This is a genomic window from Myxococcus sp. CA005 (genome assembly GCF_006518205.1).
In the GTDB taxonomy this organism is placed as follows: Bacteria; Myxococcota; Myxococcia; order Myxococcales; family Myxococcaceae; genus Myxococcus; species Myxococcus xanthus.
Window position 1 is genome coordinate 52,863 of record NZ_SRLV01000010.1, and the last position, 57,016, is coordinate 109,878.

Consider the following 57,016-nt stretch of genomic DNA (forward strand, 5'->3'; position numbering starts at 1 on the left):
GGAGAACCTGCTGCGCAGCAACCCGCTCTTCAATCAGCTGTCGCCCGCGCAGAAGGCCGCGGTGTCGCGCGACTTCGAGCTGCGCTCCTTTGCCGCGGGCGAGGCGCTGATGACGCAGGGCCAGCCGGGAGACGCCTTCTACGTGCTGCTGCGTGGGCGCTGCACGCCGTGGCTGGAGCAGCCTCATGGACGGCGCGTGGCGCTGTCCGCGCTGCGAGAGGGCGACGTCTTCGGTGAAATCTCCCTGCTGCTGGACAAGCCGGTGTCCGCGACGGTGCGCGCGGACGTGGCGGGCGTGGTGCTGCGGCTGGAGCGCGACGCCTTCCAGAAGCACCTGCTCAGCCAGCCAGGCCTCAAGGGCCAGTTGATGCGCATGGGCACGGAGCGGCTCCAGCGCACCGCGCAGGCGCTGGCCTCCGGGCGGGTGCTGCACGACGGAGACCTGCGCGTCTGACGCGAAGGGCTGGCGCTGGAAACACAACGCCCGGGCCTCCGTGAGGAGACCCGGGCGCGGTGAGGTCCGGACGGTGCCGGAAGACTACATGGAGTAGCCGAGCGTCAGGCCGAACACCTGGGCCGTGCCGTTGTAGACGCCCGTCATGCCCGGCGCCGTGCTGTCCTTGTCGAACAGGTTGACGAACTGGTAGGCGGCGTCGACGCGCACCGCGCCGAAGCTGTAGCCCACGCCCGCCGACACGCCGAAGCGGTTCGCGTCCGGCAGGTCCGGCGTCAGCGTCTCATCCGGGCTGGGCGCCGGGTCCCACAGCACGCCGGCGCGCACCTGCAGCGCGTCGGTGATGCCGTACTCACCGCCCAGGTGGAAGTTCCACGTCGAGCGCCAGTTCTTCGGCAGCGGGTTGTTGATGGCCGGGTTGTCCGGGAACTCGATGGCGAGCTCCGGGAAGCTGGACCAGCCCACCCAGTTGGCGTCGAACGCAAGCGTCAGGCGGTCCAGCGGCGTGACGGCGATGCCCGCCACCACCGACTGCGGCAGCTTGACGTCACCCTCCACGCGGGTGTCCGGCAGACGGCCCTGGAAGGCCGGCGGCACGTCCCGGAAGTCCGCGTCGCCCTTGAACGTCATGCTGATGGGGCTGCGGTACTGCACGCCCAACGTCACGAGCTTGGGGACCACCACGGCCTGGACACCGGCGTTGAAGCCGAGGCCCCAGCCCGCGCCGCCCAGGTGCACCTGGCCTTCGCTGGTGACGAATCCCAGCGCGCGCTTAATCTCCAGCGTGCCGCGGGTGATGTTCAGGCCCGCGCCCACGCGGAAGCGGTCGTGCACCTGGTACGCCACCGTGGGGTTGATGTTGTAGATGGACAGCCCGGACTCCTGGGCGCGGAAGCGGCCCACGAAGTCGTCTTTCCACCGGCTGCTCGCGCCGAACGGCGTGTAGAAGCCCACGCCGGCCGCCAGCGAGTCCGTGATTTTGTACACGGCGAACACGTGCGGCGGCGGAGACAGCGTCGTCTTCTGCCCCTGCACGGAGCCACCCGTGGGGGTGAACTGCAGGCTGGGGAGGATGCCGGTGACGCCCGCGGTGACGTCCAGCTTCTCCACGCCCAGGATGTTGGCCGCGTTGGAGTAGATGGCGGACGAGTCATCCAGCCACGCCGCCGCCGCGTTGGCCATGCCCGAGGAGCGTGCGCTCTGGGTGTTGACCTGGAAGCCCGCGGCCTGGGTCGTCCCGGCGGCGAGCAACGTGATGAGGGAGAGTGTCTTCTTCATGTTGGTTCGTTCTCTCTCTGGAGGCCGTTACGGGGTGGGCGACGCGACGCCCGTGTTCAGGAACTGGATGACCTGGTTCTGCGCGGTGTTGCGCACGGACCGGAGGAACTGGCTGGCCGCCGAGCTGGGGTCCAGCGACGGGTCCACGATGCCGAAGAACGCGTGACGCACGTTCGTCGGCAGGCCCATCCCGTCCTCCGCCAGGTACGTCTGCACCGTGCGGGGCTCGGAGACGCCGACCAGCGGGCGGTTGGCCGCGCTGATGAGGCCCTCGGTCACCGCGTTGGGGATGACCATGTCACCCTCGATGTACTGGATGAACGCATTGCGGTTGGCGGGCGCGGACGGCGCGTTCTCCAGGTACCTGCCGTAGTTGCGGGGCGAGGCCGGGTCCAGGATGGTGCGCGCCAGGGTGATGAACTCGTAGAACTCCGGCGTGCCCGGGGCGCGGCCGCTGTTTTCCAGGGTTTCGAAGAAGCCCGAGCGGTACCGCACGAACGTCGAGTCCGTGGCCGTCAGGAGGATGTCCACCAGGTCACCGCCCACCGCGTTGAGTGCTGTGCGGCCCACGACGGGGGACACGGAGGCGGACAGGACGCCCTGCATGCCGCCCAGGCTCTGGCCCACGTAGCTGAACTGGCTGGTGTTCAGCGTACCGGCGCCCGCGGCAGCCAGGCGGCCGTTGAGGGTGTCGGTGTCCAGCGCGCGCGCCAGCTGGGCGAAGTCCACCACGTGGTGGCGGAAGTTGTCGCGGGTGGCGAACAGGTTGACCAGGTTCAGGAAGCCCGCGCCGGAGACGTACGGCGGCTGATTGGGACCCGGACGGGCGAAGTCGCCGCCCTCGCAGGTGCCGGTGGTGCTGTCGGGCTCGGTCACGACGCAGCGGCCCCGGCCCTGGCTGGAGCAGAACAGGTCACCGTGCGGCGACGCGGTCGGCCCCACGTCGCAGGCCGGCTGGATGTTCGACACGCAGCGGCCGAAGGTGGGGCTGCCCGCCGTCACGTCGCAGGTGTCGCCGTCGTCGCAGGCCGCGTCCGGCGTGGTGATGGTGAGCTCGGGGACGCCATCGCGGTTCTCGTCGACGACAACCGGGGCGTCCTCGCTGATGCCGGCGCAGCTGGCGCGCTCACCGTGGAACACGGTGTCGATGGCCGCCACGGCGTAGCCCGCCGCGTTGAAGTTGTTGGCCACCGTCAAGATGTTGGTGCGGTTGCCCGTCAGCCCATGGCCGTAGATGACCACCGGGTAGCCGTCCGCGGGCGCCGCCCCCGCGGGCGTGAAGAGCATGAACGGGACGCGGTCGATGCGCGGCGTGGCGCGGTTGAGCGTGCCCTGCGCGTCATCCAGGAAGAAGGGCGAGTGGTACGCGCCGATGAAGACGCGGCCCACCGCGTCGTTGTCCAGCGTCAGGCCGGCCATCGTGCCCTTGATGGTGGCCGTCTGGTCCAGCAGGTAGACGGGGTCGGCCGGCACCGGCACCTGCGTGGGGGCCGCGTTCAGCCGCTCGAGGATGGAACGGGTGCTCTGGGTGGTGAAGGCCCACGCCAGGTTGATGTCCTTGCGCGCGATGCCCGCGGCCTCCAGGCCGTCGAACAGCGGCTTCATGCCCACACGCGCCCGCTCCAGGTCCCGGGCGAGCGTGTCAGGAACGGCCGCCACCTGGCTCTTGCCGTTGGCGTCCACCAGCGGGTTGACCATGCGCATCAGCGCCTGCGCGGCGGTGGGCGCCACGGTGCGGCCCAGCGTGTCCTTCATGCCGCGCAGCATCACCACGCCATACTGGGTGGCCTCGTCCAGCGGCACCTCCGGGACAATCTGGAGCTGCTGCGGCGAGTTCGGCGCCGGCGTCAGGCCCTCCACGACGGGCTCGCAGTTGAAGCACAGCTTCACCTGGGGGTTGGTGCCCGAGGTGGGGTTGGTCAGCTTGACGAAGCGCAGCGTGGTCTTCTGCTCCTCCTCGGTGTCCGGCGTGAAGCCGATCTTCATGCGCACGGTGTTCGCGTCCAGCAGGGAACCCGTGTCGATGGGGCCGCGTTTCGCGCCGTTCTCCGACACGATGGGCGCGGTGGTGGACCAGCCGTCCAGGGTGTTGAGGCCCTTGATGAGCATCTGCGCGGGGCCGGCCTCGGTGGGCTCCGGCAGGGCCAGCAGCCCGGTTTCGGGGTTGCGCAGCAGGTCATTGGGGAAGGGGACGACGCCGTTGCCCGGATCGAAGGTGGCCTCCGGGTGGTCCATGATGGAGAAGGTCCACAGGAGGACGATGTCCTCGCGCTTCACGCTGAACTGCTCGGACACCAGCTTCAGGATGGGCGCGTAGCCGCGGCGCAGCTGCTCCAGCCGCAGGGCGCTGGCCGTCTGGTCCGCCAGGCGGGCGGCGGGCTCCGTCACCGTGGAGGGGATGAGCTCGGTGGTCGTCTGGCAGTTGGGCGCCGCCAGGTCGTCGCAGGTGACCAGCGACTCGGCGGAGCTGGCGAAGGCCCACGTGGCGGACGGGATGACCGGCTTGCCGGCCGTCGTCTTCACGCCGTTCTCACCGCCGATGATGGCCACCGCGTAGCGGCCACCCTTGGGCCAGCCTCCGGGGAGCGGGGGGATGATGGTGACGAGGTTGGTTTCCTCGTTGTACCCGATGTAGCTGGGCGTCGCCGGCTTCGCCAGCGGCGTACCCGCGTACACGTCGATGATCTTCACCGTGTTCGTGTTGACCGTTCCCGCCTCCAGGCCCCGGATGCGGGTGGTCGCGGTGACCGTGGTCGGGAAGCCGTTGAGCGTGTTCACGTAGTCGCGCGTGAACTCCTGCTCCGCCGCCGGCGCCTGCGGGTTGATGGGCGCGTTGACCAGACCGTTGACAATGGCCAGGTCGTTGGGCGACGGGACGACGGGTGGAGACCCGGTTGGATCGAACTCCGCGACGACGGAGTCTTCGGGGCTCCGCGGCGGGTCCTGGGCGATATCGGGAGTACAGGCCGAGGCGCCCAGGGCAAAGGCCCCGAGGAACAACACCTTTCTCATGGGTACAACCCCCTCCAAGTCCTGGGTTGGATGACTGGACTGGAAACGTCCGTGGCGTACCACGTCCCTGGGTTGGCAGGAAGACAAGGGACTTGACGCGTCGTGTCACTTGTGATGGCGCGTGCGGGGTTGTGAGACGGGCGGTCGTTGACACGCTGCGCAGTGTGCCCCTGGCGGTTACGCTGCCGCGCATGAACCGACTATTGGGTGTGCTGGTGGTGGCCGTTGCCGTGGTGGCGCATGCGGAGGATGCGGGGGGCCTGAAGTGGACGGCGCCCGCGGACTGGGCGGTGCAGGGAGCCCGGCCGATGCGCGCGGCGACGTACAAGATTCCCGCGGCGAAGGGCGACACGGAGGGCGCGGAGCTGGCCGTCTTCTACTTCGGTCAGGGCCAGGGCGGCGCGGTGGACGCCAACGTGAAGCGCTGGGTGGGCCAGTTCCAGACGGCGGACGGCAAGCCCATTCCCCAGGAGAAGTCGAAGACGAAGGCGGAGAAGGTCAACGGCATGACGTTGACGACGGTGGACGTGAAGGGCACGTACACGGGCGGCGGGCCGATGATGGGCCCCTCGACGCCCAAGCCCGGCTTCCGGCTGCTGGGCGCCATCATCGAGGGCGCCCAGGGCGCCGTCTTCTTCAAGCTGACGGGCCCGGAGAAGACGGTGGCCGCTTCGGAGAAGTCCTTCCGCAAGCTGCTGGAGTCGGTGGAGAAGCAGTAGCGGAAAGGCGCGGGGCTACTTCGCCCCGCGCGCGGGCTTCGCCTGGGCCTTGGTCGCGGTGCCACCCGCGACCGCGCGCTGGACGGCCGCGGTCGGCGTGCGCTTGGAGGGCAGGTCCGGCATGAGGAGCACCTCGATGCGCCGGTTGCGCGCGCGGCCCAGCGGGGTCGCGTTGGTGGACACTGGCCGCATCTGCCCGTAGCCCGCAGCCACCAGTCGGCGCGCGGGCACGCCGCCGGTGTCCTGGAGGAAGCGCACCACGTTCACCGCGCGCGCCACGGACAGCTCCCAGTTGGATGGGAAGGTGCTCTGAAGCTTCTGCGACGGGGGCGAGTCATCCGTGTGGCCCGACACCTGGATGGACTTGTCCTCCACCTTGGCCAGCACGCTGCCCAGCCGCGTCAGCACCTCCTGGCCGCGCGCGCTGATGCTCGCGTCGCCGGAATCGAACAGCACCTTGTCCACCAGGTCCACCTGGATGCGGCCCTCGGCATGGGACAGGCGGATGGCGCCCTCGGCGATCTCCGCCTTCATCTTGTCCTGCAGGTCGTCGTAGGTGGCCTTCAGCTTCGCCAGCTCCGCCTCCTGTTCCTGCACCGTCTGGCTGAGCTGTTCCTTCTCCGAGCTGAGCTGCTCCTTCTCCGTGGCGAGCTGGGCGCGCTCGGCTTCCAGCGCCGCCAGCTTCTGCTCCAACTGCAGCCGCGCGGCCTCCGCGTCACGCGCCCGCGTGGCGGCGTCCAAGGCGGACTGGCGGGACTGCTCCGCCAACGCCTCGGCCTGGCTCGTCCCACGGTGCGCCAGGTACATCACGCCGCCCGACATCAGCACCACCAACGCCGTCACCAGCCAGGGCACCCAGGGCCGTCCGTGCTGTGCCTGGCCGTGCTGCGTGGACTCCGTCATGTCGCGACCTCCCGAGTGGCTGAACGGGGGGCACCGTAGCCAGACGCCCAGGGTGTGCCTCAAGGCGCCCCGGTGTGCGCAGGTGTCTGGCGGTGCAAGGTTGCAGCGGTGTCAGAAGGGCGCCCTCCGCTTCGCACACCGCGTCCGGAGGACACCAGCCTGGGAGCGGAAACCCGCGCCGGAGGTGGTGCACCTGGCGGCGAGGATGGCCACGTTGAGCGCGGGGAGGCATCCGCCATGGGGCCGTTGATCGAGGGCAGGTGGCACACACCTCTATCTCTCCTACGCGTGCCCGTGGGCCAGCCGGCTGGCCGTCATCCGCAAGCTGAAGAAGCGGGAGTGCGCCATCGGCCTGACGGTGGTGGACCCGCGCATGGGCGATGACGGGTGGACCTTCCAGGGCGAACCCGGCTCCGACCCGGAGCCCTTCTGTGGCTTCGAGTTCCTGCGGGAGCCCCACGACAGGACATTGGGTTTCGGATGACGGATAGGGGACGGAGCGCCTGGCCGGATGCTCAGCCAGCGAACACCCGTCCGGAGTGACTGGCGTCTGGCTGACGGCTGGGACCGAGGGGTGGGCTGCAATCCCACGCGGACGCCACAGCCTTTGAGAGGAGGCCCCCGGGCCTGCGGCGTTCATTCATGGGGGCGGAGGAGGCTGGCATGAAGGCAGTGGCGATCATCCTCGCTGCGGGTGAGGCCCGGCGGATGGGCCACCCCAAGGCGCTTATCGAGCACGAGGGAGGCAAGAGCTTCCTCCAGTCCCTGGCATCCACCTTTGGCAAGGCGGGTTCCATGGTGCTTGGCGTGGTGGGGAAGGACTCCGAGGCGGTGCGCGAGCAGCATCCGGGGATGGAGCTGGTGGAAGCGGAGCGGTGGCAGGAAGGGCCCCTCCTGTCGATAAAGGCGGGGCTGGATGCCGCGCTGGAGGCGGGCGCGGACGTGGTGCTGCTGCATCCGGTGGACATGCCGGCGCTGCGCGCGTCCACGCTCAAGTCGCTCCTGAAGATGGCGGGGGACGTGGATGAGCTGCTGCGCCCGGAGTTCGAGGGCGCGCCTGGCTGGCCACTGGTGCTCTCGCGGAGCGGGGCGGAGCGGCTGCGCGCCGCGGAGGGCCAGCAACTGGAGCCCGCGCTGGCGACGATGAAGGTGCGCCGCGTGCCGGTGAAGGACCCGGGCGTGGTGGTGAACATCAACACGCCGGAGACGTACGAGCGCCTGTTCGGCACGCAGCCGCGGCTGGCGCCTCCGCCCAAGCGGCGCGGCGCCAAGCGTGGCACCGCGCCCGCGACGTCCAACGTGGCGGAACTGGGCGGCGGTTCGGCGCCCATGGCCGCCGCGTCCGAGGAGTAGCGCGCGACGGCCGGCTGGCTGGGGCCCGTGAGAGAAGGGGCTCCGGCCAGCATCACCCGAGGCGTCAGAACGTGAGGCCCAGCCCCAGGTACGGGCCGGTGAGCCGTTCGACTTGCTTCTCCCCGGTCGTGTGCCCGGCGTCGTTGAGGTAGAGGGCCCGCCAGCCGCCGCGCAGGTGGAGCGAACCCACGTGCACGGCCAGGCCGGCCTGGGCATCCACCTGACGGTGCGGGAAGGGCACCGCCTGGATGCGGGCCTCGAGGTCCACCGGCGAGGGGCCGATGCAAGCCTCCACGGACGCGGCGAAGCTGGGGCCCACGAAGAGGATGTCCGGCGCATGCGCGCTGGCGACGCCGCCCTCCAATCGCAGCCGGCCCCGCTCCCCCGCCCACAGCGCCGCGGAGGCGTGCGCGCTCAGCAGGGTGATGCGGTCGGTGGCATCCGAGCCATCCGTCGCGGGCAGCGACATCCCGGTGATGCGCGCGTCCAGGCCCAGGCGGCGGCCATCCATGGCCATGAAGAGCCCCATGGCTCCGGCGTCGCCCAGCAAGTCTCCCTGCACGCCCATGCGCACCAGCAGCGGCACTGTGTCCTCTGGCTCGCGCATCACCCGCTGGGCGGGCCGCACGGAGGCGAAGCCCGGGTGGGTTGCGCCGATGACGGCCCCCGCGACGATGGAGCCCGGTGGCGGCCGGCGCACGCGCGTGGCGCGCCGCCGAGGCGCGTCGTCACCCCGAGGCGTGTACTCGCGGCCCACGGCGGAGGCCGGGTGCGTGCGGCGGTTGCCAACCGGGCCCTCGCGGGGCTGGCCAATGGCAGACGCGGGATGGGCCCGGGCGCCGCGCGACTCCTGGGACGAGGAGGCCTGACGTGACGTGCTCCGTGACGAGGATGAATCCGAGGAGGTGTCTCGCTTGCCGAAGCGCGCCTGCGCGGGGGCGGTGCCCAGCAGGGCACTGACCGCGAGCGCGGCGCACAGCACGGCCTTGGATACGGGCAAGGTCCACTCCTCGTGGGAATTTCGGGGGCGGGTGGATACAACCGCCTTCCCTCCCCAGGGACCATGGGCCTCCAGGCGCGAGGTGTCGTCCACCAGCGCGTGCTGTGTGGCGCCGGACACCGCGCCGGTTCGCCGTCGCTGCGAATGCCACCCGGTGAAAGCTCACGCCGCGCGCTTGTCTGGGATGCCGTGTGGCTCGCGGTGCCGGAGGGGCCGCGGCGGCATTGCCCGTGCTGTAATATCTGCATGCGCGGGCCCGGCAGATGCTCATGCTTTGACAGAGAGCGGAATGCGGAGAAGTCGCTCGTGCCTGGGCGCGAAGGAGGAACTAGGGTGCCGGGTGTGACTCATCCCGTGGTGCAGCCGCAGGTCCTGATTGTGGAGGATGACCCGGACGTTCGGGGGGCCATGGCGGAAGCGCTGCATGACGAGGGCTTCGAGGTGTCCATGGCCATCAACGCCGTGGAGGCGCTTCGCGTGCTCGCGGCGTTGGAGTCCGCCTGCCTGGTGCTGCTCGACTGGGAGATTCCGCGCGTGGACGGGCGAGGTCTGCTCGAGCGGCTGCGGTCCGATGAGCGCTTCGCCGGGACGCGGGTGGTGGTGATGACGGCGGAGGCCGGTCCGTTGCCGCCTGGCGCGGCGGGTGTGCTGCGCAAGCCCGTGAGGCTGGAGATGCTGCTGGATGCGACGCGGCGGCACTGCCCGGTGGCCAGCGGCGCGGTGAAGACGCCCGCGTGAGCGCGGCTGCGCGCTCACGCGGGCGTGAGGATTTCAGCGGACGTCAGTAGGTGAGGCCCAGGCCCAGGAAGGGGCCGTGGAAGGTGTCGACGTTGGAGACGCCATCCACGTAGCCGGCGTCGTCCAGCACCATGCCGCGGTAGCCGCCGCGCAGCACCACCGCGCCCAGCTTCAACGCCAGCGCGGCGTTCGCGTCCACCTGCCGGTAGGGGAAGGGCGTCACCTGCAGGCGCGCCTCCAGGTCCAGGGGGCCGATGATGCAGGCCTCCAGGGAGGCGCCGAAGCTGGGGCCGACGAAGGTGATGTCCGGCGCGTGCGCGGTGCTGACACCGGCCTCCGCGCGCAGGCGGGCACGCTCGTGGGAGATGAGCGCCCAGGTGAGGTGCGACTGCGTCAGGGTGATGGAATCCGAACCGCTCGTTCCGTCATCCGTGGGCAGGCCCAGGCCCGTCAGCCGCAGGTCCACGCCGAAGCGCCGGCCCTCCAGTCCGAGGAACAGGTCGGCGCCGCCGCCCCCTTCGTTGAGCGGTCCTCCCTGGATGCCCACGCGGAAGGACACCGCCGCCGCGTGGCGCTCCCCGCGCAGCTCCGGCGACACGCCCATCCGATGGTTGCCGGTGATGAAGAGGTAGGAGAGCCAGCTCACCGTCACCGTGCTCGAGCCGCCACTCACGTGCCGCCGGTTGCTCGAGGAGCGCCGCCGGGAGGGGCGGCGGGGCGCGTCGTCATCGTCGTCGTCGTCGTCCGAGCCGATGGCGGAGGCCCCGTGCTCCTTGTCATCCCTGTCCCTGTCCCGGTTCGAGTCGCTCTGGGACGGCCGCGAGCGCTTGCCGAAGCGGGCCTCCGCCGCCGTGGGACCCAGGCCCAGCGCGAGCGCGAGAAGGGCACACAGCAGGGTCCGGATTGGGAACACGGGTCAGCTCCTGACGATGGGCCGGGGATGCGGCCGCCGGAGACCTGGACGCCTGGCGGCCTGCTTTATTCAATCCGCGTCACTGTTGCGGTGGCGCCGGGCACTTTGCGGGGTCGTTCAGGCACGCGTCCGTCTGGAGGCACTGGCCCGGGGACTTCTTGAGCTTGCACGTGTCCGAGCACTTGGGAGGGAACTCGGAGTAGTCACACGTCACCCCACAGGTGGTCTGCTCCTTGGGGGAAATCACCTCGCAGGGGGAGCGCAGGAACACGGTGATGGGCTCCGGGTGCAGGATGCCGCGCGCGTCCGCGCAACCCTCGAAGTCGCCGTCCCCCCACACCGCGGTGCCGTCGTTCACCTTGCAGCGGGCGGGGCGGGGGTTGTAGCTGCCCGGCTCGCAGGGGCCCGCCGCGCGGGCCACGCAGCCGGCGATGGGCTCGCCGCCGATGTCGGCGTTGGCGCAGATGCGGGAGCGCAGGTGGCTGTCGCCGTCCACCCAGTCCCGGCCGTGGCAGGCGTGGACGTTGTCGTGGACCACGCCCTTGAAGCGCAGGTTGATGAGCTTGGGCTGGAAGGTGTCCTGGTTGAGGAGGACCTCCACCGTCAGGCCGCGCGAGTCGAACATGTTCCCGTAGAAGGCGCCCTCCCGGAACGTGTACGCGCCGAAGGGCCCGGCCGGGTAGGTGCCGGAGGTGGCCACCGGGGCCACCCACGAACCCGGAATCGCGGCGCGGCTGTAGGGCGCGGACATGACGCTGTAGCGGCCGCTCTCGGGGCACTTGAACTCGACGCTGGGCTCGATTCCGCCGCAGGGGTTGCTGAGCGTGTCCGCCAGACGGTCCTCCCAGGAGCAGCCCCGCGGGTCCTCGCACACGCGCAGCACCCGGTCTCCGAAGATGCGGCCCAACTGGCCCGTGCATGTGGCCGGGTGAGGCGCGCCCGCGGCCACCGTCACCTTGTCGCCCGGGTTGCAGGTGCCCACGTTCTCCCCCAGCCAGCCGCACTCGGCATGGAGGCCCGCCTCACCCGACGCGCAGGGCAGGAACATGGGGCTCCACTCCTCGCGGGCGCCCGAGGGGTTGAAGCGCCGGGGCTCGCTCGGGTCCTCGCCGCGCATGGACACCATCACGCGGCGGCCGAAGGCGTTGTTGCGCGCCAGGAGACAGGCCGTCACGTAGCCCAGGCAGGCCTGGCTCGGCTTGTCCTTCTCCCACCCGGGGCACAGCCCCACCTCGCCTTGGAAGGTGTACGTGTCGCCGGCGCGGCTGGTCCACTCCACGGCGGCGCCGGGCGGCAGCGCGCACTCGGTGAGGTACGCCATCACGTTCCGGGCAGGTGGGTGCTCCAGCGCGTGCTTGAGCCGACCGTCTAAGACGAACGTCTTCGAGTGCAGTGGCATCTCGGTGAGGGCGTCCAGCGCGGCCCGGTTGCTGGTGAGCGCGTTGAAGGCCAGCTCCTCGGCGCGGAGCGAGTTCAGGATGCGGATGCCGGGCTCCGCCCGGGCCGGGGCCTGGGGAAGCAGCAGCGCGGTCAGGAACAGGAGCGCGGCCCGCAGGGAGCGCGAGGAGGGGCGAAGCGCGAAGGGCGACATGGAGCGTGGACCTCGGAGCGAAAAGGGACTCGGTGGCTCCGGCGGTAGCACGTAGCGGGCCGGGCACTCAGGCCCGCGGTTTCGCGGGGTTGGCGGTGGGCCCTGTTGTTTGGGTGTCCACACCCTCTCAGGGGGTGTGGACCTGGAGGCCACGCGCCGTCAGCGCCGGCCCTGCTTTTTGGCCTTGGCCAGGCGCCGGGGTTCGGGCTTGCCCGGCGCGGGCGGCGGCTGGAGCGCCGTGGTGCACGCGGCGGTGGCCGTCACCGCGGCGGCATAGGCGGCGTGGTGCTGCTGCTCCAGCGTGCGCAGCCGGCGCGACATGGCCTCGCGCAGGGCCTGGAGCTCGGCCACGCGGGCCTCGGACTCGGCCGCCTCGCGTGTCAGCGCGTCGTTGCGCTCCACCAGGGCGGAGATGGAGCGCGAACCCGCCCAGGCCCCTGTCGTGGCGAGCAGCACCGCGCTCACCAGCAGGCCCCAGGGCAGCCACGCCCGGCGCGGGGGCGCCGACTCGTTTCGCTGCATCGCTTCCATGTCCGTGAGGTTAGCGGCCTGGGCGGGGTAGGCTTCAAGGGGAGGACGTGGGAGCCTGCGGCACCTGGGGCATGGGCAGGCGCAGCACGAAGCGCGCGCCGGGGCCCACGGGGGGCGCTTCCACCGTCAGCTCGCCGCCGTGGGCGCGGGCAATCTGGCGGACGTGGCGACAGGCTGCGGGTGTGGCCTGGGCCTGTACGTCGGGCCGTTCCGTGGCTGGATGATAACCCGGGGTGCAGGGAGAACGTCCTCGGGGTGATGCTCCCGAGGGCGGTGGCTACCCGACCGCCTGTTGATGCGGGCGGGCTTGATTCGAGGCCCATGGGTGAGGCCTCATCCGGCCCCTTTCTTCATCTTCGGGAGTTGGTGGTCTGATGGCGATTGCGTGCGTGGTGCTGGACTTCGACGGAACCTTCACGGACGTGGCGGCGGAGAGCGCCCCCTTCCTCCGGCATTTCCGGCAGGGCCTGGCGGCGGCGTTGGGCGAGGATTTGGAGGCCGCGTGGGAGGAGGAGGTCGCCACGTTGCGCGCGGGCGCGGACGCGCTGGGTTGGGATTTGGGCGGCCGGGTGGTGGCGCCCGCCACGGCGGACCCGTACCTGACGGCCACCTGCGCGGCCCACCGCCTCATGCAGCGCTTCGGGCAGGGCCAGGACGAGGCCCGCCGCTCCGACGTGGTGCAGAAGCTCTACCGCGAGGCCTACGCGCACTCGGCCACCGCCTTCAAGCCGGAGGCGAAGGAGGTGCTGGAGGCGCTGGTGGCCACGGGCCTGCCGGTGACGGTGGTGACCAACGCGCACACCGACCTGGTGGAGAAGAAGCTGGACCAGTTGGCGCCCAAGGGGCGCGAGAAGCTGACGGTGTCCGGGGATGCGCGCAAGTTCCTCCTGGACCCGCCGGACGCGCCGGATGCCCGCTTCACCGCGGTACCGGAGACGCAGACGCTGGACGGTGTGCTGCGCCGCCCCGTCTACCTGCGCCGGGGCCGGTACTTCGAGGCCCTCAAGCGCGTCTGGGCGTCCACGGGCACCACGCCGGAACAGACGCTGGTGGCCGGTGACATCTACGAGCTGGACCTGGCGCTGCCCGCCGCGCTGGGCGCGCACGTGCAACTGGTGGCCCGCGACAACGTGCTGCCCTACGAGCTGAAGGCCATGGAGCTGCTGGGCGCGCGCGGCGGCGTGGACCGCAGCCTGCACGGCGTGCTGCCCCGCCTTCGCTGAAGGCCGGGCCCGCAAGCACGAAGCCCCGCCTCCCGGTGAAGGGAGCGCGGGGCTCGTGGGTCACAACCGGCGAGGGCGTTAAACCTTGGCGCCCGGCGTCGGCTGGAAGACCTCGTTGAACTCGGTGATGGCCTTGCTCAGCGCCGTCTTGATGTCGGCGGTCAGCTCACGCTTCGACGCCAGGTCCTTGGCGACGTTCGGGTGCTTGCCGTCGGCGAACTCCAGGAACTCACGCATCCAGCGCACCACGTCGGCCGTCGGGATGTCGCGAATCCAGCCGCGCTTCTTGGGGTCGTCGCGGTTGGTGGCGGCGTAGATCTGCATGACCTGCTTCTCGACGGGCATGGGCTCGTACTGGCCCTGCTTGAGCAGCTCCACCATGCGGGCGCCGCGCGCCAGCGTCTCCTGGGTGGCCTTGTCGAGGTCGGAGCCGAACTGGGCGAAGGCGGCCAGCTCGCGGTACTGCGCGAGCTCCAGCTTCATGGTGCCGGCGACCTGCTTCATGGCCTTGATCTGCGCGGCCGAACCGACGCGGGACACGGAGAGGCCCACGTTGATGGCCGGGCGGACGCCGGCGAAGAAGAGGTCCGTCTCGAGGAAGATCTGCCCGTCGGTGATGGAGATGACGTTCGTCGGGATGTACGCCGACACGTCACCGGCCTGCGTCTCGATGATGGGGAGCGCGGTGAGCGAACCGGCGCCCTCCTCGTCGGACAGCTTGGCGGCGCGCTCCAGCAGGCGGCTGTGCACGTAGAACACGTCGCCGGGGTAGGCCTCGCGTCCCGGCGGACGGCGGAGCAGCAGCGACAGCTGGCGGTACGCCACGGCCTGCTTGGACAGGTCGTCGTACACGATGAGCGCGTGCATCTTGTTGTCGCGGAAGTACTCGCCCATGGCCACGCCGGCGTACGGCGCGAAGAACTGCATGGGGGCCGGGTCGGAGGCGTTGGACGCCACCACCGTGGTGTACTCCATGGCGCCGTAGCGGTTCAGCTTCTCCACCACCTGGGCCACCGTCGACTGCTTCTGGCCGATGGCCACGTAGATGCAGTAAACGTTCAGGCCCTTCTGGTTGATGATGGTGTCGATGGCGACGGCCGTCTTGCCCGTCTGACGGTCACCGATGATGAGCTCGCGCTGACCACGACCCACCGGCACCAGCGCGTCCAGCGCCTTGATGCCCGTCTGCAGGGGCTCGTGCACGCTCTTGCGGGACACGATGCCGGGCGCCTTCACTTCCAGGCGGCGCGTCTCGGTGGCGGCGATGGGGCCCTTGCCGTCCAGCGGCTTGCCGAGCGGGTCCACCACGCGGCCGAGCAGCTCCTTGCCCACCGGCACGGAGGCAATCTGCTGGGTGCGCTTGACCGTGTCACCCTCGCGGATGGCCTGGAAGTCACCCATGATGGCGACGCCGACGTTGTCCTCTTCCAGGTTGAGGACGAGGCCCTGCACGCCGTTGGCGAACTCCACGAGCTCACCGGCGAGCGCGCCCTCGAGGCCGTAGATGCGCGCGATACCGTCACCGACGGACAGCACGGTACCCGTCTCAGCGACGGTGACCTTCTTCCCGTAGTCCTTGATCTGCTCCCGGATGATTCTGCTGATCTCGTCGGCGCGGATTTCCATGAGCGTATGCGTCCTTGCGCAGGGGCGGCCGACGTGGAGCAGGCCGCCGAAACCTTGAAGTCGGGGCCCCTTACCACGCACACCCACCCGCTGCAATGCGGTCCGCGCCACCCGCCACGGGGGCGGAGAGGACGCCCGTTCAGGAGTGGGACAGGCGGCTGCGCAAAGGCGCTCAAGGGGGTGGGCCAGAATCGTGCCTGGCTACTCTGGTGCATCAGCCTCCGTTGAGGCGGCGCCAGGCGCGGAGGCCTTCAATGCCCCGGCCCCTCGCGGGGCAGCCAGGCGGTGAAACTCATGCCGCCCCCGGAGCAGGACTCCACCGCCAGCTTCCCGCCGTGGGCCACGGCGATCTGCCTGGCGATGTAGAGCCCCAGGCCCAGGCCCTCTGGCGTGGCGCTGCGCTCCCTGCGGAAGGGCTCGAAGAGGGAGGAGCGCTCCTCCGCCGCCACCGTGAGTCTGGGACTCTGCACACACAGCGTGACGCCGCCCACCGCGCCCACCGCGCGCAGGGTGACCGGCGAATCCTCGGCCCCTTGATGGAGCACGCTGCCCAGGAGGTTGTCGGCCAGTTGCGCCAGCCGGTGGGTATCCCAGTGTCCGCGCAGGTCGCCTTCCGTCTCCAGGTGGAGGGTTCGCCCGGGATGCTCACGGCGGCGCTCCTCCACGACGCGCGTCACCACCGCGTCCAGCACGGCGGGCTCTGGCCGCAGCGCCAGTCCGCCCGCCAGCCGCGTGCGGGTGAAGTCCATCAACTCCTGGAGCATCCGCTCCATGCGCCGGGCGGACCGGGCCACCTGGCTCACCAGGGTCCGCTGCGGCTCCTCCAGCCCGTCCAGCCGCTGCAGGGAGCGCGTGCCCTCCCGCAGTGATTGCAGGGGCGCTCGCAGCTCCGCGTCTACGGCGCCCAGCATCTGGTGCCGGAACTGCTCGGTGTTCGCGGAGAGCTCCTCCGCGGCCTTGCGGCTGCTGATGTCCCAGACGGCGACCAACCGCACCTGCCGGCCTTCCCACGTCACGTAGCGCCCCAGCACCTCCAGGGGCAGCCGCTGGCCATCCCGGCGGAGGACGACCACCTCGTAGGGGGCCTCCAGCCCGCGGCTGAGCACCAGCCCCACCTGCGAGCGGAACTCCGGGGCGACGTAGTCCGCCAGGTGCCGGCCGATCATCTCTGAGGGTGACGCGTAGCCGAGCAGCTGCGACATCGCGCGGTTGGCGTCCATCACGATGCCGTTGTCATGCAGGAAGTGCCCGTCGCAGGCCACGTCCGCCAGGCTGCGCATGTGAGACTCCCGCGCGCGCAGCCGCTGCTCCTCGAGGAAGCGCTCCGTCTCATCGCGCACCCACAATGCCACCCCCGCCAGCGCGCCGCCCTGCAGCGCCGGGGACAGACCCACCCGCAGGTGCCGCTCACCCGCGGCGGGGGCCAGCACGCCCCGCACAGGGGTATCCGTGACGTCCTCTCCGGAGAGTGCCCGGGCCAGCAGCGGTGACAGCGCCTGCGCCACCTGCGGCCACAGCTCCGCGAGAGGACGGCCCACGTGCGCGCGCGGCTCCAGGCCGGACAGCGCCGCCAGCGTGGCATTCACCCACACCGGACGCAGCTCCCGGTCCAGCAGGGCCACCCCACAACCCGCCGCGCTCAGGAGGGCCCCCAGAAAGGGCCGAGCCTCCTCGGGCGCCGCCAGCGTGGACGGACCTTCGGAATACCGGTGGAGTAGGGACTGCGACATGGTCAGGTCGTCCAGGCGGCGCGGGGCTGTCCCGCACCACCTGCGAGTATACCGCTGTCAGGGCCCGCTGGAAATACCGGTTAGCCCTGGACTGCGGGGTGATGAAGACGACCTGGAACGTTGGTTGCCCGGCGAGCGGGCGGACTTCAGCGCTGCTTCAATTCGCGGCGCATCTCTTCGAGCTGGGTCCGGATGCTGCCGTCGTAGAGGATGCTGCCCACCTGGGCGGAGACACCACCCAACAGGCTGGGGTCCACGCGCGTCTCCAGAAGGACGTTGCGCTGGGTCAGCTGCTGCAGGGTCTGCTGGAGCTGGGCAAGGGCGTCGGCCGGAAGCGGCGCGGCGCTGGTGACGTGGCCCCGGACGCGGCCGGCACGGGCGTCAGCCATGTCGCGGAAGAGGCGGGCGATGTCCGCCAGGTAGCCCAGGCGGTTGCGGTCCACCAGCAGGCGGAGGGTGTTGGCCAGCGTGGCCTCCACGCCGCCGGGGATGGCCTGCATCACCGACTCCACCACCCGCAGGCGTTGCTCACGGGTGTAGGCGGGGTTGACGAGCACATCCGTCAGCTCGGCGTTCTTCGCGATGACGTCGGCGAAGGCGGTGAGCTGCTCGGCGACGGCGTCAGTGCGGCCCGCCTCCGAAGCGACATCGAGGAGGGCGCGGGCGTAGCGGCGGGCGATCGACACGTTCACCATGGCGGTCGCGCCCTTAGCACGGGGATTTCCCCCGAGCAACGTCCCTGGCATCGCGAAGCCCTGTCACCGGGGGCACGCTTGCTGGCCCGGGCCGTGGCATGGGGAAGCGCTGCTTATTGGCAGGCAGGTGAGGGAAGAGGGCTTGGCGAGCTGGCGCGAACACCCGTAGGGTGGTGTCCTCTCGGCCCCCCATGCATGACCTCGTCATCGGCATCGACCTGGGTACTACCAACAGCGCCGTGGCGACCGTGGAAGACGGACGCCCGCGCATGATTCCCCCGCGCGCGGGTGGCCGGTTGACGCCGTCCACGCTGGGCGTGAACAAAGCTGGCGAGCGCGTGGTGGGCGTCGCGGCACAATCCCTGGGCGAGGAGCACCCGGACTCCGTGGTGTGGGCCACCAAGCGTTTCCTGGGGCGCCGCTACACGCCGGAGCTGGTTCAGGAGGCGAAGGCGCTGGTGCCGTATCCGCTGGTGGCCGGGCCCTCTGGCGACGTGCGCGTGCGGCTCGCCGGGCGGGTGATGCCCGTCACGCAGGTGTCCGCGATGATTCTGGGCGAGCTGGCCCTGGACGCGCAGGCGCACTTCGGCCGCCCCGTTACCAAGTGTGTCATCACGGTTCCGGCCAACTTCGACGACAACCAGCGGCAGGCCACGCGCGAGGCGGCCAGCATCGCCGGGCTGGACGTGGTGCGGCTGGTGAACGAGCCCACCGCCGCGGCGCTGGCGTATGGCCTGTCACGCGGCTTCGAAGGCAACGCGCTGGTGTTCGACCTGGGCGGTGGCACCTTCGATGTGTCCATCCTCGAGGTGAAGTCCGGTGTCTTCGAGGTGCGCGCCACCGGCGGCGATCCGCGGCTGGGTGGCGAGGACTTCGACCAGCGCATCGTCCAGTGGCTCCTGGCGCAGGTGGACGATGAGCTGCGGCACGTGGTGTCGCAGGACGCGCAGAGCCTGCGCCGGCTGAAGGTGGCCGCCGAGTCCGCCAAGCGCGAGCTCACCGAGAAGGAAGAGGCGTCCATCTACGTCGCCGGGTTGGGCGACCACTCGGCGCCCGGCAAGCGGATGGCGGAGCTGGAGACGGTGCTGACGCGCTCCTTCTTCGAAACGCTGTCCGAGCCGCTGTCGCGCCGCTGCCTCGATGTCTGCGAGTCGGTGATGCGCGAGGCGAAGATGGACCCCCACGCGGTGGACGTGGTGCTGCTGGTGGGCGGCATGACGCGCGTGCCGCTGGTGCGGCGGTTGGTGGCGGACTTTTTCGGCCGCGCGCCCTCCACGGACGTGCACCCGGAGGAGGCCGTCGCGCTGGGCGCTGCGGTGCAGGCCGACGAGCTCGTCCGCCAGTCCGGTCAGGCGCTGCTGCTGGACGTCGCCGCCCAGAGCCTGGGCGTGGGCGTCATGGGTGGGCGCGTGAAGCGGCTCATCCCGAAGAACACCGGCGTGCCGGTGGTGGCGCGGGACATCTTCTATCCGGGCAGCTCCGGCCAGCAGGAAGCGCGCATCCCCGTGTATCAGGGCGAGAGCGAGTTCCAGGACGAGAACTACAAGCTGGGCGAGGTGGTGCTGAAGCGCCTCCACGTCGCCGCGCGCGGAGAGGTGCCGCTGGAGGTCGTCTTCGAGCTGTCCAGCGAGGCCATCCTGTCCGTCAAGGCCACGGACCTGACCTCGGGCAACATGGAGGCCGTGCGGCTGGAGGCCCGTGCGGGGCTGCCGCAGGGCGAGGCGGAGAAGCTGGGCGCGGAGCAGGCCCACTACGCGCGCTCGCAGGGCGTGGTGGACGCGAAGCGCGCGGAGGAGCTGTTCCGCAAGCTGCTGGAGCGCGGGGAGAAGCTGGCGCGGTTGCTCCAGCGCAGCGCGCAGGAGAACCCCAGCCCGGAGGCGCAGGCCACCCTGGGCACGGTGCAGCGTCTGTTGGATGGTGGCCGCTCTGCCCTCGACAGCGGCAACGCGGCGCAGTGCGCCACCATTGCCAAGCAGCTCACGCGGTTGTTGTCCGGTCGCCAGGAGCCTCGCGCCTGAGCGTCCATCCCCGAACGATGGCCCCGGGCGCCGGTGGCCTTGGCACCCCTTTCCACCTATCCGTGAACGTATGAGCCCTCCTCCCAACGCGCGTGACACCGTGTTCGTGGTGGATGACTCCCGTACCGCCCGGGAGGTGGTGCGCCTGCACCTGACACGGCTGGGCTGCGAGGCGGTGGCGCTGGAGGGCGGCGAGGCGTGCATGGCCGAGCTGGCCCGGCGCACCCCGGCGCTCATCCTGTTGGACCTGCGCATGGAGCGCATGCAGGGGGACGAGGTGTGCCGGCTGGTGAAGGCACACGCCGCGGGGCGCAACGTGCCCGTCATCATGTTCACCTCCGGCGGCGAGCCCCACGAGGTGATGCACTGCTGGCGCGCGGGCGCCGACGACTTCCTGCCCAAGCCGGTGGCGCTGGGCGCCCTGGAGGCGAAGCTGGCCGCGGTGCGCCAGGCCCGGGAGCGTGTCCGCGAGGGCCCGCCGCGTGGGCGCCGGGTGCTGCTGGTGGAGGGCGGCCGTTTCCTGCACACCTTCCTGGGCGGCTCGTTGGAGCAGGAGGGCCTCCACGTCCTCTACGCCCGGGACATGGGGGACGCGGCGAACCTGGCGGCGGAGCACGGCGCGCAGTTGGATGGCTTCGTGGTGGACGTGTCGCGCACGCCGCGCGAGGCGCTGGCCCTGGCCACGAAGCTCCACGACGCGCACCCGCGCAAGCCGCTGGTGCTGCTGTCGCGCGCGGAGGAGTCGCAGGAGGTGCTCGCCCGGGCGCAGGCGCTGGGTGGCGCGCCGCTCCTGGAGAAGCGTCACATGGGTGCGGACGAGCTGCTCGGCTGCGTTCTGGGGCGACTGGTTCCGGGCCACGCCCCGCTGCGCGCCGCGGAGCGCGTGCCCTTCTTCACGGTGGTGGAGTTCACCACGCCCAACGGGGCAACGCTGTCGGGCTTCAGCCATGACGCGGGGCCGGGCGCGCTCTTCGTGCGCACCCTGACGCCGGCGCGCGAGGGCACCCGGCTGACGCTGAAGGTGTTGCTCGCGGGCCAGCGCGCGCCCTGCACCGCCGAGGCGACGGTGGCGTGGTCCAACCCGCCCCTGCCGCAGGGCGTCTTCCGGTCCTCGGTGGGCATGGGGCTGCGGCTGGAGCACATGGACCCGGTGCTCACCCAGCAGTTCGTCCGCTTCGTGCCCCGGGGTCTCGGTTTTCCGGCTCCAGGTTCGCCGCGCGCCTCAGGTTTCTGAGAGGCGAGGACGCCCGCAGCGGGTGGCGGGGCCTGGGTTTCCCAGGGGGCCAGTGCCCTGGCACGCCGGTGGCAGATGTCCCGGCCGCCGCTGGCGTGGCACCGGGGAGGCCGGGGGGCCGTCAGTGGGGCCGAAGTGCAACGGGAGGGTCGAATGCGGCAGTGGAAACGCTGGAGTTGGGCCGGAGTGGTGGCTGTCGTCGCGGTGGGATGTGACGAAGGCAACAAGCCGTTGTCCCCGGTCGACAACGAGCCCGTGCAGCAGGAGGCCCGGCTGGAGAGCTTCCCTGGCTGTGAGGCCCTGGAGCAGCACATCGAGGACACGGCGACGAAGCAGATGCGCGCGGCGCTGGAGAGCTACAAGCAGTACGCCTACGGAGGCGGCCATGGGGATGGGGGCGCGGCGCCGCCCATGACGGGCGCGCCGCAGGAGGACTCCTCCGGAGGCGGCGGCAGGCCCAACGACTACACGGGCACGAACAACCAGGTCGCCGGCGTGCACGAGGCCGACTTCGTGCAGAACGACGGCACGCGCATCTTCGTGCTGTCGGGCCCCCGGCTCTACATCCACCGTTCGTGGCCCGCGGAGCAGCTCACGCGGACGGCCGTGCTGGAGGTGGAGGGTTGGCCGCGCGAGATGCTGCTCGACGCCGAGCGCAACCGGCTGGTCATCACCTCGGAAGTAGCCGAGGACCGCCCCGGGACGGTGGCGGGGGGCCGCGGCACGGACGACATGCCAGTCGTCGACTGCGCCGGCTTCGGTTGTGGCCATGCGTACAGCAACACCGTGAAGGTGACGGTGGTGGACGTGGCGGACCTGGAGGCGCCTCGGGTGCTGGAGCAGGTCTACCTGCCCGGCGGCTACATCAGCGCCCGGCGCGTGGACAGCGCGGTGCGGCTGGTGTTCTCGGACGGGTTCCGCTGGCCGGCGGATGTGCGCTTCTATCCCGAGTACTCGCCGGGGTTCTTCGGTGACCGGTCCCGGCTGGTCGCGTCCATCGACGCGCTCATCAAGCAGAACGAGCAGCGCATCCGCGCGCAGTCGCTGGAGGATTGGCTGCCGAAGGGCCGGCGCGTGGCGGCGGACGGCGAGGTGAAGCCGCTCGCGTATGACTGCACGTCGTTCTACCGCGCCAACGGGCCCACCGGGCTGGGCCTGGTGTCGGTGCTGTCGCTGAACCTGGACGCGGAGGATTCGTCGCCCAGCCAGACCAGCGTGGTGGGCACGCCCGGCGAGGTGTACGCGTCCCATGAGGCGCTCTACGTGGCGTCTCGCCACTGGTGGTGGTGGCCGGAGCCCGGCCAGACGACGCACACGTACCTCCACAAGTTCGACATCCGCGACCCGGACCAGGCCACCTACGTGGGCAGCGGCACGGTGGAGGGATACATCGTCAACCAGTTCGCCATGGACGAGCGCGAGGGCGTGCTGCGGGTGGCCACCACCGTGGAGCTCCCACCGGAGAACCCGGGGACCGGGAACGGCGGGGACACCGTGTGGACGCCTCCGGAGACGGTCAACCGCGTGGTGACGCTGCATACGAGGGACGGGCACCTGAAGGAGCTGGGCCGCAGCGAGGACCTGGCCCGGGGTGAGCGCATCTTCAGCGCGCGCTTCATGGGCACGCGAGGCTACGTCGTCACCTTCCGGCAGGTGGACCCGCTCTTCACCTTCGACCTGAGCGACCCGGCGAACCCGCGCAAGGTGGGCGAGCTGAAGATTCCGGGCTTCTCCACGTACATCCACCCGCTGGGTGACACGCACCTGCTCACCTTCGGCGAGCACCGCAACGAGGACGGCACCTGGCAGGACCGCGCCCTCAAGCTGTCGCTCTTCGACGTGAGTGACCTGGCGCAGCCCCGGGAGACCTTCACGCACCAGCTGGGCTCGATGGGCAGCCACAGCGAGGCGCTCTACGAGCACAAGGCCTTCACCTACTTCCCCGCCAAGGGATTGCTGGCCCTGCCCTTCACGGACTGGGACTACAACGCCTACGACTACTGGTCCGGCTTCCGCAGCGAGCTGCGCGTCTTCCGCGTGGACACGGCCACGGGCTTCTCGCCAGTGGGCACCGTCTCCATGCGGGACATGTACCAGTCGTTCAACTTCCGGAACTGGAGCTGGTACTGGCAGCCGACGGTGCGCCGCAGCATCATGGCGGACGACTACGTCTACACCATCTCCGACGCGGGGCTGCGCGTGTCCCACGTGGACAGCCTTCAGACACCGCTGGTCACCGCGCCCTTCCATCCGCCCATGCTGCCGTAGCGCGGGCTTGCCCCCTGGGACGCCGGGTGTCCCAGGGGGACGTATCACGGGTGTGTGACCTGGCCTTCCTGTCAGGCGAGGGGGGCGTGGCACGTCGGACGTGGGCAGCGCATTCCCTGCCGGAAGGCGCTATAGGCGCACTCCCCATGTCCACCGCCGTGTTGCCAACGTCCTCCGTGAATTCTCCCCGCACCGAGCTCCGGGCGCTGGCCCGGCTTGCGGTTCCCATCGCCATCGCCCAGGGCGGGCAGGCGCTCATGGGGTTGGTGGATACGCTGGTGGTGGGCCGCGCGGGGACATCCGCGCTGGCGGCGGTGGGCCTGGGCAACGGCCTCTACTTCGCGGTCAGCTCCTTCGGCATGGGCTTGATGATGGGGTTCGACCCCATGATTTCCCAGGCCATTGGCGCACGGCAGTTCACCCGGGCGCGGGCGCTGTTGTGGCAGGGCGCGTGGATGGCGTTCTGCGCGGGGGTGATGCTGGCCACGCTGATGGCGCTGGCGCCGCGGCTGCTGCCGCTGGCGGGCATCAGTGAGACGGAGGCCGCGGGAGCCAGCCAGTACCTGATGTGGCGCGCACCCGGCATGCCGATGATGCTGATGTTCCTCACCATGCGCTCCTATCTCCAGGCCACCGCCTTCACGCGGCCGCTGGTGATCGCGACGGTGGTGGCCAACATCTTCAACCTGCTGGGCAACCTGGTGCTCGTCTTCGGTGGCGCCAATCTGCCGGCCTGGTTCGGCCCGCTGCGGTCGGTGCCGGCGCTGGGTGTGGCGGGCTCCGCGATGGCGACGTCGGCGAGCATCGGCATCGAGCTCCTCATCGCGGTGCTGTTCATTCGCAGCCGGAAGGTGGAAGGGGCGCGTGCCAGTCGTCTGCCGGTGTGGGCGGACCTCTCGCGCGCCATCCGGCTGGGCCTCCCCATTGGTCTGCACATCTGCGCGGAGGTCGGCGTGTTCGCGCTGGCGGGCGTGCTGGCGGCGGGGCTGGGGCCGGCGAGCGTGGGCGCGCACCAGATTGCCATCTCCTTCGCGAGCGTCTCCTTCACCGTGGCCATGGGCATTGGCAACGCGGGCAGCGTGCGGGTGGGCTGGGCGGTGGGCGCGCACAACACGCCGCAGGCGCGGCTCAGCGGCTTCATGGCCCTGGCGGGCGGCGCGGGCTTCATGGCGCTGAGCGGCCTGGTGTTCGCGCTGTTCCCTCACACGCTGGCGAAGCTGGCGGGGGCGCCCGCGGACGTGCTGCCGCTCCTGATTCCGCTGCTGATGGTGAGCGCCATCTTCCAGGTGTTCGACGGGGCGCAGGGCGTGGGCGCGGGCGTGCTGCGCGGCGCGGGCGACACGCGCTTCACCTTCCTGGCGAACATGGTGGGGCACTACGCCATTGGTCTGCCGGTGACGCTGCTGCTGGCCTTCAAGCTGGGCCTGGGCGTGGTGGGCATCTGGTGGGGCCTGTGCGCGGGCCTCATCAGCGTGGCGGTGGCGCTGGTGTGGCGCTTCAACCGGATGAGCGCGGGCACGCTGCGTCCGGTCGAAGCGTAGCGGCGCGCGGCGGCTACCAGGGCAGGTACTGCTGAATCATCTGCCGCCACACGGGCCAGTCGTGCGTGCCGCCCTGCCACACGGCCAGGTGGTTGCCGATGTCCTTCTTCCAAAGCAGGTTGGAGAGGTGCTCGTTGGAGGGGCGGCAGAAGTCGTGCTCCCCCACCGCCAGCACCATCTCCACACGCTGGAGGGCGGAGAGCTGCGCGGGGTCCGTGAGGTTCGGCAGCCACTCTGTGCACGAATGGAAGTAGACGTCCGCGTCGTGGTGTCCGTCGAGGAACTCGTTCGTCTCGAACTTGCCGCCCATGGACAGCAGGCGCCGGAAGACGTGCGGGTGCCGCAGGCCGACGTTGTACGCGTGGAAGCCGCCGAAGCTGCACCCGGCCAGGGTGAGGCGCCCGCCGGTGCTGCGGCTCTTGAGCAGGGGCACCACCTCGTGGAGGAGGTACTCCTCCCACTGCTGGTGGCGCCGGACGCGGTCCGCCGGGTGGATGGCGGTGTTGAACCAGGACTCCTCGTCCACTGAGTCCGGGCACACCACGATGTACCGGCCGGACTGGACGCGGTCGGCGATGGCGCCGATGAGGCCGAAGTCCTCGGCCTGGAAGAAGCGGCCCTTGCTGGTCGGCAGCAGGAGCACCGGCTCGCCCGAGTGGCCGAAGATGAGCAGCTCCATGTCGCGGTGCAGTCGCTCGCTGTACCAGCGGTGGTATTCGCGGTTCATGGCGCGCAATTTAATCGCAATGCGTCAAAGGCCGCGACTGGAGTGCGATGGCCGCCCGCCGGACTGCCGGGAGTGAACACCTGGGCGGATGTCTGACTTTGCCGAGTCGGCGGTTACCCGCCTGGGTATCCGTTGTGGCTCCCACTGACGGTGTCGAGCTTTGAACGCGAGGCGTCCAGGCCAATGGTGCGCGTGCATTGCCAGGGCAAGGTGACGGCGCAGCGGCGCTGAGCGCTTCATCGTTTGGCACGTCGTGGTGGATTCAGCCGTCTGGCACCCATGGGTTGCTGCCTGTGTGGCCAGAAGCCTGCCCGCATTCCTCGTGCTTGGGCATACCACCCCAGGGGGAGCGCGCGTTCCGGGCTTTCGTAGGACAAGTCATCTTGTGCCGGTCACCAGACGGAAACGAGAATGCATGCGCACGTGCTCGCTTGTGCGGCCAGACACGTGGGCGGTGGGGGGAGTGCCATGAAGAAGGACCTCGGGCTTCCGGAGCAGCCCGCCGTGCCACGCGTGGTCACGGCGGAGCCATTGGCTCACGTTGCAGAAGACGGCCGGGCTCATCTGCTGCGCGAGCACTTGGAGGCCGTGGGGCAGTGGGCCGCGATGCTGGCGCCGCGAGAGGATTTGCGTGCGCCGGCCCTGGTCACCGGGCGCTGGCATGACCTGGGCAAGTACACCCGGGACTTCCAGATACGCATCCGCAAGGAGAACGGCTTCGAGGCTCACTTGGAGAAAGAGGGGGCGCTGGAGCGAGACCACTCGACGGCCGGTGCGCTCTGGTCGCTGAGCCGGGACCGGCATCTGATGCCGCTGGCATTCGCGATAGCCGGGCACCACTCAGGCTTGCCCGACGCGTCGAACCTCCGGAACCGCGTGGGGCGCACGGAGAAGCAGGCGTTGCTCTCCGATGCGCGGGCTCGTTGTGACGCACCCGCTTTGCTGGACGGACCGTTGGGCTTCTCTCCGGAGGCGCTCGACAAGCTCGAACCACGGCAAGTGGAGCTCTGGACGCGGATGCTCTTCTCCGTCCTCTGTGACGCGGACTTCCTGGACACCGAAGCCTTCTTCGATGCGAACAGGAGCGCGGCCCGCGAGGTGCCGGTGTCGTTGTCGCAGCTCGCCGAGCGTCTCCGCGGCTTCCTGCGGGAGAAGCAGCGTAGGGCCCCGGACACGGAGGTGAACCGGGTGCGCCGCGAGGTGCTCACCGCCGCCGTGGAGGCCGCGGTGCAGCGCCCCGGTGTCTTCAGCCTCACGGTACCCACGGGGGGAGGGAAGACGCTGACGTCCATGGCCTTCGCGCTCGAACATGCGCGGACGCAGGGGCTTCAGCGCGTCATCGTCGCCATCCCCTACACCTCCATCATCGAGCAGAGCGCGGAGGCGTACCGCCAGGCCTTCCAGGGGCTGGAGCACGCCGTCATCGAGCACCACTCCGCTGTCGACCCGGACCGGGAGACGCCGCTCAACCGCGTGGCCAGTGAGAACTGGGACGCGCCCATCATCGTTACCACCACGGTGCAGCTTCTGGAGAGCCTCTTCGCCCGCCGCCCGTCGGCGTGCCGCAAGCTGCACCGCGTGGCCCGGAGCGTCATCGTGCTCGACGAGGCACAGACGCTGCCCGCCTCGCTCCTGGAGCCCATCCTGGATGGCTTGGGCGCGTTGGTGAGGGACTACGGCTGCTCCGTGGTCATCTGTACCGCCACGCAGCCGGCGCTGGGACGCCGCCCGGACTTCCAGGAGGGCCTGCCGGAGGTGCGTGAAATCGTCCCGGCCTCGGTGCGCGCCTTCGAGCGGCTACGCCGTGTGCGCGTGCGCTGGCCCTCGTCAGGGCGGAAGCTCCCCTATGCCGAGCTGGCCGACGCCGTGGCGGCCGAGCGGGACGTGCTCGCGGTGGTCCACTTGCGGGCCGACGCGCGGCGGCTCTGCGAACTCGTGGATGAACGGCTGGGGCATGAAGAGACGCTGCACCTGTCCGCGTTGATGTGCCCGGAGCATCGCTCCCAGGTGCTCGCGGACATCAAGGCCCGAAAACGAAGAAGGGAGCCTGTGCGGTTGGTGGCCACCCAACTCGTCGAGGCGGGCGTGGACCTGGACTTCGGCGTCGTCTACCGAGGACTGGGAGGCCTGGACGCGCTGGCTCAGGCCGCTGGCCGGTGCAACCGGGAGGGGCTGATGGAGGGCCTGGGCGAGCTGCGCGTCTATGAGCCTGAGACGCAGCCACCCAGGGGCGTTCCTCGCGCCGCCCAGGACGTCACACGCGGCCTGCTGGAGCAGTCACCGGACCTGGACTTGTTCGCGCCCGAGAGCTTCCAGCGCTACTTCGCCAGGCTCTACGCCACGCGCCACCGGGATGAGAAGGGTATTCAGGCGCTGCGCGCGAAGTTCCAGTTCGAAGAGGTGTCCAAGGCGTTCAAGCTCGTCGAGGACGACTGGAGCGCTTCGGTGGTGGTGCCCTACGTGGGCCATGCGCCGCTGGTGAATGCGCTGCGTGAGCGAGGCCCTTCGCGAGAGCGGCTGCGCGCGCTGCAACGCTTCACGGTGACGGTGCCCCGCAAGCTCCGGGACGACTGGCTGGCGCGCGAGCTGGCGCGGCTCGCTGCCGAGACGGTGGCGTACCTGGGGCCGGAGCACACGTCCGCGTACCACAAGCGCTTCGGCCTGCTTCCGGACCACGTCGGCATCTTCGACCCGTCCTTCCTCATTCCCGCTTGAGACCCGCTTCAAGAGGTGTGGATGACATCAACGCCAGGCAGAAGTTTTCGCGTGAGGGCGCGGGGACCCGTGGCCTGTTTCACGCGGCCCGAGATGAAGGCCGAGCGCGTCAGCTACGAGGTGATGACGCCCTCAGCGGCACGTGGGGTGCTGGAGGCCATCCTGTGGAAGCCGGCCATTCGTTGGCACGTCCACGAAATCGCCGTGCTCGCGCCGGTGCGGTGGACCAGCTTCCGCCGTAACGAGGTCAACAGCCGGGCCACTGTGGGGAAGTTCGACTACGCGGCGGACGAGGACCGGGCCCAGCGCAACACGGTGGCGCTGCGAGACGTGGACTACGTCATCACCGCGTCCTTCGCCCTGGTGCCGGGCAAGGCGGGGCCCGATGACAACGTGCGCAAGTTCGAGGACATGTTCGAGCGGCGTCTGGAGCGAGGCCAGTTCTTCCATGCGCCCTACCTGGGATGCCGTGAGTTCGCGGCGCGCGTCGAGCCCGCGGAGGACGTCCTGTTGCCGCATGAGTCAGGCCAGGGGCGGAGGCCGCTGGGCCTCATGTTCTACGACTTCGTCTTCGACATTCCTGGAGAGCCGGTGCGCCCTGAGTTCTTCCAGGCGTTCCTGGAGGACGGCGTGCTGCGTGTGCCGCCTCGGGCGCAGGTGCTGGGGGGAGGCGTTCCATGATGCTGACGGCGCTGAATGACTTCGCGCGCGAGCGAGGGCTCACGGATGACCCTCTGTACGAGGTCAAGCCCGTGGACTTCTTCATTCGCATCAGCGCGAAGGGGAAGTTCATCAAGCTGGAGTCCCTGGCGAGGGAAGACGGGAGAGGCAATGCGATGCCAATCCCCAGGTTGCCGCAGCGCTCGGTGAACATCGCGGCGGGCTTCTTCGCGGACAACTCGAAGTACGTCCTCGCCTACGAGAAGGACGCGCCCAAGGCGAAGGCAGGCGGCGTGGAGAAGCGCCTGGCCCGGTTGGAAGCCTTCTTGAAACCGGTGCGCGAGGTCGTCGCGGAGACGAAGGACGCGGAGGCCCGGGCCGTGGAGTCCTTCCTGGACAGCGAGGCCGAGCGGAGCAAGGCGCTGGCGGACAGGGGGGCCGAGGAGTGGACGGGCTCCGAGATGCTCGCATTCGTCGTTGGTGAGGCCACGACGCCCGTGCACCAGAACCCCGCCATCCGTGCCTGCTGGGAGCGTCGCGCGGGTGCGCAGCGCGCGTTGGGTCGGAGGGCGTTGTGTCTGGTGACGGGCCGCGAGGGCGTGGTGGCCGTCACGCACCCCAAGTTGAAGAACGTCCCCGAGGCCCAGCCGTCCGGGGCGTCGCTGGTGTCCTTCAACGCGCCCGCGTTTTCGTCGCATGGTTTGGAGCAGGGGGAGAACGCGCCCATCTCTCAGGAGGCGTCGCTGGGCTACGTGCTGGCCCTCAACGACATGCTGCGGAGGACGGAGCAGCGCCGTTTTCGTCAAGGCATTCAGTTGGCGGATGGCTCGGTGATGGTGTTCTGGACGCGCGCCTCTCCTTCGGAAGAGAGCTTCCTGCTGTCTCTCCTGGACCCGACGGAGGATGACCTCAAGCGCTTCGTTGAGTCTCCGCGCAAGGGCGTCGAGCCAGGAGAACTGGATGACCGCGCCTTCTACGCCGTGACGCTGGCGGGGAACGCGGGCCGTGTCGCAGTGCGTGATTGGTTCGAGTCTCGCGTGGGCGAGGTGAAGCAGAACATCCGGCGCTATTTCGACGACCTGCGCATGGGCGACGCGCCCGCGGGGCCGATCCCCGTCTATCGCCTGCTCAAGGCCGTGGAGGCGCCCTCGGGACGGGGCCTGACGCCGGACATCGCCGCACGGATGCTGGGGGCGGCGTTGCGAGGTCAGCCCTTCCCTCGCCAGCTCCTGGTGGCCGCGCTGGACCGGCTGCGGTTGCCGCCCGCTGACGGCGGGGTCGAGCGCGAGCAGCTCCGGCTCCGCGTCGCGCTCATCAAGGCGTACCTGTTGCGAGATCGAAATCGTGGATCCACTCCCCTGGAGGTCACCGTGTCATTGGACAAGGACAATCCTTCGCAGCCCTATGTGCTCGGCCGCCTCTTCGCTGTGCTGGAGCGGCTGCAGGGCGTGGCGCTGAAGGACCTCAACGCCACCATCCGCGACCGCTACTTCGGCGCCGCGTCTCGAAACCCCGTCACCGTCTTCCCCCGGCTGATTCAGCTCTCCGTTCACCACGCCTCCAAGGCGGGGGAGAACGGCAGGTGGCTGGAGCGGACGAAGGGGGAGGTGATGGCCCTGCTGCCTTCCAAGGACCCATTTCCGCCTGTGTTCCAGCCCGAGCAGCAGGGCCTCTTCGCCGTGGGTTACTACCACCAGCGCGAAGCGTTCTTCACGAAGCGCGAGGCCGCCGCGGCTCCGGCTGATTCGACAGCGTCCTCCACGTGAGCCTTCACCGCCTCCAAACCCATTCCAGAGAAAGCGCCATGACCGACCTCAAGCAACGCCATGACTTCGTGCTGTTCTTCGACGTGTTAGATGGAAACCCCAACGGAGATCCCGACGCCGGCAACCTGCCCCGCATTGATGCGGAGACGGGCCATGGGCTGGTGACGGACGTGAGCCTCAAGCGCAAGGTGCGAAACTTCGTCCTGCTCACGCAGGAGGGAAAGCCCGGGCTGGACATCTTCGTCAAGGAGAAGGCCATCCTGAACAACCGCATCGCGGATGGATACAAGAGCCTGGGCATCGACCTGAACGAGAAACCCGCTCGCGCGGAGGATGGCAAGAAGCGCAACGACAAGGGCAGGGCCCAGGGCTCCGAGGTGGAGAAGGGCCGCGCGTGGATGTGCAAGACGTTCTTCGATGTCCGCACATTTGGCGCGGTGATGTCCACGGGGCCCAATGCGGGGCAGGTGCGTGGGCCGGTGCAGCTCACCTTCGCCCGCTCGGTGGACCCTATCGTTTCGCAAGAGCATTCCATCACCCGCATGGCGGTGGCGACTGAGGACGAAGCGGAAAAGCAGGGCGGTGACAACCGCACCATGGGCCGGAAGAACACCGTGCCCTATGGGCTCTACCGGGCCCACGGCTTCGTCTCGCCGCACCTGGCGAAGCAGACGGGGTTTGGCACGGCGGACCTGGAGCTGCTCTTCCAGTCCTTCACGCACATGTTCGAGCTGGACCGCAGCGCCGCGCGGGGGCTGATGTCCATGCGGAAGGTGGTTGTGTTCAAACATGGCTCGGAGCTCGGCAACGCGCCGGCCCACGCGCTGTTCGACCGCGTCCTTGCGGTGCGCGCCCAGCCGGAGAAGCCAGCTCGAAGCTTCTCCGACTACGAGGTCCGTGTGGACAAGGCAGGGCTGCCCCAGGGCATCGAGGTGCTGGAGCTGGTGGGATGAGCACGGACCGCGAGACGTGGGTGGCGCTGTCGGCGCTCCAGCACCTGCTGTACTGCGAGCGGCAGGCGGCGCTCATCCACGTCGAGCGGCAATGGCGCGAGGACGTCAACACCGCCTCCGGCAGACTGCTGCACGAGCGCGTGGACCTGCCGGGACATGACGCGCGGCTGGGACGGCGGGTGGAGCGGGCCGTGTTGCTGGGCTCGCAGCGGCTGCGCGTGTCCGGGCGCGCGGACATGGTCGAGTACCAGCGGGACGCGAAGGGGGCGGGCTGGCGGCCCTTCCCGGTGGAGGTGAAGCGCGGCCGGCGCAAGGCGGGTGAGGCGGACCGCGTGCAACTCTGCGCGCAGGCGCTGTGCCTGGAGGAGATGCACGGCGTGGATGTCCCGGAAGGGGCGCTCTTCTACGGTGTGGAGCACAAGCGTGCCGCGGTGCGCTTCGACGCGGAGCTGCGCCAGCGGACCGAGGACGCCATCGCGCGCATGCACGAGGTGCTGCGCCGGCAGGAGGTCCCTGTCGTGGCGCGCGCGCCCCGATGTGACAAGTGCTCGCTGGAGCCGCTGTGCCTCCCTGGAGTGACGGCGGGGCAGCGGAGCGCTCAGGACTTCCTGATGCAGTGGATGGCCCTGGACGGCTGAGCGGAGGAACGCATGACGACTGCGCTGAACACGCTGTTCATCACCGCGGAAGGGACTCGCCTGAACAAGGAAGGCGAGTGCGTGGTGGTGACGGTTCAAGACCAGAAGAAGGCGGAGGTTCCCTTGCGGCACCTGCGCTCGGTGGTGTGCCTGACGCGCGCGTGGCTGACGCCGGAGTTGATGGAGAGCTGCCTGGAGGCGGGCATCCATGTCTCCTTCTTCGGGATGACGGGGCGCTTCCTGGCGAGGGTGGAGGGCGTGCCGGGCGGCAACGTCTTGTTGCGGCGGCAGCAGTATCGGGCGGCGGATGATATCGCTCGCTCGGTGGCCATCTCCCGGGCGCTGGTGGTGGGGAAGCTCGGGAATGCGCGGCAGTTTGTGTTGCATGCGCGGCGTGACGCGGCGCCCGAGCGACAGGAGGCCCTGTCGGAGACGGCGCGGCGGCTGTCGGAGCACCTGCGCGCGCTGACCCGCGTGGAGGACTTGGTGCAGGTGCGAGGGCTGGAAGGCATCGCGGCGCGCGACTACTTCGAGTCCTTTCCCGCGCTGCTGAAGAAGAGTGCCCAGGGCTTCGAGTTCGATGGCCGCAACCGCCGGCCTCCGAGGAATCCGCTGAACGCGATGCTCTCGTTTGGCTATGCGTTGCTGGCGCAGGATTGCGCGGGAGCGCTCACGGGTGTTGGGCTCGACCCCGCCGTGGGGTTCCTGCATGAGGACCGCCCTGGGCGCCTGTCGCTGGCGCTGGATTTGATGGAGGAGTTCCGTGCGCCGGTGGTGGACCGGCTCGTCTTCTCGCTGGTGAACCGGGGGCAACTGAAGCCCGGGGACTTCCGCACGGAGTCGGCGGGGGCCGTGTTGCTGAAGGACGATGCGCGCAAGACGTTCCTCGTGGCGTACCAGGAGGCGAAGCAGGTGGGGGTGCGGCACGCGTTCCTGGGGCAGGAGACGACCTGGGGCATGGCGCCTCACCTGCAAGCGTTGCTGTTGGCACGCCATCTCCGAGGGGAGCTGGACGGCTACCCTCCCTTCGCGATGCGCTGATGCGTAGATTGACCGTGCTGATTTGTTACGACGTGCGGGTGTCGGACCCACAGGGGCCTCGGCGCCTGCGCAAGATTGCGCGGGCTTGCAGAGACCATGGCGTGCGAGTGCAATACTCCGTCTTCGAGTGTGTCCTGGAGCCCAAGGACTGGGTCGTCCTGCGCGCCCGCCTGCTCGGCGCATTCGATTCGGAATGCGACAGCCTGCGCTTCTACTTCCTGTCGGAGGACGATGCCCGGAAGACGGAGCATCATGGCGCCAGAGCACCCTTGGACGTCGAGGGGCCGCTGGTCCTGTAGGCCTCCGCGAACCCGTCCCGGTGTACGCTCCGCCGAGGGTTCGCGCTCATTGAAATCCCGAATAGAATCATGGAGTTGGGTGAGTGGGCGTCAGGAACGGCGAGGCGCTTTCGTGGCCCCGCGGGCCGGTTCGCGAAGTTCGGCCGGATTCCGTAGTCAGAACGGTATGTTGGAAGGGCAGAGTCGCTCCTCGTGAACGAGGGGAGCGTGGGTTGAAACGGGCCCGAACACGCGGCGAGAGCCAGCGCCATCGTCGCTCCTCGTGAACGAGGGGAGCGTGGGTTGAAACGCTGGCACACGGGCGAGCCGGAACAGCTCCAGCGTCGCTCCTCGTGAACGAGGGGAGCGTGGGTTGAAACCGGATGGTCCACAGGACCACCTGGCGATCATCGTGTCGCTCCTCGTGAACGAGGGGAGCGTGGGTTGAAACCGAAGGGTTGAAGGCCACGAGTGCGAGTGGCAGGGTCGCTCCTCGTGAACGAGGGGAGCGTGGGTTGAAACCACGCAGGCCCAAGCGCAGCTCCATGCGCAGATCGCGGTCGCTCCTCGTGAACGAGGGGAGCGTGGGTTGAAACCGGGCAGGTGCTGTGGACCGCGTTGGTGGCTGTCGAGTCGCTCCTCGTGAACGAGGGGAGCGTGGGTTGAAACCAAGCTGTGACAGCGGTGTGACAGCGGATTCTGTCGCTCCTCGTGAACGAGGGGAGCGTGGGTTGAAACAACAACTACCTCGGGAACATGGATGGCACGGTCAAGTCGCTCCTCGTGAACGAGGGGAGCGTGGGTTGAAACGAGGAGGGGCTGCGCAGGGCCCTGAAGTCTGACGTCGCTCCTCGTGAACGAGGGGAGCGTGGGTTGAAACGCGTCCGGGCCCGCCTGGAGAACCACGGGGCATTGTCGCTCCTCGTGAACGCGGGGAGCGTGGGTTGAAACATCCCCTCCTGTCCCATCCTCCCCACCACCAGGTCGCTCCTCGTGAACGCGGGGAGCGTGGGTTGAAACAGCGAGCTGGGACTCCAACTCCCGAACGCGGGAGTCGCTCCTCGTGAACGCGGGGAGCGTGGGTTGAAACCAGCGCGGCCGTCTGCGCTGGTGCTCCGGAGGGCGTCGCTCCTCGTGAACGCGGGGAGCGTGGGTTGAAACCGTGCATATTCACCGGCACCCCATCTGTCCCCTTGTCGCTCCTCGTGAACGCGGGGAGCGTGGGTTGAAACCGTGCATATTCACCGGCACCCCATCTGTCCCCTTGTCGCTCCTCGTGAACGCGGGGAGCGTGGGTTGAAACTGCACCGCCTCCTGCGAGGCTGCCGCGCAGCAGGTCGCTCCTCGTGAACGCGGGGAGCGTGGGTTGAAACTCCTCGCGAGTCGTAGCACCTGGGCGGCTCGCGCGGTCGCTCCTCGTGAACGCGGGGAGCGTGGGTTGAAACAGCACCCAGCGGATGCCCTGGGCGAGCTCCTCTTCGGTCGCTCCTCGTGAACGCGGGGAGCGTGGGTTGAAACATAGACGTCGTAGGACTGGGCGAGCGCGGGGGCGTCGCTCCTCGTGAACGCGGGGAGCGTGGGTTGAAACTTCGAGCCGTCGGTTGTGGGGGACCTGTTCGGGCGTCGCTCCTCGTGAACGCGGGGAGCGTGGGTTGAAACTTGATCGAGCAGCTCAACGGGAAGAGCACGATCGTCGCTCCTCGTGAACGCGGGGAGCGTGGGTTGAAACCGCCCCAGCTTGCAGGCCGAGGAGCCGCAGTGCGTCGCTCCTCGTGAACGCGGGGAGCGTGGGTTGAAACGGAGAGCAGATGCGCGGCTGGTCCCTCATGGTGGTCGCTCCTCGTGAACGCGGGGAGCGTGGGTTGAAACGCAATCTGACGGTGAAGCCTGGCGCCGAGCTCGTCGCTCCTCGTGAACGCGGGGAGCGTGGGTTGAAACCCATCCGAACCGACACCTACCACCTGACGTGCAAAGTCGCTCCTCGTGAACGCGGGGAGCGTGGGTTGAAACCTGATCGAGCAGCTCAACGGGAAGAGCACGATCGTCGCTCCTCGTGAACGCGGGGAGCGTGGGTTGAAACCGTCCCACGGCAAGCCCGTCCCAGTGGCGCGTAGTCGCTCCTCGTGAACGCGGGGAGCGTGGGTTGAAACTCCCCAGCAGAGGCTCTTGAGGCCGCCTACGTGGTCGCTCCTCGTGAACGCGGGGAGCGTGGGTTGAAACTCCACGTCGCTGGGCTTGGGCCAGCCCGGGAGCTGGTCGCTCCTCGTGAACGCGGGGAGCGTGAGTTGAAACGACGCAATCCGCGTCGATTCGTCCAAGAGGAGGGTCGCTCCTCGTGAACGCGGGGAGCGTGGGTTGAAACTGCACCACGGGGATGCCGAGCGCCGCCACCCGAGCGTCGCTCCTCGTGAACGCGGGGAGCGTGGGTTGAAACGGGACGGTCCACTTCTTCGAGCCCCAAGTCTACGGGTCGCTCCTCGTGAACGCGGGGAGCGTGGGTTGAAACATCGCCGTAGATGGTCGCCAGGGGCCCGGCGCAGTCGCTCCTCGTGAACGCGGGGAGCGTGGGTTGAAACTTGATGCCGACCCAGCAGACCGCGCAGCGCTCAGTCGCTCCTCGTGAACGCGGGGAGCGTGGGTTGAAACGAGTGGCCCGGGAGGGACGGCGTGGCTGACTGGGTCGCTCCTCGTGAACGCGGGGAGCGTGGGTTGAAACTCCAGCCCGCGCAGACGGCGGGCAACGTCCGCAGTCGCTCCTCGTGAACGCGGGGAGCGTGGGTTGAAACATGAGTCGCTGGCGCACCACATCCATGTCGCGCGGTCGCTCCTCGTGAACGCGGGGAGCGTGGGTTGAAACCCAGGGGTCGGAGCACACCCACGACAATCCAGCCGTCGCTCCTCGTGAACGCGGGGAGCGTGGGTTGAAACATGGAGCGCGGACAGGTTCAGCTTGAAGCCCTTGGTCGCTCCTCGTGAACGCGGGGAGCGTGGGTTGAAACTGAACCCGCCCACGGGCGTCTGCTGCTCGCCACACGCGCGTCGCTCCTCGTGAACGCGGGGAGCGTGGGTTGAAACCCGATTCCTGTCGCACTCCGATGGCCGATTCCGTGTCGCTCCTCGTGAACGCGGGGAGCGTGGGTTGAAACGTAAAGCGAGGACAACAGCGCCACCTGGATGCGGTCGCTCCTCGTGAACGCGGGGAGCGTGGGGTGAAACCGCGAAGATCGCCTGCTAGACGAAGGTTGCCGGGTCGCTCCTCGTGAACGCGGGGAGCGTGGGTTGAAACTGTCCGTCGACGTCGAGCGCTTCGAACGTCACGTTGTCGCTCCTCGTGAACGCGGGGAGCGTGGGTTGAAACAGCATTCACCCGGCTGCTGTCACGGTCGTGTGGAGTCGCTCCTCGTGAACGCGGGAAGCGTGGGTTGAAACTGGTCGCTGATGCTTGCGCCGAGCGCGGAGAACGTCGCTCCTCGTGAACGCGGGGAGCGTGGGCTGAAACACGTCCAGGTTGCTACGGTCGGTGATGGCGGCCTTTCGCTCCTCGTGAACGCGGGGAGCGTGGGTTGAAACTTGTAGACGAGGTATGCGGCGGCGGCGAGCGCAGTCGCTCCTCGTGAACGCGGGGAACGTGGGTTGAAACGTCGCAGATCACCAAGTCTGCTTCGGGCGGCTTCGTCGCTCCTCGTGAACGCGGGGAGCGTAGGTTGAAACTCATTCGCCTCGCCGGCCTTCTGGGCCTTGTCGTCGCTCCCCGTGAACGCGGGGAGCGTGGGTTGAAACATGATGCTCGTGGACAAGGACCCGGCCGCCAGCGGGTCGCTCCTCGTGAACGCGGGGAGCGTGGGTTGAAACGTCAGTGCGCACCGCAACGGCCTGGCGCCACAGCGTCGCTTCTCGTGAACGCGGGGAGCGTGGGTTGAAACCGTGCAGTCTCAAACCAGTCTTTGCCCGACCGGATAGTCACTCCTCGTGAACGCGAGGAGCGTGGGTTGAAACCTGAACGCCGCCGCCGGCGTGCTGTTTTCGAGGTGTCGCTCCTCGTGAACGCGGGGAATGTGGGTTGAAACTCACCCAGCAACGTGGGGGAGTACCGGAGGGGTCGCTCCTCATGAACGCGGGGAGCGTGGGTTGAAACACCGCTGACTCCGTGGACCTCGCGTACCTGGGCCAGTCGCTCCTCGTGAACGCGGGGAGCGTGGGTTGAAACCGCGAGGCGCACCGGGTGGTGGACGGGTGGGCGGTCGCTTCTCGTGAACGCGAGGAGCGTGGGTTGAAACCACCCAGAGCACTGGAGTCCCGGTGCCGCGTCCTGCTCGTTCCTCATGAACGCGAGTACTCTCTCTCTTCAACGGGTCCGAAAATTGGGGAGCAGATCACGAGGACTCGCTCATGCTCAGGCTCCAGAAGTCGCCGGGCATACCCAATCCACGGCACTTCTGGCTCGAGGTTTTCGGGGATGGCCGTTCCAAGCGCAACGGCTCGTCTCTATCCAAAGCGAACGCGGCCGACGCCCATCGGCTCACGATGCTGCTCATCGCCGCGCGCCGGTTGGACGAATACAAGGAAGATCACAGCGCCCTCCTCCCGTCGCACATGACCGGCAGGTGACGATGTTCGAATCCACCGTGGACGGTCGGCGCACGCGTCTGACGTTGGACAGCGACACGCCGCCCGACATCCTCCGCTTCATGCCGCAGGTGGCTGCCGCTTACGGCATCGAGCTTTGAGCACGAGGACCCCGGGCGCCCCAGGGTTGGAGGAACACCTCCGTCTCCTCCAGGATCAGCGGCAGTGACGCGGTGAGCTCGTGGCCATCGTCCACCTCCACCAGCCGGACGTGGCGCTTGCCCTCCGACCACTGGCGCGAGTTTTGGACGTCACAGGTGTCATCCTGACGGCCGTGGATGATGAGCGTCGGGACGCGCACGTCGGGCCAGCCACCGGTGCGGGCGTCCACTGCCTCCGCGTCGGCGATGAAGCCCGAATGGATGCGGACCTTGCGCTGCGTCGCGAAGTCGTCCGTCTCAATCCAGCCCGACGTCTGCCAATGCTGCCACGCCGCGTTCCCCATTCTCCGGCGCAGCTGCGGGACGACGCGGAAGGCGGGCGCCAGCAGCACCAGCGCACACACGCGGGCGTCCTGCTCCGCCACTCGGGCCGCAGTGAGGCCTCCCAGGCTGGAGCCGATGAGCACCACCCGCTCCTCGGGCCCGCCCATCGCGGCCAGCACCGTGTCCAGCATGGCGCTCAGGCGCAGTTGCTCCATGGAGGGGACGCGGAGGTTCAACCGCTCCACCGGAATGCCCTGGTCCGCGTAGTGCCGGGCCACGGCCACGCCCTTCTTCGAATCCGGACCCGAGGCGAAGCCGTGCAGGTACAGCCAGCGAGGACCCACGGCGGAAGGCGATGTCGTCGAAGTGCTCATGACAGGCCCACTCTAACGGGCGCGCGGGGCCGTGGCTTCAGATGCGCAACACCGGCCCGGCAATCACCGACTGCATGAGCTTGGCGCACTGGTTGAGCGCGTTGGACGTCAGCTTCACGTCACAGAACTGGAAGCCCGTGGAGACAGACACGCCCCAACGGTCGCTGAACCAGCCGTCCACGCCCACCCGGAAGGCCATGCTCGTGGTGTCGATGTTCTGCCGCAGCCAGGTGCCCACGTCGTCCGGCGTGAAGGTGCTCCCCCAGCTCTTCGACAGCCGCGCGCCCACCCACGGCGTGATGGGCTTGTCCTGGAAGAAGCGCAGCCGCGCCTCGATGCCCACCGCCCGGTAGTCGAGCTGTGAGCGCTCCAACCGCCCCTGCCGCATCGCGTCCGGGAACTGCTGGCCCCACGTCTCGGAGATTTCCGCCAGCACGCCCACCGACAATCCGGGTGGGGTCTCCAGGCCCAGGTATCCGTGCAGCGCCGGGCCCTTCGTGCGGAAGCTGCTCAAATGGTCCAGGGTGATGCCGGCGCCCAGCGATGCATAGCCATTCCAGCCTGTCGCCACCGCGTCCGTTCCCACACACAGCACGCCCACCACCGCCACCCACATCGACTGCTTTCTCATGCGTTGCAGTCTATGCCTGGAGGCCGCCGTGGGGGACTCCGAGTGCCGCTGCGTGTCATGAAATCATGCAGACACGCGTGCCTCGGTGTGGCCAGGCGCATCCCTGCGGACAGTCCAACTACTGCCGCCCTGTCGGAGGGAGGGGTGGGGTGGGGACCTGCATGCGCTTCCGGAGGGCAAGTCTGGAAGCTAGGGTGGTGTTCCATGTCCAGCACCTTCGAATCCGCCGCCTTCGCCGTTCGTGACGCACTCTCCAGTGCGGGCCGGGGCCTGGTCGAACGCGAGGCGATGGTGGAGCTCGTCGCGCTCTCCGCCGTGGCGGGGGAGCACCTGCTCGTCATCGGCCCGCCGGGCACCGCGAAGAGCGAGGCGGTGCGGCGCACCGCACGTGTCCTGGGCGGCTCATACTTCGAATACCTCCTGGGTCGCTTCACCGAGCCCTCCGAGCTCTTCGGCCCCGTGGACCTTCGCAAGCTGCGCGAGGGCATCGTCGAAACAGAGACCCAGGGCATGCTGCCCGAGGCCGAGGTCGCCTTCCTCGATGAGGTGTTCCTCGGCTCCACCGCCATCCTGAATACGCTGCTGGGCCTCCTCAATGAGCGCACCTTCCGGCGCGGCCACACCCGGATGCGCTGCCCCCTGCGCGTCTGTGTGGGCGCCTCCAATGCCTTGCCGGAAGACGAGTCGCTGGCCGCCTTCGCGGACCGCTTCCTCGCACGCATCTTCGTCGAGCCCGTGCCAGACCCGCGGCTGGAGGAATTGCTCGCGGGCGGCGCTTCACTGTGGGGGGACGCGGACGCGCAAGTCACCTCGCTGGAGTCCCTGGACGTGGTCGCCCAGGTCGCGCGTGAGGCGGACCTCTCCGGGGTGCGCCCTCATCTGGCGCATGCGCTGCGCACGTTGCGCGCCGCGGGCGTGGCCTTGTCCGACCGCCGCGCGGTGAAGGTCCAGAAGCTCATCGCCGCCGCCGCGGCGCTCGCGGGCCGGCGCACGCCAGGGACCGCGGACCTGTGGCCGCTCGTGTATGCCGTGCCGACGAAGGAGGCCCAGGCGCTCGCTCGGGACGTGCTGCGGGACGTGCTCGCCGGGACGGAGAACCCGGCCCTGCCGGCGGCGGCGCTGGAGGCCAGCGCGGGCCCCCTGGCGCGTGCGCGGCGCATCGCTTCCGCGGGGCAGGCGCTGCTGGCGGAGCGGCCCGTGGATGGCAATGGCGAGGCGCTCGCCGCGTGGCGGCTCAAGTTGGAGGGCGTGGCGCGAGAGATGGACGCGGGCTTCGCTCCCGAGTCGCTTCCCGATGACTTGAAGGTGCTTCGCGCGGAGGTGGCGGGTGTGCTCGCCTCCGGCGCTTCAGGGCTCGAGTCGTCCGAAACGGAGGTGGCGGTGTGAGCGCGCAGGGTTCCCGCGCTGTCTCCGCCACTGCCTGGACGCAGGCCCGCGAGTCTGAAGGCTCCGCGCATCGGTTTCCGGAGGCGCCGCCGCGGGGCCGGGGTGCGGTGGCTGACGCGCTGTGAGCGCAACGGGAAGAGACTCGCGGACGGGGGACGCGCTGGAGACGCGCGGCGAAGACGCCGCTCTCCTGCCCGTGCGGTGGCGTTCGCGCGCCGAGCCGCTGGAGCCGCTCGCCGTGGCAGGAGAAGGCCCCGTGGCGGTGGCGCTCGCGCGCCGGGTGCTCGCCGAGGACGACGCACGCCTTGCCAACTGGGAAGGCGTCGCGGGGCGGGGACTCCTGGTCCTCCTCGGGGCCTCGGCGTCGTTGCCATGGGTCGACGGCGCCGTGTACCTGGGGCGGGATGCCGCGGCGCCCTCGCTGTTGCTTCCCTGTGCGTTGGCGCCAGATGTGGCGGCTTCGCTGCTGGAGCGTGCGTTCGTGGTGCATGCGCACGGGGGTGGAGCGAAGTTGGCGGTGCTGCCCGCGTCCATGTGTCTCGTCCGCATGGACGCCGCGCGGCCCGTGTCGCGTGTCACGCTTCAGGCCTGGCTGGACACGGGGACGTCGGGGGACACGCCGTGAGCACGTTGCCTCATGCGTTACGCCCCTGGGCGTCGATCCTCGCGAAGTTCCCGCTGGAGGTGGCGCTGAACCTGGGCCCGCTGGTTGCCCGGTTGTCCGTGGCGCTGGGGCCGCTGCGGGCGCCCTCGGAGAGGGAGGGCGGTGAGCCTCAAGGGTATGACGGCCTGTCGCGAAGAGGCTCCTTCGACCGGCTGCTGGTGAGTGAATGGCTGTGGGCCATGGAGGCACCCGACGAACTGGTGCGCCGTGCCGCCTTCGGAGAGCTGTCCTATCTCAAGCCCTCGTTCCGCCAGCCCCAGCGCGCGCATCGCACGGTGATGTTGCTCGATGCGGGGCCAGACCAGCTTGGCGCTCCGCGCATCGCGCACCTCGCGTTGCTCATCGTCATGGCGCGCAGGGCGGAGGCCGCGGGCGCCACGTTCGCATGGGGCGTGCTTCAGGCAGACCCGCGGCGTGGCTGGTTCACGGAAGTGACGCCCGCCACGCTGGGCGCTTGGTTGAACGCGCGTGACACCGCGCCGCCCTCGGCTGAGCGGCTCTCGGCCTGGTGTGAGGCACTCGAGCTCGGCGCGCGGACGGCGGACGCCTGGCTCGTGGGGTCTTCCCGCCTGTCCCGGCTCGTGGGGGCGGAGACGCTCTCGCGCATCGAGGTCTCCGAAGTCCTGGCGCCCGAGGTGCGCCAGCTCGCGGTGGAGGTGCATCCCGCCGCGCGCGCTCCGCGCTCCGTGTTGCTCGACCTGCCGTCTCCGGACGACAGCGTGCGTCTGTTGAGAGACCCGTTCCGCGCGCGCGTCGCCGTGCCCGTGAAGACAGTCCAGCACTCGCGGGTGTCGGGGTTTGCCTTCTCCGCGGATGGCCGCCGGTTGATGCTCTTCTACGAGGGGGGAGGCGTTGGCGCCATGGCGCTGCCCAATTCTCCTCGCGCCACCCTCGCTCGGCCCCAGCGGATGATGCCTCGGAGTGATGAGACCTTCCTGGGCGCGGGTTGGCGGCGGCAGGGGGGGCTGCTCGTGCTGATGCGGCGGCAGGGCGCCTATGCCTATGCCTTCCGGGGGCAACTGCAACATCAGTCGAGGACTCGTGGGCCCAAGGCGTTCCCCTGGACGCTGCGCGATACGCAGGCGCATCCACCCAATCCTGCTCGTGGACAGCCCCCCGGCCGGCTGACGACGTATCTCGATGCATTCAATCGGGAGTGCGTGCTCCTGTCCGGCCTGGACGACAGGCTCTATTTCTTCGAGGAGGACGCCTCCTCCCGCCGCGTGGTCTCCGCCCAGGTGGCTCAGCGGGTCATCGCCGCCGCTCACGTGAAGGGCTCCAGCATCGTCGTGACGCGCGACGAAAATGGGGGGGCTGCGAGTTGCATGCGGCTGGGCATCGTGAGTGCGAAGGAGGTGCGCCAGGTTCGCCTGCAGGACTCGAGGGGCGACACCCTCTGGTTCGGTGCATCGCACCATTCGGGGCATCCGGATGCTGGGTTGCTCGCGGTGAACAAAATCCCAGGCATGTGGTGTTTGCACCATCGGGACTCGGTGCAACTCGTGGCGCTGCGCTCGGGATTGCGAGCCGTGGGCGTCGGGGTCTGTCCGCAGGCGAAAGGGGATGCCGGACTGTTGGCGCTCGACGCGGACCAGCGGACCTTCTGGAACGTGGGGCTCCAGCACCAGTTCAGGCTGGCGGTGGCCGCCGCTGACGTGGTCCACGCGGAGGCCAGCCATGCGGTGCCTGTGCTCGGGTGGCTGACGACGGAAGGCGAGCTGGTGTTGTACCACCTGGAGCATGAAGCGGTGCTGTGCCGTATTCATACGGGGGGCGGGGGATGAGCACGGCACGTGCGGGGCTACGGCCCCGGCAGCAGGTGCATCGGGGCACGGTCCGGGCCTCGGCTTTCTGGCTCGATCCGGCCCTGCTCGGTGAGGCGGAGGCTCGGCGCCGGATTCTGGCGGTGTGGACGCCCGACATGTCCGTTCACACCGTGGCGGGTGGATATCTTGTGGAGATGTCCGCGCCACGCACGGTGGTGTGCGAAGCCGCGCTGGGGCTGCCGCTCACTCGGGAGTACGGGGTCCTCTCCTCGGCGCCCTTGTCTCCAGCGGAGCGTCGGCACCCGAGTCTCCATGAAGGCGCGGTGTTGCTGGTGCTCAGGGGACGGTCCCTGGTGTTCTCTGCCGGTGCGATGCCGCGGGTGGATGTGTCGACATGGCTCGACGTGTCCGCGTGGACGCTCCGAGCCCCGGAGACGCTGGGCGCGCCGCCGCCCCCCGTGCCCGTGCTGGAGCCTGTGCCTCCGCCGTCGCGCGAACGCTTCGGTCCCGGCGTGCCCGAGCCGTCACCTGAAGCACAGAAAATGCTCGCGGGCATGGAGGGGCGCCGCGCTCCCGTCGCCGCTGGGGCGCGCCGCCCGGGATGGTGGGCACGGCTGCGCGAGAAGTTCTCCCGTCAGGGAACGGCGGTGCGCGGAGGCGGCGAGTCCGGGCGTGGCTGGCCAGGGTGGATGGCGCGGCTTGGGGCCGCGCTCTTGGGATCGGTGGCCCCCGGAGCACTCCAGGGCCCGAGTCCCTGGAGCTGGCTGTCCGACTGGATGATGCGCAACACCCTGCTCGGCGCGTGGGTGCGGCAGCGGAAGTCGGAGTACGTGCGCCGCCTCTTCGACATGTTCGAGGAGGGCAACCTCGACGAGGCTTTGCGGCACGCCATTCCACTGAGCAAGGAGCTGAGCGAGGACGCACGCGAGGCCTTGGGGCTGCCAGGGCCTCGTGCGCAACTCACCCTCCAGACGGAGGCGCGGGGAGCGGCGGGGTCCGTGTTCGGGGGAGGAGCTAACCTCTACTCCGCGCTCCAGCAGCGCTACCGCGAGGCCTTCCGTCGCTTCGAGCGCGAGGGACGCATCGACGAAGCCGCGTTCGTCCTCGCGGAGCTGCTGGGCGCCGTCGAGGAAGCCGTGTCCTTCCTGGAGCGGCATGGCCGCTTCAAGCTGGCGGCGGAGCTGGCCGAGGGGCGCAAGCTGGCTCCAGGGCTCGTGGTGCGTCAGTGGTTCCTGGCTCAGGACGTAGCGCGCGCCGTCGCCATCGCCCGACGCAGTGGTGCCTTCGGGGACGCGGTGGCGCGGCTGGAGCGTTCGAATCCACCGGAGGCCCTTGCGCTCCGCCTGCTGTGGGCGGAGACGCTCGCCGAGGCCGGCGACTACGCGCGCGCCGTTCAGGTGGTGTGGCCGGTGGCGAAGAATCGTGCCCCGGCGCGCGAATGGCTGGAGCGGGGCGTGGCGAGTGGTGGCGCGACGGGCGCTCGGCTGCTGGCGATGTGGGCCACGGCGTTCGCGGATGGGCTGACGGTGGCGGGTGCGCGGGTGCGTGAGTTGCTCGACGATGACGCGCCGGAACGCGCGTCCGAGCGCTTCGTCTTTGGACTGGCGCTCGTGGAAGAGCCTCCTTCCGCCAACCGCACCGCGCTGGTGGTGCCCACGCTGCGCGCGTTGCTTCGGGACCGGGCGGCGGGCAATGCCCGTTTCACCTCGGACCTGAGCCTCATCAAGCGCTTGTTGGGCGCCGCGCCCGACGGCACCTTGCGCACGGACCTGCCGTCGCTGGCCGACAATATCCACCGCGCGTGGCGCGATACCCACGAACGGCCGCGCATCGACGTCACGGTGCGGGCCTCTGAAGCGGGGACCTTCACGCTTCATGACGTGGTGGTGCTGCCAGACGGCCGGCTGCTGTACGCACTGGGGGAAGCGGGGGCGCGGCTGGTTCGCGAGGACGGCCGGACGGTGGCGCACTTCGACGTGCCGGCCTTCCACCTGGTGCCTTCCATCCATGGGGACCGGGTCCTGGCACTCGCGCGGCGGGACGAGGTGTGGCGCCTGTCCCGGCTGGACCTGGTCGCACGCAGGTGCAGCCCCTGGGTCGATATGTCATTGACGGACTGGTCCCGCAGCTACGACGGCAATGTCTGGTTTGTGTCCTCTGAAAACATGGTGATGATGGTGGATGCGCTCGCCGCTGACTGCCGCGCGCTCTGGCGAGTCCCGGAACTTGCAAGCCGTGCGTTTCCCATTGCGGCGGATGCCACACACATGAGTTTCATCGTCGGAACACAGGAGCGGTGGACGTATACGCTCGCGGACGGGCCCACATTGCGCGACCGTTCGGAGCTGCCTCCAGAGGTGTCGGACCCGAAAATGGTGAGCTGGCATCAGTCCGTGGTCCCGGATGGTGAGGCTGCTGTCCTGTGCATGGAATATCCCTCCAACCCCGAGGATGTGGCACGCGGATGGAATAATCTGAGGAGTTCGCTGGCTTGGGTGCAGCCCGTGACACTTCGCAATCGGGTTCGGACGGAGCGCGACCACGAGACGCTCAAGGGCATCTTTCTCTCGAGGGAATGGTTTTTGGAGTTGATGGATTTGGGGACGGATTGGCAGCTTCATTTGACAGACAGGCGCGGATTTTCCCGCGCCGTGTTGACGTTCGAAGGGAATGTCCGCCCGAGGGTGCGGCTTACGGACAGCATCTTGCTGGCATTCGACGAGGGTGGCCGGGGCGTGTGGCTGGATTTGGAGAGCGGTGAGGTCCGGCACTTGCCGGTGCCTTGAGCCGTCAGGCGCCGTGGCGCAGGTTCGGTGACAGGGTGACGTCTCTGACGGTGAGCCGTCGCTGCGCGTCATCCACTTCCAGCTCCACCTGCACGCCGTCCACCGTCACCAGGAGCGAGGGGGGCGTCCCGGGGAGCGCCATCAACCAGGTGGAGGCCAGGGGTAGCTACATCCCCGTCAGCTCCGCGGCGCGCAGCAGGTGCAGGCGCACCGCGTGGCTCAGGGCGCCTGGCAGGGGGCGCAGCGGCAGGGACACGTCCTCGGGCAGGCGCAGTGCGTAGGGCTTGGCGGAGTCCCTCGCGGGAAACTCAGGGAGCAACCACGGTCAGCCGCTCGCGCCAGGCGAGGTCATCCTCGACGAGAAGCAGGTGCTGGAGCGGCCGGGACATGGTGGAAGAAGAGGCGAGGGGGCTCGGATACCCCGGACCCGAGGGAGTCGCCAGGGGCCAGCGCACTCCGCGTCCGATGCCCGACACCCTTGGCCTCCGGTGCTTCCCAGGGGCCTGTGGGATGTGCTGATACCCACCTGATGGGTTTTCCTGCTGGATGCTGGCTGGATAGGTTGGATGAAGTCGGGATGAGGCCCGTTTTATGAAAGGCAGGAAATTGCGGTATTGTCAGCATTTAGTGTGGGTGCTAATCGCGCTAGCCAAGAGTTGACTGCTCAGCTGGAGCTGGCGTTTCCACGCGCGAGTTCTGGCGCATGGGGGCATGCATGCGGCGGCGGTTGCGGTTCCAGGGAGCGTTCATGGGGCTATTGCTGGCTGCGTGTTCCAGCACGCCCGCTGGCCCCGTGGAGGGGGCGGATTACGGCTACCGCAACGGTGATGTCTGGGTTCGTGGTCCTTGGGACGCCATCATACCTTCGGCGGACGTGGACGCGGTGATTGATCAGTTGTGCCCCGCCATCATGCAACTGCCTCGCGCGCAGGGCCGCGAGTACGGGCAGGAGTACTGCGGCGCCATCTACTCCCTGGGCGACGGCACCTACTACGCGAGCCTGCCGTCTACGCTGGGCCCGTTGCTCAAGGCGACGCCGGAGCCGCAGAAGGCCTGTTTCGCGCCGCGCTTCGTGAATGATTCGCGTGGGCGCACGGTGGTGTTGGCCGACTATCACAGCCATTCGTGGGCCAACTCCCGTATGTCGAGTGCGGACCGACGGCAGTCCCGCCAGCGTTTCAGCATCCGGATTCAATTCGACACGGGGTGCCGGGTGATGAAACTGGTACCCTACATTGGCGAGGCCCGACCCGGTGAGTTGTTCGAGCGGCGCGAGCGGAAATGGGTGCGAATCGGTGTCATCAAGCCCGAGCATAAGGCCGCGGGCATCGTGACCTGGATGGATGGGTAGCCATGGACCAGCCTCGTCGACCTGGAGACATCTTGAAGCGCGGACGCCTCCTTGCCCTGTGCCTGCTGTTGCCCGCATGTGCGCTCTTCCAGCGTCCGTATCGCCCACCGCACGCGTCTGCTGAGGAAGCGGCGCGGGTGGAGTTCCCGCTCGACCTTCCGGCGGAGACGCGGACGACGCTCACAGGAGCGCTGGTGACGGCCATGCAGCTTGCGCTCGACGACTTCCTGCCCCTGGACGTGAAGCCCCACGACGGCGCGACCGACGTGGAGCGCTGTCTCTACCGGCGTGAATCGTACGAAGTGATTGCATCCCCGGGCCCCGAAGGCGTGACATTCGTCCGTGTGACATTGCGTCCGGATGTCTGTGAAAAGCAGAACATCATCATGGACATGGAAGCGACCTACGCCATCGATGTCGAAGGGCGGCGTATCCTCGCGCGGCAGCGGTAATCTCGGCCCGGGCGGCGTCTTCACCGTCTTGGGTGTCTGGCACTCCACAGCGAAGTGAGGGGTGGTCCCCTCATGGGGCTGGAAGCCGACGTCAAATATGCACTTCCGGTACAGCTTGTCGTCATCGCCACGGCTCGTCAGTCTGAAACGACCATGGCCCTTCGACTTCAGCTCGCTCCCCGGGCCCTCCGGACCCTGGCAGGATGTTCGACTCCGGTGCGAGAGAAGCTCCAATGTGAGCTGGGCGCTCTCGCCGCGGGCCTTCCGCTCGACGGGCCTTTGATGTCGGACCAGGGTGGGTTGGTGGTGCTCGACTCGGGTTTTCGCGTCCGCTACCAGCTCGACCTGGGGCGCGGCTTGTTACGGCTGACACACGTGGCCGCGCCCTCCTTGCCGCGGCCCTGGCCCGACGTGCCACCCGTCGACCCATGAGCGGTGTGCACGTCACGCCTCGCGCGGGTCGTTCCGGGGCAGGCGGACGATGGCGCAGGTGCCGCCGCCCTCGCGGGCGGCCAGGTGGATGCTGCCGCCATGGCGGGTGATGATTTCACGGCTCAAATACAATCCCACGCCCAGGCCCTCCACGCGGCTGATGGTGGACAGCGTGCTGCCGCGAAGCGCCCGGCTGAAGAGCTCCTCGCCCCCGCGCGGCCCCAGTCCCACGCCCCGGTCCTTCACCTCCAGCAGCGCGTCATTGCCCTCCCGCCGGAGCACCACCTCCACCGGTCCGCCCTCCGGGCTGTAGCGGATGGCATTGTCCACCAGGTTGTAGACGACCTGCTCCAGCCGGGGCTCGTCCCACCAACCGTCCACGCGCTCCAGGCTCAGCTTCAGTGGGTGCTGGGGCGCGGACGCCGCGCGCCGCTCCGACACCCGCCGCACCAGCGCGGACAGCTCCAGGGGCACCTGCGCCAGTGACAGCCGGCCGCTGGCCAGCTCGGACACATCCAGCAGTTGGTTGACCAGCCGCGCCAGCCGGTCCACCTGCCGGTCCATGAGGACCAGGTCCTGCTGGCGCACGGTGTCCGGACGCAGCCGCTGCAAGCGCAGCTTGAGGGTGGCCAGGGGCGTCTTCAACTCATGGCTGGCGATGGAGAAGAAGGCCGCCTTGGCCTGGCTGACGCGCTCCACTTCCTCCAGGTGCCGCTGGAGCCGGGCCGCCATCTCGTCGAAGGCCAGGCCCAGCTTCTCCACCTCGATGGCGCCTGCGCGGTGGCGCGTTCCAAAGGCGCGCACGTCGCGTTCGCCCGCGGCCATGCGGCCGGCGGCCTGGGACACGGCTTCCACCGGCCTGGAGAGCATGCGCGTCAGCAGGCGGGTGATGGGAATGGCCAGCACCAGCGTCAGTGCCAGCGTGGCCATCAGCGCGCTGTAGGTGCCGATGACGCTGAAGTCCATGTCGCGCATCGGATGTTCCACCAGGACGCGCCAACCCGGTTGGAGCAGCGGCGCGGTGGCCAGGTGCCGCGCCTCCAGGGTCCGCCGCAACGGGGGGGCCTGGGGCTCCGTGTCGTAGGTGCGGGTGCCCGTGGCGGGCAGCGTCGACAGCAGCTCCCCCAGCGCGGTGCCCTTCAGGGACTGTGGCTCCGGCCCGGGCGTGGCGCCGGTGTCAAAGGCCACGTTGCCGTCCGGGTCCACCAGCAGCGCGCGCTGACCGGGAGCCAGGCGCTCCTGCGCCACCGCTCGCATCCGAGGCAGGTTGATGGCCACCAACGTGAAGCCTTCGAAGCGCTGCTGCCGCAGCAACGGCGAGACGGCGACCATGACGGGACCCGTCACCGAGCCCCGGCCCGCGAACACGCCACTCACCACGGGCTTGCGCTTGCTGCGGACGTCCCGGAAGTAGGAGCGGTCGGCGAAGTTGGCGCCCGCCATCGGTTGGGCCGCCACGCCCAGCGGCGGCCAGATGGCCACCAGGCTGCCGTCGCTGTCCCCGATGCCGAAGTTGAGCGCGAACGCGGAGTGATACACCCAGTCCCGCAGCAACTCCTCCATCTGCGGCTGGGGTGGACGCTCCCCTTCGCGCTCCCACCAATTCGTGACGATGCTCGCCAGCAAGGCGGTCTGGGATTGGGCGGTGGACAACTCCGCGTCCACCGTCTCCGCCAGCAGATGGGCGGTGGAGAGGCCCTGGTCGTCCATCCGCCGCCGCTCGGCGGCATAGCGGGCCCGGCCCTCCAGCGTTCCCACCATCAGCAACGGCAGCACCAGCGCCAGCAGCAGCGCCGAGCCCACCGCCGACGACAGGGTGAAGGTGCGCAGCGCGGGCGTCAGCAGGGGCCACAGCCGCGCGCGCGCCATGGGCGTCATCAGCACCACCTGCGTCAGCAGCGCCGGCACCAGGCTGTTGATCGCCTGCTTGACCGCAATGGCGAGCGTGCTCGCCGCCGTGACGTCCACGCCCAGGCGATGGCTGACGATGATGAGGTAGGGGATGCCTCCCAGCCAGAAGAGCCCGTCCGCCTGAAGGGGCCAGTAGCGCCGGGTCAGCGCGCCCAGGACGACCCCTTCCATCATCGAACCCAGCATGCTCCAGGGGTGGCCCCACAGTTGGACGGTGGCGGACGTGGCGATGCCGGCCGCGAGCCCCGCGCACCAGGGCCCCAGCAGCGGGGCCGCGGGGATGATGAGGAAGAAGCCCAGCAGGATGTCGATGCCTGGGATGACCTCCACGGGAAATCGGTTGAGCGCATGGCCCAACAGCCCCACCACCAGCGCCCAGGCAAACCGTGCGCGCCCGCTCATGTCGAAGCGACCCTAACAGCGCCGCCCCTGGCTGCCTCCAGCGCTCTTTTCAAGGAGTGTCCGTGACACGCACTCCGGACGTGCGAGGTGGCTGCACGCTTTCGGACATTTCCGCTGTCGGGCACTCGGAGCGCATTGCTGTTGTCGTCGGCCGCGCTGACGCCTACATCCACGAGATTGTGCCCATCCTCCTGGCCGAGTTTCTTCTACAGCAGCGGGAATCCATCATGTCCGCGTGGGAGGTGGAGGTGCGCCGCATCCCCGCGGCCCAGGCGCTGCCAAGGCTCGCGCTGCGCGACGGGTTGCCCCGGCTGCTGGAGGTCGTCGCCTCGCTGATGCGCCGCGGCTCGCCCGGCGGCGTGGGGGATGGCCTGGGGGATATTCCGGACCGGCATGCCATCGAGCGGCTGGGGGAAGGCTTCGACCTGCGGCAGGTGGTGACGGAGTACCGGCTGCTGCGCGCGTGCGTGCTGCGCTTGTGGACGTCCCGGGAGAACGCCACCCACCGCCCGGAGGCGGAGCTCGTCTTCCACGAGGCCATGGATGAGGCGGTGGCGGCCTCCGTCAGCCGCTACTCGCTGGCGCGCGAGCGCACGTTGCAGGCGCTGGACCGCATCAGCACCGCGGCCCTGGGCAGCGCCGACGCCGCGGAGCTGTTGCCGGCCCTCCTCCAGGTCCTGCGGGAGACCGTGGCCGTGGTGGACGTGGCGGCCGTCCTGCTGCTGGAAGAGGACGTCCTGCGGGTGCAGAGCGTGGTGGGCTCGGGGATGGCCGTGGGGGACGTGGTGCGCATGGGGGAGGGCTTCACGGGCACCATCGCGGCCACGCGGCAGCCGCTGCTGGTGCGCGCGGCGCGCACGGACAGCCGGGTGAGCGAGCCGTCCTTGCGCGATGCGGACCTGTCGGCGTTGTTCGGTGTGCCGTTGCTCTTGGGAGCGCAGTTGATGGGCGTGGTGCTGATGGGCAGCCGCGCCACCCATGAACTGTCGGAAGAGGACCAGTTCCTCTTCCGGGCCATGGCGGCGCGTACCACCGCGCTGCTGTTGCAGGCCCAGGCGCATGCCCGCGAGCGCGAGGCGCGCGCCGTGGCGGAGGCGTCCCTGGAGCGCCTCCGGGAGAGTGAAGCGGGCCTGCGGCGGTGGGCGCAGGTCTTCAAGCGGCTGGGCGTGGGCGTGGCGGTGGTGGACGCGACCGAGGAGCGGCTGCGCGAGGTGAACCCCGCCTTCGCTCGCATGCATGGCTACTCGCCGGAGGAGTTGACGGGACGGCGGCTGGAGGACACCTATGCGCCGGAAGCGCGCGGCGTGTTGCCTCGACACGTCGCGGCGGCGAACTCCAAGCCGTCGCACGAATATGAATCACTGCACATGCGAAAGGATGGCACCCGCTTCCCCGCCTTCACGCACGTCACGGCCTTCAAGGATGAGTCCGGCCGTGTGGAGCAGCGGGTGGCCACCGTGGTGGACATCACCCAGCGCCGCGCCATGGAGATGGACCGGCAGCGGCTGCTGGGCGCCATCGAGGCCGAGCGCGCGCGGCTGGCGTCGGTGCTGGACCAGATGCCCGCGGGCGTGTTCATCGCGGACGCACCGTCCGGCCGGTTGGTGATGGCCAGCCGGCAGGTGGAGGTCATCACCGGCAGGCCCTTCCATCCCTCCACGTCGATGCAGGACTACATGTCGGACAATGGCGTCTCGCTGCACCCGGATGGGCGGCCCTACGCCATGGAGGAACTGCCGCTGACGCGCAGCCTGCACCACGGCGAGGTGGTACAGGGCGAGGAGATGCTCATCCCCCGCGAGGATGGTCAGAACATCGCCGTGCTGCTCTCCAGCGCGCCCATCCTGGACCGGGAGGGCACCATCGTCGCGGCGGTGGCCACCATGGTGGATGTCTCCGAACGGCGGCGCGCCCAGGAGGCCTCGTTGCAGGCGGCCCGCTTCGGCGAGCGGCTCATCGCCATTGTCAGTCATGACCTGCGCAACCCGCTCAATGCCATCCAGTTGTCCGCGACGCAGTTGTTGCACAGCGAGGCGCTTCCGGAGCGCGAGCGCCGGTTGGTGACGCGCATCGCCCGCTCCGGCGACCGGATGAAGCGCATGATTTCAGAGCTGCTCGACTTTACGCGCGGGCGGCTGGGCGGCGGCATTCCCATCCAACGCACGGCCGGTGATTTTCGGGCCGTGGTCCGGCTGGGCGTGGATGAATTGGAGGCGGCCTGGCCCGAGCGCAAGCTGGCGTTTCGAGTGGAGCCGGGCCGCTACGAAGGGGAGTGGGACGGGGACCGGCTGCTCCAGGTGGTCAGCAACCTGGGGGGCAACGCGCTCCAATACAGCCCCGCGGACGCGCCTGTGTCCTTCAAGTTGTATGACGATGGCGACTTCGTGGTGCTGGAAGTCCAAAACCCCGGCGAGCCCATCTCCCCGGAGATGCTCCCCCGGCTCTTCGACCCTTTCCGGCGCGGCGCCATGGCGGGGGTCGGCGGAGCGAGCAGCAGTGGGCTGGGGCTGGGGCTCTACATCGTCGAGCAGGTGGTGAAGGGCCACGGCGGACGTATCGAGGTGACCTCCACCGCCCAGGCGGGCACCACCGTCCGGGTGACGCTGCCCCGCCTGCCGATGGCCTGACGCGCTCAGGCGGGGCTCACCACCCGCTCCAGGGTGGCGCGCAACTCGAATAAATCCACGGGCTTGGGCACCGTGGCCCGGATGCCCTCCGGCAGGGGTTGGGAGCTTCCCGCCCCGGAGACCACCACCACTGGCAGGGTGCTCAGCCGCGCGTCCTCGCGCACGTGGCGCATCAGCTCCCAGCCGCTCATCACCGGCATCATCAGGTCCAGGAGGACGGCGGCCGGCAGGGGCGGACGGCTCAGGCGCTCCCAGGCGGACAGTCCGTTGCCCGCCGTCTCCACGGTGAAGCCCTCCAGGGTGAGGAACTCCTCCAGCAGCTCCCGGCTGTCAGCGTGGTCTTCCACGAGGAGGACGAGGTTGGGCGTGGACATGAGGCCGTAGCCTTGTACTGAAGTCCAATGTCCGCCAGGGCCCCAGGGCAATGCGTCCGCCCGTGGACGCCTCGGATGTCCACCGCGACACGATGCGGGGGTTGGCTGTGATGTCTGCTTTTTCTTGGATGTGTCTGGGTTGACTCATGGGGCCGTGGATACACGGCGCCTGTCTTGGGGGGTGTGTATTCATCGTCGATAATGACACCCAGGGGTGTCAGGCATGCATCGCCCCATGTCTGGATTATCAAGAGTCAAGGTGAGGTGTCGTCCATTACCCCGGTGGGAGCGCGGACTTCATACAGGCTGGTGAAAATAATTGTCTCCACGTACACTGGGAGTCCGTGGTATCCGGGGAAACGAATCGACATAGAAGAGTTGCCTCGTTGAGAGGCATTTCCCCCCCCCGCAGAGCAGGCGTGCTCCCGGCATGCCAGGAATCAGACATGACACGGAATCATGGCGTCTCGACGTTGACGGCGTTGTTTCTTCTGACGGGCTGTGAGGGCACGCTTCCCGAGCAGAGCCCGGCAAACATCGACATGGAGGTCCAGCGTCAGGAGGCGAAGGAGACGGGGCTGGACCTGAGCGTGGTGGACCTGTCCGCCTCGTGCGCGGCGACGGCGCTGACGCTCTCCGCGGCCATCAAGAACGAGCGGCCCACGGGCATCGGGAACTCCACCGCGGCGGTGTACGCGGGGACGCCGGGCGCCGGCGGCGTGCGGCTGGGCACCATCAGCGTCCCCTGGCTGGTGGGGGGGGAGACCTTCCCCTTCTCGCTGTCGTACACGGTGCCGGAGGGCACCACGAAGGTGGTGGTCGTCGCGGACGAGGACGGCACCTATCCGGAGGACGACGAGGACAACAACTTCGCCTCCATTGATTTCGAGATTCCTTGTGCCACCAACCAGCAGCCGGTGGCCAACTGCCAGAACGTCACCGTCCCCGCGGACGCGGCCTGTCAGGGCAGCGCCAGCATCGACAACGGCTCGTTCGACCCAGACGGCTTCCCGGGGCCGTTCTCCGTGGAGCAGTCGCCCGCGGGCCCCTATGGGCTGGGCACCACGAGCGCGCAGCTCCTGGTCTCCGACGGCGCGGCCACCCGCACGTGCTCGGCGAACGTGACCGTCGTGGACGTCAGCGCCCCCACGCCGGGCGCCAACCGCGGCCTGGTCATCCAGCCGGTCCTGGGCTCCGACTACGTGCTGGTTTCCCTGGATGACTGCGCGATGCCGGCCGTCGACAACTGCGGCGGCGAGCTCGACCTGGGCGCGTCGGCCAGCATCATCCGCGTCACCTCCGACGAGTCCAACGACGCCCTGTCCCTGCTCCGGCTGCTGGCGTGTGACGACATCAAGCTGAGCCCGGACCGCAAGTCCGCGATGGTTCGCGCCGAGGCGGCCCTGCTGGGCAACGGCCGGGTCTACAACTTCACGTACTCCGTGAAGGACGCGTCCGGCAACAGCGCCATCGGCACCTGCAACGTGAAGGTTCCCGCGCTGCTGGCCAACCCCGCCATCGATTCGGGCGTCGTGTACTGCCAGGGCGACAACTGCCCCTCCGGTTCGCGCTCCCCCGGGCTGCTCTGCTCGCTGCTGTAGTCGAAGCACCGCCCCGCCCCCTTGAAGTGGGGCGGGGCTTTTCTTCCGCCGGGGGCCCGGAGCACTGGGCCTCCGGCGTTGTTGCGTTTCAGCGCCAGGACAGCGCGTACTCCGTGTCGAGCAGGCCCAGCTCGCGCCCTTGCACCCCGATGTCCCGCGCGCCCACGGCTTCCAGGGCGGCGTGCAGGACACCCTCGTGGTACGCGGTGGGCATGAAGTCCCGCTTCATGACGAAGCGGCCGCTGCGAGGCCCCGTCCACACCATGCGCCGCTCGCCGTAGCTCACCGCCGCGAGGAACCCGGTGGGGAGCTGCCCGAGCAGCAGCCGGGGCTCGTCATAGGCGAGCATCAGCAGGGTGCGGCCCGCGACGGACTCCAGGAAGTCATGCGCGGCCTTCTGGCCCATGAAGCGATGTGCGGCGGCCAGGCCCCCGCAATGTTCGGAGAGCAGGCCGGCGGCCTGGAAGGCCAGCGGCAGGAACTGGGTGATGGGGTAGCTGAAGAAGTCGATGTAGCGCTTCTCCGGCAGGGGCTGGCGGCAGAGCTGCTCCATGGCGGAGCCGCCCACGCGACGCACCGTCTCCAGGACCCCCCGGAAGAACATGCCGCGCGCGGTGTCCTCGGGGGTGGCGAGCGCGCAGCGCTGACGCAGTTCGCGCAAGGCATCAGGCCCCAGGGGCTGAGGCGGCGCGGGTTCTCGCACCAGGCGCGAGGTCAATCTCAATTCCATTGCGGGGGGACTCCAGAAGAAGTGGGCGCCGTCAGGCCGAAGCCAGACGTGCTGTGCTCCAGGGTGGATGCTGGCCCCCACATGGGCGGCGAATGCCTTGGCTGCCCATGCCCAAACTCACGCGTCCGGCTGCGGGCCTCCGGTCCAGGAGGCTGCACAGACAGGTCGCGGAAGTGTTGCCGTAATGATGCACATTGCATGGAGTGGTTTCCCGAGGCAACCCTGGTCAGCGAATTTTAGTGGAGGGATTGGCCGCTCCCTCAATGACAGACATGGCGAGTAGGGCCGGATGGACCCGGTGCCGGTGTGGCCACGTGGGCTGACGCCTGGGCGTCTGCCTGGTGCGGGGCGGCGCATCCGGCGCGAGAACATGTGGTGCCGGGTGCGACACTTTTCGCTGAGGGTGCGGGGCGGGAGACTACCCTCCATATCGGTATTTCGCCTGAGGACGTACCGGGTTATAAGTCGCGGGAAAACTCGTGACCGAGCGCGACCTGTTCCCGGGCAGGGCGTGAGCTTGGCCCGTACTCACAAGGTTGACGCAGTGAAGACCCACCTTGAAGGTCCTGCTCCTCCCCGCCAGCGGCCCCGGTCCCAGCCTCGAAGCCCGGCGGATCGCGCCCGGAAGTCGCGCGAGCAACTGGAGAGCCGTCTGGCGGAGAGCGTTGGCGAGGCGGCGCGAGGCGCGCGGCTGCTCGCGGGGCTCACCCAGGCGGAGGTCGCGGGGCGTGTGGGTATCGCCGCGGAAGTCTATGGGCGCATGGAGCGGGGGAAGATGATGCCCAGCGTGCCGACCCTGTTCCGGCTGTGTCTGGCACTGCGGTTGTCGGCGGACGTCGGGCTGGGGCTCGCCACGGCGGCCAGCGTCGGCGC

At 69.3% G+C, this 57,016-nt stretch carries 45 protein-coding genes and 1 CRISPR repeat array (2 of these 46 only partly in view); of the genes, 27 read left to right on the forward strand and 18 right to left on the reverse strand.

Annotated features, from left to right (window positions below):
• Positions 1 to 454: the 3' end of a cyclic nucleotide-binding domain-containing protein gene (locus tag FMQ63_RS06495; protein ID WP_011556960.1), read on the forward strand. It extends 764 nt beyond the left edge of the window; the window shows 454 of its 1,218 coding nt (coding positions 765-1,218); its start codon lies beyond the left edge, outside the window; the stop codon is at positions 452 to 454.
• An 84-nt stretch (positions 455 to 538) separates the two neighbouring features.
• Here FMQ63_RS06495 and FMQ63_RS06500 read toward each other — a convergent pair whose 3' ends face one another.
• Positions 539 to 1,732 (reverse strand): OmpP1/FadL family transporter, encoded by a 1,194-nt coding sequence (locus FMQ63_RS06500; protein WP_011556959.1) that lies wholly within the window; start codon positions 1,730 to 1,732, stop codon positions 539 to 541.
• Positions 1,733 to 1,759: 27 nt separating this feature from the next.
• Positions 1,760 to 4,744, reverse strand: a complete 2,985-nt coding sequence (locus tag FMQ63_RS06505) for a hypothetical protein (RefSeq protein ID WP_216608631.1) — start codon at positions 4,742 to 4,744, stop codon at positions 1,760 to 1,762.
• A 191-nt stretch (positions 4,745 to 4,935) separates the two neighbouring features.
• On the opposite strand from FMQ63_RS06505, the gene FMQ63_RS06510 reads away from it, so the two are divergent.
• Entirely contained in the window at positions 4,936 to 5,463 is a 528-nt protein-coding gene (locus FMQ63_RS06510; protein ID WP_225909613.1) for a hypothetical protein, read from the forward strand.
• A 15-nt stretch (positions 5,464 to 5,478) separates the two neighbouring features.
• Here the strand turns inward: FMQ63_RS06510 and FMQ63_RS06515 are convergent, their stop codons facing one another.
• Entirely contained in the window at positions 5,479 to 6,366 is an 888-nt protein-coding gene (locus tag FMQ63_RS06515) for an OmpA family protein (protein WP_011556956.1), read from the reverse strand.
• Positions 6,367 to 7,029: 663 nt separating this feature from the next.
• On the opposite strand from FMQ63_RS06515, the gene FMQ63_RS06520 reads away from it, so the two are divergent.
• Complete coding sequence (locus FMQ63_RS06520) at positions 7,030 to 7,719, forward strand: NTP transferase domain-containing protein (RefSeq protein ID WP_043612643.1); 690 nt, start codon at positions 7,030 to 7,032, stop codon at positions 7,717 to 7,719.
• Between the two features lie 64 nt (positions 7,720 to 7,783).
• Here the strand turns inward: FMQ63_RS06520 and FMQ63_RS06525 are convergent, their stop codons facing one another.
• Entirely contained in the window at positions 7,784 to 8,719 is a 936-nt protein-coding gene (locus FMQ63_RS06525; RefSeq protein ID WP_011556953.1) for a hypothetical protein, read from the reverse strand.
• Between the two features lie 333 nt (positions 8,720 to 9,052).
• On the opposite strand from FMQ63_RS06525, the gene FMQ63_RS06530 reads away from it, so the two are divergent.
• Entirely contained in the window at positions 9,053 to 9,457 is a 405-nt protein-coding gene (locus tag FMQ63_RS06530; RefSeq protein ID WP_011556952.1) for a response regulator, read from the forward strand.
• 43 nt (positions 9,458 to 9,500) lie between these two features.
• On the opposite strand, the gene FMQ63_RS06535 is transcribed toward FMQ63_RS06530, so the two are convergent.
• From FMQ63_RS06535 to FMQ63_RS06545, 3 genes are all read right to left on the reverse strand, one after another.
• Positions 9,501 to 10,370 (reverse strand): hypothetical protein, encoded by an 870-nt coding sequence (locus FMQ63_RS06535; RefSeq protein WP_011556951.1) that lies wholly within the window; start codon positions 10,368 to 10,370, stop codon positions 9,501 to 9,503.
• 79 nt (positions 10,371 to 10,449) lie between these two features.
• A complete protein-coding gene (locus FMQ63_RS06540; protein WP_216608632.1) occupies positions 10,450 to 11,961 on the reverse strand; it encodes a hypothetical protein in 1,512 nt (503 codons plus the stop codon).
• A gap of 159 nt (positions 11,962 to 12,120) precedes the next feature.
• A complete protein-coding gene (locus FMQ63_RS06545) occupies positions 12,121 to 12,492 on the reverse strand; it encodes a hypothetical protein (RefSeq protein WP_011556949.1) in 372 nt (123 codons plus the stop codon).
• A gap of 374 nt (positions 12,493 to 12,866) precedes the next feature.
• On the opposite strand from FMQ63_RS06545, the gene FMQ63_RS06550 reads away from it, so the two are divergent.
• Positions 12,867 to 13,715: an HAD family hydrolase gene (locus tag FMQ63_RS06550; protein WP_011556948.1), complete on the forward strand. Its 849-nt coding sequence runs from the start codon at positions 12,867 to 12,869 to the stop codon at positions 13,713 to 13,715.
• A gap of 78 nt (positions 13,716 to 13,793) precedes the next feature.
• On the opposite strand, the gene atpA is transcribed toward FMQ63_RS06550, so the two are convergent.
• The 3 genes from atpA to atpH all read right to left on the reverse strand — a co-directional run bounded on the left by atpA (position 13,794) and on the right by atpH (position 17,766).
• Entirely contained in the window at positions 13,794 to 15,341 is a 1,548-nt protein-coding gene (gene atpA, locus FMQ63_RS06555) for a F0F1 ATP synthase subunit alpha (RefSeq protein WP_026114085.1), read from the reverse strand.
• Between the two features lie 251 nt (positions 15,342 to 15,592).
• The gene (locus tag FMQ63_RS06560) at positions 15,593 to 17,071 is read right to left on the reverse strand and encodes a PAS domain-containing protein (protein ID WP_011556946.1); all 1,479 of its coding nucleotides are present in this window, start codon (positions 17,069 to 17,071) and stop codon (positions 15,593 to 15,595) included.
• Positions 17,072 to 17,217: 146 nt separating this feature from the next.
• Positions 17,218 to 17,766: an ATP synthase F1 subunit delta gene (atpH, locus tag FMQ63_RS06565; protein ID WP_011556945.1), complete on the reverse strand. Its 549-nt coding sequence runs from the start codon at positions 17,764 to 17,766 to the stop codon at positions 17,218 to 17,220.
• A gap of 191 nt (positions 17,767 to 17,957) precedes the next feature.
• Between atpH and FMQ63_RS06570 the strand changes: the two genes are divergently transcribed.
• From FMQ63_RS06570 to FMQ63_RS06585, 4 genes are all read left to right on the forward strand, one after another.
• On the forward strand, positions 17,958 to 19,784 hold the full coding sequence (locus FMQ63_RS06570; protein WP_011556944.1) for an Hsp70 family protein: 1,827 nt from the start codon (positions 17,958 to 17,960) through the stop codon (positions 19,782 to 19,784).
• Between the two features lie 70 nt (positions 19,785 to 19,854).
• Positions 19,855 to 21,018, forward strand: coding sequence for a TIGR02266 family protein (locus tag FMQ63_RS06575; RefSeq protein ID WP_011556943.1), 1,164 nt, complete (start codon positions 19,855 to 19,857; stop codon positions 21,016 to 21,018).
• 75 nt (positions 21,019 to 21,093) lie between these two features.
• Positions 21,094 to 23,286 carry a beta-propeller domain-containing protein gene (locus FMQ63_RS06580; RefSeq protein WP_011556942.1) on the forward strand — a complete coding sequence of 731 codons (2,193 nt, stop codon included), beginning with the start codon at positions 21,094 to 21,096 and terminating at the stop codon, positions 23,284 to 23,286.
• Positions 23,287 to 23,432: 146 nt separating this feature from the next.
• On the forward strand, positions 23,433 to 24,827 hold the full coding sequence (locus tag FMQ63_RS06585) for an MATE family efflux transporter (protein WP_011556941.1): 1,395 nt from the start codon (positions 23,433 to 23,435) through the stop codon (positions 24,825 to 24,827).
• Positions 24,828 to 24,840: 13 nt separating this feature from the next.
• Here the strand turns inward: FMQ63_RS06585 and FMQ63_RS06590 are convergent, their stop codons facing one another.
• Positions 24,841 to 25,554 (reverse strand): esterase family protein, encoded by a 714-nt coding sequence (locus FMQ63_RS06590; protein ID WP_011556940.1) that lies wholly within the window; start codon positions 25,552 to 25,554, stop codon positions 24,841 to 24,843.
• A 468-nt stretch (positions 25,555 to 26,022) separates the two neighbouring features.
• Between FMQ63_RS06590 and FMQ63_RS06595 the strand changes: the two genes are divergently transcribed.
• From FMQ63_RS06595 to FMQ63_RS06630, 8 genes are all read left to right on the forward strand, one after another.
• Positions 26,023 to 28,269: a CRISPR-associated endonuclease Cas3'' gene (locus FMQ63_RS06595; RefSeq protein WP_225909611.1), complete on the forward strand. Its 2,247-nt coding sequence runs from the start codon at positions 26,023 to 26,025 to the stop codon at positions 28,267 to 28,269.
• Between the two features lie 21 nt (positions 28,270 to 28,290).
• Positions 28,291 to 28,950 carry a type I-C CRISPR-associated protein Cas5c gene (gene cas5c, locus FMQ63_RS06600; RefSeq protein WP_171452217.1) on the forward strand — a complete coding sequence of 220 codons (660 nt, stop codon included), beginning with the start codon at positions 28,291 to 28,293 and terminating at the stop codon, positions 28,948 to 28,950.
• Positions 28,947 to 30,695, forward strand: coding sequence for a type I-C CRISPR-associated protein Cas8c/Csd1 (cas8c, locus tag FMQ63_RS06605; RefSeq protein ID WP_011556937.1), 1,749 nt, complete (start codon positions 28,947 to 28,949; stop codon positions 30,693 to 30,695). Before cas5c ends, cas8c begins: the two co-directional genes overlap by 4 nt.
• Before the next feature lie 38 nt (positions 30,696 to 30,733).
• A complete protein-coding gene (cas7c, locus tag FMQ63_RS06610) occupies positions 30,734 to 31,648 on the forward strand; it encodes a type I-C CRISPR-associated protein Cas7/Csd2 (protein ID WP_011556936.1) in 915 nt (304 codons plus the stop codon).
• Entirely contained in the window at positions 31,645 to 32,286 is a 642-nt protein-coding gene (gene cas4 / locus FMQ63_RS06615; protein ID WP_011556935.1) for a CRISPR-associated protein Cas4, read from the forward strand. The genes cas7c and cas4 overlap by 4 nt, the downstream gene beginning before the upstream one ends.
• Positions 32,287 to 32,298: 12 nt before the next feature.
• A complete protein-coding gene (gene cas1c / locus FMQ63_RS06620; protein ID WP_011556934.1) occupies positions 32,299 to 33,327 on the forward strand; it encodes a type I-C CRISPR-associated endonuclease Cas1c in 1,029 nt (342 codons plus the stop codon).
• Complete coding sequence (gene cas2, locus FMQ63_RS06625) at positions 33,327 to 33,626, forward strand: CRISPR-associated endonuclease Cas2 (RefSeq protein ID WP_225888307.1); 300 nt, start codon at positions 33,327 to 33,329, stop codon at positions 33,624 to 33,626. The genes cas1c and cas2 overlap by 1 nt, the downstream gene beginning before the upstream one ends.
• A 182-nt stretch (positions 33,627 to 33,808) precedes the next feature.
• Positions 33,809 to 37,882: a CRISPR direct-repeat array (repeat unit 37 nt; unit sequence GTCGCTCCTCGTGAACGCGGGGAGCGTGGGTTGAAAC).
• A 112-nt stretch (positions 37,883 to 37,994) separates the two neighbouring features.
• A complete protein-coding gene (locus FMQ63_RS06630) occupies positions 37,995 to 38,213 on the forward strand; it encodes a hypothetical protein (protein ID WP_020477994.1) in 219 nt (72 codons plus the stop codon).
• A gap of 100 nt (positions 38,214 to 38,313) precedes the next feature.
• Here the strand turns inward: FMQ63_RS06630 and FMQ63_RS06635 are convergent, their stop codons facing one another.
• On the reverse strand, positions 38,314 to 39,030 hold the full coding sequence (locus FMQ63_RS06635; RefSeq protein WP_011556932.1) for a YqiA/YcfP family alpha/beta fold hydrolase: 717 nt from the start codon (positions 39,028 to 39,030) through the stop codon (positions 38,314 to 38,316).
• A 37-nt stretch (positions 39,031 to 39,067) separates the two neighbouring features.
• On the reverse strand, positions 39,068 to 39,661 hold the full coding sequence (locus tag FMQ63_RS06640; protein WP_011556931.1) for a hypothetical protein: 594 nt from the start codon (positions 39,659 to 39,661) through the stop codon (positions 39,068 to 39,070).
• Positions 39,662 to 39,664: 3 nt separating this feature from the next.
• Between FMQ63_RS06640 and FMQ63_RS06645 the strand changes: the two genes are divergently transcribed.
• The 4 genes from FMQ63_RS06645 (at position 39,665) to FMQ63_RS06660 (ending at position 46,263) form a co-directional block, all read left to right on the forward strand.
• Positions 39,665 to 41,047: an AAA family ATPase gene (locus FMQ63_RS06645; protein ID WP_011556930.1), complete on the forward strand. Its 1,383-nt coding sequence runs from the start codon at positions 39,665 to 39,667 to the stop codon at positions 41,045 to 41,047.
• 121 nt (positions 41,048 to 41,168) lie between these two features.
• A complete protein-coding gene (locus tag FMQ63_RS06650) occupies positions 41,169 to 41,672 on the forward strand; it encodes a hypothetical protein (RefSeq protein WP_011556929.1) in 504 nt (167 codons plus the stop codon).
• Positions 41,669 to 43,495 carry a hypothetical protein gene (locus FMQ63_RS06655; protein WP_011556928.1) on the forward strand — a complete coding sequence of 609 codons (1,827 nt, stop codon included), beginning with the start codon at positions 41,669 to 41,671 and terminating at the stop codon, positions 43,493 to 43,495. Before FMQ63_RS06650 ends, FMQ63_RS06655 begins: the two co-directional genes overlap by 4 nt.
• The gene (locus tag FMQ63_RS06660; protein ID WP_216609177.1) at positions 43,492 to 46,263 is read left to right on the forward strand and encodes a bpX6 domain-containing protein; all 2,772 of its coding nucleotides are present in this window, start codon (positions 43,492 to 43,494) and stop codon (positions 46,261 to 46,263) included. The genes FMQ63_RS06655 and FMQ63_RS06660 overlap by 4 nt, the downstream gene beginning before the upstream one ends.
• Before the next feature lie 4 nt (positions 46,264 to 46,267).
• Here the strand turns inward: FMQ63_RS06660 and FMQ63_RS37305 are convergent, their stop codons facing one another.
• Both FMQ63_RS37305 and FMQ63_RS37310 read right to left on the reverse strand, forming a co-directional pair.
• Positions 46,268 to 46,408, reverse strand: a complete 141-nt coding sequence (locus FMQ63_RS37305; protein ID WP_011556926.1) for a hypothetical protein — start codon at positions 46,406 to 46,408, stop codon at positions 46,268 to 46,270.
• Positions 46,409 to 46,429: 21 nt separating this feature from the next.
• On the reverse strand, positions 46,430 to 46,582 hold the full coding sequence (locus tag FMQ63_RS37310) for a hypothetical protein (protein ID WP_011556925.1): 153 nt from the start codon (positions 46,580 to 46,582) through the stop codon (positions 46,430 to 46,432).
• A 429-nt stretch (positions 46,583 to 47,011) separates the two neighbouring features.
• Here FMQ63_RS37310 and FMQ63_RS06665 point away from each other — a divergent pair, with 429 nt between their 5' ends.
• The 3 genes from FMQ63_RS06665 (at position 47,012) to FMQ63_RS06675 (ending at position 48,498) form a co-directional block, all read left to right on the forward strand.
• Positions 47,012 to 47,614, forward strand: a complete 603-nt coding sequence (locus FMQ63_RS06665) for a hypothetical protein (RefSeq protein ID WP_043612536.1) — start codon at positions 47,012 to 47,014, stop codon at positions 47,612 to 47,614.
• A gap of 2 nt (positions 47,615 to 47,616) precedes the next feature.
• Positions 47,617 to 48,066, forward strand: a complete 450-nt coding sequence (locus FMQ63_RS06670; RefSeq protein ID WP_011556923.1) for a hypothetical protein — start codon at positions 47,617 to 47,619, stop codon at positions 48,064 to 48,066.
• Positions 48,067 to 48,219: 153 nt separating this feature from the next.
• Positions 48,220 to 48,498 carry a hypothetical protein gene (locus tag FMQ63_RS06675; protein ID WP_228556370.1) on the forward strand — a complete coding sequence of 93 codons (279 nt, stop codon included), beginning with the start codon at positions 48,220 to 48,222 and terminating at the stop codon, positions 48,496 to 48,498.
• Between the two features lie 12 nt (positions 48,499 to 48,510).
• On the opposite strand, the gene FMQ63_RS06680 is transcribed toward FMQ63_RS06675, so the two are convergent.
• Entirely contained in the window at positions 48,511 to 50,811 is a 2,301-nt protein-coding gene (locus FMQ63_RS06680; protein ID WP_011556922.1) for a sensor histidine kinase, read from the reverse strand.
• A 62-nt stretch (positions 50,812 to 50,873) separates the two neighbouring features.
• On the opposite strand from FMQ63_RS06680, the gene FMQ63_RS06685 reads away from it, so the two are divergent.
• Positions 50,874 to 53,438, forward strand: coding sequence for a PAS domain S-box protein (locus FMQ63_RS06685; RefSeq protein ID WP_020477990.1), 2,565 nt, complete (start codon positions 50,874 to 50,876; stop codon positions 53,436 to 53,438).
• A 5-nt stretch (positions 53,439 to 53,443) separates the two neighbouring features.
• On the opposite strand, the gene FMQ63_RS06690 is transcribed toward FMQ63_RS06685, so the two are convergent.
• Positions 53,444 to 53,812 (reverse strand): response regulator, encoded by a 369-nt coding sequence (locus tag FMQ63_RS06690; RefSeq protein WP_011556920.1) that lies wholly within the window; start codon positions 53,810 to 53,812, stop codon positions 53,444 to 53,446.
• 446 nt (positions 53,813 to 54,258) lie between these two features.
• Here FMQ63_RS06690 and FMQ63_RS06695 point away from each other — a divergent pair, with 446 nt between their 5' ends.
• Entirely contained in the window at positions 54,259 to 55,413 is a 1,155-nt protein-coding gene (locus tag FMQ63_RS06695; protein WP_011556919.1) for a CARDB domain-containing protein, read from the forward strand.
• A gap of 88 nt (positions 55,414 to 55,501) precedes the next feature.
• On the opposite strand, the gene FMQ63_RS06700 is transcribed toward FMQ63_RS06695, so the two are convergent.
• Positions 55,502 to 56,224 (reverse strand): DUF2378 family protein, encoded by a 723-nt coding sequence (locus FMQ63_RS06700; RefSeq protein WP_011556918.1) that lies wholly within the window; start codon positions 56,222 to 56,224, stop codon positions 55,502 to 55,504.
• 463 nt (positions 56,225 to 56,687) lie between these two features.
• On the opposite strand from FMQ63_RS06700, the gene FMQ63_RS06710 reads away from it, so the two are divergent.
• Positions 56,688 to 57,016, forward strand: partial view of a helix-turn-helix domain-containing protein gene (locus FMQ63_RS06710; protein ID WP_309247154.1) — the 5' portion only. It continues 139 nt past the right edge of the window; only the first 329 of its 468 coding nucleotides appear in the window; the start codon lies at positions 56,688 to 56,690; the stop codon falls past the right edge of the window.

What these genes read in the sequence shown, in the direction of transcription:
- FMQ63_RS06500 (WP_011556959.1), bottom strand. Translation starts at nt 1,732, where the DNA reads ATGAAGAAGACACTCTCCCTCATCACGTTGCTCGCCGCCGGGACGACC.
- FMQ63_RS06505 (WP_216608631.1), bottom strand. Translation starts at nt 4,744, where the DNA reads ATGAGAAAGGTGTTGTTCCTCGGGGCCTTTGCCCTGGGCGCCTCGGCC.
- FMQ63_RS06510 (WP_225909613.1), top strand. Translation starts at nt 4,936, where the DNA reads ATGAACCGACTATTGGGTGTGCTGGTGGTGGCCGTTGCCGTGGTGGCG.
- FMQ63_RS06515 (WP_011556956.1), bottom strand. Translation starts at nt 6,366, where the DNA reads ATGACGGAGTCCACGCAGCACGGCCAGGCACAGCACGGACGGCCCTGG.
- FMQ63_RS06520 (WP_043612643.1), top strand. Translation starts at nt 7,030, where the DNA reads ATGAAGGCAGTGGCGATCATCCTCGCTGCGGGTGAGGCCCGGCGGATG.
- FMQ63_RS06540 (WP_216608632.1), bottom strand. Translation starts at nt 11,961, where the DNA reads ATGTCGCCCTTCGCGCTTCGCCCCTCCTCGCGCTCCCTGCGGGCCGCG.
- FMQ63_RS06545 (WP_011556949.1), bottom strand. Translation starts at nt 12,492, where the DNA reads ATGGAAGCGATGCAGCGAAACGAGTCGGCGCCCCCGCGCCGGGCGTGG.
- FMQ63_RS06550 (WP_011556948.1), top strand. Translation starts at nt 12,867, where the DNA reads ATGGCGATTGCGTGCGTGGTGCTGGACTTCGACGGAACCTTCACGGAC.
- atpA (WP_026114085.1), bottom strand. Translation starts at nt 15,341, where the DNA reads ATGGAAATCCGCGCCGACGAGATCAGCAGAATCATCCGGGAGCAGATC.
- FMQ63_RS06560 (WP_011556946.1), bottom strand. Translation starts at nt 17,071, where the DNA reads ATGTCGCAGTCCCTACTCCACCGGTATTCCGAAGGTCCGTCCACGCTG.
- atpH (WP_011556945.1), bottom strand. Translation starts at nt 17,766, where the DNA reads ATGGTGAACGTGTCGATCGCCCGCCGCTACGCCCGCGCCCTCCTCGAT.
- FMQ63_RS06570 (WP_011556944.1), top strand. Translation starts at nt 17,958, where the DNA reads ATGCATGACCTCGTCATCGGCATCGACCTGGGTACTACCAACAGCGCC.
- FMQ63_RS06575 (WP_011556943.1), top strand. Translation starts at nt 19,855, where the DNA reads ATGAGCCCTCCTCCCAACGCGCGTGACACCGTGTTCGTGGTGGATGAC.
- FMQ63_RS06580 (WP_011556942.1), top strand. Translation starts at nt 21,094, where the DNA reads ATGTCCCGGCCGCCGCTGGCGTGGCACCGGGGAGGCCGGGGGGCCGTC.
- FMQ63_RS06585 (WP_011556941.1), top strand. Translation starts at nt 23,433, where the DNA reads ATGTCCACCGCCGTGTTGCCAACGTCCTCCGTGAATTCTCCCCGCACC.
- FMQ63_RS06590 (WP_011556940.1), bottom strand. Translation starts at nt 25,554, where the DNA reads ATGAACCGCGAATACCACCGCTGGTACAGCGAGCGACTGCACCGCGAC.
- FMQ63_RS06595 (WP_225909611.1), top strand. Translation starts at nt 26,023, where the DNA reads ATGAAGAAGGACCTCGGGCTTCCGGAGCAGCCCGCCGTGCCACGCGTG.
- cas5c (WP_171452217.1), top strand. Translation starts at nt 28,291, where the DNA reads ATGACATCAACGCCAGGCAGAAGTTTTCGCGTGAGGGCGCGGGGACCC.
- cas8c (WP_011556937.1), top strand. Translation starts at nt 28,947, where the DNA reads ATGATGCTGACGGCGCTGAATGACTTCGCGCGCGAGCGAGGGCTCACG.
- cas7c (WP_011556936.1), top strand. Translation starts at nt 30,734, where the DNA reads ATGACCGACCTCAAGCAACGCCATGACTTCGTGCTGTTCTTCGACGTG.
- cas4 (WP_011556935.1), top strand. Translation starts at nt 31,645, where the DNA reads ATGAGCACGGACCGCGAGACGTGGGTGGCGCTGTCGGCGCTCCAGCAC.
- cas1c (WP_011556934.1), top strand. Translation starts at nt 32,299, where the DNA reads ATGACGACTGCGCTGAACACGCTGTTCATCACCGCGGAAGGGACTCGC.
- cas2 (WP_225888307.1), top strand. Translation starts at nt 33,327, where the DNA reads ATGCGTAGATTGACCGTGCTGATTTGTTACGACGTGCGGGTGTCGGAC.
- FMQ63_RS06630 (WP_020477994.1), top strand. Translation starts at nt 37,995, where the DNA reads ATGCTCAGGCTCCAGAAGTCGCCGGGCATACCCAATCCACGGCACTTC.
- FMQ63_RS06635 (WP_011556932.1), bottom strand. Translation starts at nt 39,030, where the DNA reads ATGAGCACTTCGACGACATCGCCTTCCGCCGTGGGTCCTCGCTGGCTG.
- FMQ63_RS06640 (WP_011556931.1), bottom strand. Translation starts at nt 39,661, where the DNA reads ATGAGAAAGCAGTCGATGTGGGTGGCGGTGGTGGGCGTGCTGTGTGTG.
- FMQ63_RS06660 (WP_216609177.1), top strand. Translation starts at nt 43,492, where the DNA reads ATGAGCACGGCACGTGCGGGGCTACGGCCCCGGCAGCAGGTGCATCGG.
- FMQ63_RS06665 (WP_043612536.1), top strand. Translation starts at nt 47,012, where the DNA reads ATGGGGCTATTGCTGGCTGCGTGTTCCAGCACGCCCGCTGGCCCCGTG.
- FMQ63_RS06670 (WP_011556923.1), top strand. Translation starts at nt 47,617, where the DNA reads ATGGACCAGCCTCGTCGACCTGGAGACATCTTGAAGCGCGGACGCCTC.
- FMQ63_RS06675 (WP_228556370.1), top strand. Translation starts at nt 48,220, where the DNA reads ATGGCCCTTCGACTTCAGCTCGCTCCCCGGGCCCTCCGGACCCTGGCA.
- FMQ63_RS06680 (WP_011556922.1), bottom strand. Translation starts at nt 50,811, where the DNA reads ATGAGCGGGCGCGCACGGTTTGCCTGGGCGCTGGTGGTGGGGCTGTTG.
- FMQ63_RS06690 (WP_011556920.1), bottom strand. Translation starts at nt 53,812, where the DNA reads ATGTCCACGCCCAACCTCGTCCTCCTCGTGGAAGACCACGCTGACAGC.
- FMQ63_RS06695 (WP_011556919.1), top strand. Translation starts at nt 54,259, where the DNA reads ATGACACGGAATCATGGCGTCTCGACGTTGACGGCGTTGTTTCTTCTG.